Origin of the sequence: Streptomyces sp. SID8352 (assembly GCF_009862265.1) — a bacterium.
Classification (GTDB): Bacteria; Actinomycetota; Actinomycetes; order Streptomycetales; family Streptomycetaceae; genus Streptomyces.
Genome location: NZ_WWGX01000022.1, coordinates 83,436 through 139,785, shown reverse-complemented (window position 1 = coordinate 139,785; position 56,350 = coordinate 83,436). Strand labels below are relative to the sequence as shown.

Here is a 56,350-nt window from a genome sequence, read left to right as displayed (position 1 = left end):
GCCGCGGTGACCGTGCTGTCGCTGACGGCGGGCGGCTGCGTGGTGGTGCACGGCGAACGCGCGGTGGTCCCCTCGGCCACCCGGTCCGAGGCCGCCGCCGCGCTCGACGGGTTCACCCGGGCGTACAACGAGGCGGACAAGGAGTACGACCCCGCCCTGGACGCCGCGTACACCACCGGCGCCCTGGCCTCGATCGACGCGGCGCGCCTCAGGGCGGGCCGGGCCGGCCACCCGGCGGGCAACCCCTCCCACACCCCGCTGCGGCTGACGGACGCGAAGTTCACCATCCCGGCGAAGGCGGGCTGGCCGCGCTGGTTCCTGGCGGACGCGCGGGGCAACAAGGGCGGCACGGCCCGCTGGCTGCTGGTGTTCACCCGCGGCGGCCCCGACGAGGGCTGGCGGGCGGCGTACCTGACGCTGGTCGGGCCGGGCGACGTACCGGAGTTCAGGACCGACGCGGAGGGGCGGGCCGAGGCGGTCCCGGCCGACGCCGCGGACCTGGCCGCCGAGCCCGCCGCGCTGAGCGGCGCCTACGCGGCGTACCTGCGCGAGGGCGGCAGGGCCTTCGCCAACGGCCCGCACACCAGCGACTGGCGCGCGCAGCGGGAGCGGCGGGCGACCCGGCCGGGCCTGGTCACCCAGTATCTCGACGAACCGCTGACCGACGGCGACCACGCGCCGCTGGCGCTGCGCACGGAGGACGGCGGGGCGCTGGTCTTCTTCGCCACCCGGCACTTCGAGAAGCGCACCGCCGCCCCGGGCACGACGGTGCCCGCGCCGGGCGAGGACGTGCTGGCCCTGACGGAGGGCACGGTACGGCGGTCGCTGACGATGGAGTTCGTCTCGAACGAGGTCGCCCTCGACCCGCCGGAGGGCGGGGTGTCGGTGCTGGGACGCATCCAGGGCCTGACGGCGGCGAAGGGCGAGTAGCGCGCGGCCGGGGCCCTCGGCGGGCCGTGGAGCCCCGACGGGCGCGGCGGGTCAGTGGCGCAGCGGCCAGGCGGTGCCGGCGTGGGCGCCGCCGTCCGCCCCGGCGTGGCGGGCGCAGGCGTCGGTGAGGGTCTCCAGCAGCGTCAGCGGGTCGGGCAGCGGATGCTCGGGGCCGCGCAGCCAGTGCACGGTCTGCTCGCCGGGCAGTCGGGCGGGCGGGACCAGGACGTAGGAGCCCCGGCAGTGCCAGCGCAGGCCCGGGTGCTCGTCCATGGTCTCGGGGTGGCAGTCCAGTTCGCAGGGCCACCACTCGTCCTCGTCGGCGGGGGTGCCGCGGGTGAGGGTGAAGAACAGCATCCGGTCGTCGTCGCTGCCGGCGACCGGGCCGACCTCGACACCGGCCTCCAGCAGCCTGTCCAGCGCCTCGTGGCCGGCCGTGAGCGGCACGTCCAGCACGTCGTGGACCATGCCGGTGGCGGTGACGAAGTTGGCCTGCGGCTGGTGGCGCGCCCAGCGCTCGATCTGCGCGCGGTCGGTGGTGGACTGCGTCTGCCAGGCGAAGGACACCGGGTGCCGGGCCGGGGTGGGGCAGCCGACCCGGTCGCAGGAGCAGCGGTAGCCGGACGGGTGGGCGGCGGGGGCGAGCGGCAGTCCCGCGGCGGCGGCGGCGAGCAGCAGGTCCTCCCGGCCGCCGTCCCCGGCGGCCTCCTTCGGGCGCCCTCCACGCAGCCACTGGGAGAGTCTGTCCCGCAGGCCGCTCCGGCCACCGAAGTCCGCGCTCATCTATCCCCTCGCCTCGCCGTCGTGCGTTCCAGCATGCCCCATGCTCCCACCAATCCGTGCGTCGGGGTTGGGAAGGGACGAACTTCCCTGGTCAGCGCGGAGCGATGCCGTGGAGGGCGTAGTCGACGAGGGTGTCCGTGTAGGCGTACGAGAACGGCGCGGTGTGCTGGAGCCAGCGCTGGGCGAGCGGCGAGACGAACAGCTCCAGGGCGATGCGCGGATCGACGTCCGGGCGCACCTGCCCGGCCTCCTGGGCGGCGCGCAGCCGGTCGACGTAGAGCTGGAGCGAGGGTTCCAGCAGCTGGGCGACGAACCGGCGGCCGAGCTGCTCGTCGACCACGCCCTCGGCGGCCAGGGCCCGGGACGGCCCCTCGAACCGGGGGTCGCGCAGCTCGTCGACGGTGGCCCGGAGCACGGCCTTGAGGTCGGCGGCGAGGTCGCCGGTGTCCGGGATGGCGTACGTCCGCTGCCCCGCCGCCCGCGCGGCCTCGTCCGCGAGGTCGAGGAACGCCTCCAGCAGGACGTCCGCCTTGGAGGACCACCAGCGGTAGATCGTCTGCTTGCCGACCCCGGCGCGGGAGGCGATGCCCTCGATGGTGGTCCTCGGGTAGCCGACCTCGCCGACGAGGGCGAGGGCGGCGTCGTAGATGGCCCGGCGGGACCGCTCGCTGCGGCGGGTGGTGTCGGGGTTCGGGGAGGCGCTCTGGCTGGACATGGGTCGAATTTATCAGGTTGACAAGACGCCACGTCTCGCGAACACTGATGAGACGAGACGCACCGTCTCGCACCATCGGAACGGCCCTCGCGGCCACGACGAGAGGAGCCCTCATGACCCGGGGCGGAGCCGGAAACATGCTGGGAGTCGGCGGAACGCGCCGCACGATGGGCCGCGAGGCGCTGCGCGGCGGGGGCCGGGGCCACACCGGGGTCGGCGCTCCGGACCCCCTGGCACACAAGCGGGAGTTGCTGCGCGGGCTGCGGGCGGAGCGGGAGGCCCGGGAGGAGGCGGAGGCGGAGGCGGGGGCGGAGGCGGAGGCGGAGGTGACGGAGGAATAGGAGAGGGCCGAGGCGGAAGGGGCGGGGCGGCCGGGGCCGACACGGATCCCGGGCGGACGCTCGCTTCTCGGGCTCACCGTCCGGAGTCCCTGCCGGGGGCCGCCGGTCGAAGCCCGGTCTCTTCGCCGGGCCGTACGACCGGGCTTCCGGGCCCCGGATTTCCGGCGGGCTCCCGGCCGGGCCCCGAAGGGCTCACTCCGGCGGGCACCGCCGGGACCGGACTCCCCGGCCGGCCGCTCCCGGCGGGTTCCGGACCCGCAACCCGACGGCCGGTAGGGCGTGGCCATGCCCGGGTTGCCCGCAGCGGCCGCAGCGCCCGGAGCTATTGCCTGGCGTGAATATAGAGGCGCACACGGCCACCGGTTATGACATGGTCAGATCATGAAAAGGATCGCAACGGGGGCGGCAACGACACTTGCCGCAACGGCCCTTCTCACCGGCAGCATCACTACGCCCACCCATGCCGCACCGGCCTGGGACAAGACCGTCAAGTGCCAGCAGAAGGACTGGGACGACCGGGTGATTCCCACTCGCGTCGGCAACAGCAAGCTCGGCTGGAAGCACTTCTCAGGTCCGCACAACATCAAGAAGTGCAAGATCGTCAATGCCGCTCTCAACGGCAAGCCCGACAAGAAGAACGGCGCCCGCCTCGAGTACTGGGCCTATGCCTGGAACGGCAACCGCCGTGTGCAGGTCATCGTCATCGTCCAGTACGCCCGCAAGACCGCCGACGGAGGTTACGACGCCGGCGCCGGCCAGAAGATCGGTGTCATCACCGCCTACTGCAAGGGCATGAACAGGTGCCCGAACTGGCTCAACCAGTGACATCGTTCGACGCGTGACTCTCACGTACGACGACATCGCGGAGCAGCAGGCGGACATCGTCCGTCTGCTGCTCCACCACATCCACGCCCCCCTGCCCGATGGCCGTTTCCTCCGGGGCGTCCTGCCCCCGCCGCCTCCCGTCGCAGGGGTCCGGATCGCCACTGGCCCTCAACGTGCCGGTTTTCCGGGTGGCTTGACGGTCTGGGAGATCCCTCTTCGCACCGTCGACGACCCCGAGGAGCTAGCGGGCGCGAATGACGTCCTCGGCCTCGTGCGTGCTTTGAACACCGGCACCCGTATCTTCACCAGCAGCCGTGTCGACACGGTGATGGGCATGACCCTCATCCATGTGGATCCTGCGCAGGTCGCTCCCGTCGGCCCGGGGGAGCGCGACAACGCCTTCACCATCCTGCGCACCCTCACCTACCCCTGGACAGAGGAACGGCCCGACCCGCGGCTGCGCGGATTCCTCCTCCAGGGCCCCGACCGGATGCGCCTGTACGTCGACCACGAGGAAGCCACCGACGTGGTCGCCGCCGACGTACGACCGTCCGGTGCCCTGACCGCCCTGCTCGCGGCCCTTCCCTCCCTGGTCGAGGAGGTGGAACGGACCGTGCCGGGCGACCTTGGCGATCCGCACTGCTCCCGCTTGATCGATCTCACCGACTGGTGACCCGGGAAGCCCGGGACGCTCAGTGCCGGGATCGTCTCAGGCTGCTCCGGTTGCTTCCCGTTCGGCACAGGCGGAAAGGGATCTCCTGATCTCGGCGGCGGTCTCTCTCAACATGGTGGCGAACCACATGGTTCCGCCGGACCTGGGGATGGCGCCTCTTCGGCTGTTGGCCGAGATGAGGGATCGCGCGCAGGGACGCTCTCCCGGGGCTGTCCGCCGGCCATGCTGAACCGGTCTGGACACCCCACAACCTGCCCGGACATGACCGGGACACCCACTCACATGCCCGGAGGTCTCCGAGACTGTCCGGACAGCACAAAGACAGGACACCCACGTCCGGGGTCCCGGCCGGGGGCTGCTGGTCGACGCCCAGGCCGGGGGTCACGGCCGGATGTCACGGGGCCGGTGGCCAGGGGGCGCCCCAGTCGGTGTCGCGGGCGGCCCGGTAGAGGTCGCCGTGGCGCTTGGTGACCGTGGTGCGCCGCAGCGCGGGCTCGCTCTCGCACAGGTCGAGCAGGACCTGGCCCTTGCGGATCTGCGGCCGTCGCACGACCCGCGCGGGGGCGGGCTCCGCGGGGAGGCGGACGGCGGCGACGTAGCTGAACTTCTCGTCCTCGTACGCCAGGGAGCCGCCCTTGACCCGGCGGTGCAGGGAGGAGCGGCTGACCCGGGCCGAGAAGTGGCACCAGTCGGTGCCGGGCACGATGGGGCAGGCCCCGCTGTGCGGGCAGGGCGCGGCGATCCGGAACCCGGCGCCGACCAGCCGGTCACGGGCCTCGACGACCCGGGCGTAGCCGTCCGGGGTGCCCGCCTCCACTATCACCACGGCCGATCCGGCGGCAGCGGCGGCGTCCACCAGGGCGGCGCGGTCGGCGGGGGTCAGCTCGTTGAGCACGTAGGAGACGGTGACGAGGTCGGCGGCGTCCAGCGGGAGGGACCCGCCGATCCGGGCGCGCGTCCAGCGGGTGCCGTCGAGGTCCGGGTGGGCGGCGGCGATCTCCCGGCCGAGGGCGAGCGCGGGCTCGGCCCAGTCGAGCACGGTGACCGGACGGGCGCCGGGCCAGGTGGCGCTGACGGCCCAGGTGGCGGCACCGGTCCCGCCGCCCACGTCGACGTGGGCACCGGGTGTCCAGCCCGGCGCGGCGGCGGCGAGCGCCCCGAGGGCGGACCGCACGGCGGCGAAGGTCGCGGGCATGCGGTAGGCGGCGTAGGCGACGACGTCCGCGCGGTCGCGCAGGATGGGGGCGTCGGTGGGGGTGTCGCCCCGGTAGGCGGCGATCAGCCGCGCGACCGCCTGGGCCGCGCGCTGCGGGGGGAGCCCGTCGACCAGCTCGGCAAGGGCGGCACGCAGGATGTCGGCGGGCTCGTTCACCCGCCAATCCTACGGCCGCGCGAACACCGCCCCGGCCCGGGTGGGGCCCGCCCCGGGCCCCCCGGCTCACCCCGGGCACGGGGCCTCCCCCGCCGTCCCCGCGCTTCGACCACCCCGTGCCCGCCGAGGGGCCGCCGGTGGTCACATGGCCCGGACCGCCCGGGCCACCCCCGTGGCCAGCGCCGCCCGGGGCGCGTTGTCGAACGGGCGCCGCCGGGGGTGGACGGTGTTGGCGAGGAGCACCGCGAAGGTGTCCGTGGCCCGGTCGAGGACCAGCATGGTGCCGGTGAAGCCGCAGTGCCCCGCGGCTCCCCGTCCCGCCAGCTCGCCCATGAACCAGGGCTGGTCGAGGGCGAACCCGAGCCCCGGTTCGGTCAGGAGCAGGTCCACGAAGTCGGGGCCCAGGATGCGCGCGGGACCGTGGCCGCCGCCGGCCAGCAGCGCCCGGCAGAACACCGCCAGGTCCCGCCCGGTGGAGAACAGCCCGGCGTGTCCGGCGACTCCGCCCAGGGCCCAGGCGTTCTCGTCGTGGACGATCCCCCGCACCATGCCCCGGTCCGCCTTGGCCCAGGGGCGCCGCTGGTCCTCGGTGGCCGCGGCGTCGGGGCAGGGCCCGAACCGGGTGGCCGTCATCCCCAGCGGCCGGGTGATCCCCTCGTGGACGAGGACGTCCAGCCCGCGCCCGGTGATCCGTTCCAGCACGTGCTGGAGGAGCAGCATGTTGAGGTCGGAGTAGAGGTACGCGCCCCGCTCCCCCACCGGCGCCTCCTCCCGCAGCCTGCGCAGCCGCTCGGGGACGTCGGGGCAGTCGTACAGCGGGAGTTCGGGCCGCAGTCCGGAGGTGTGGGTGAGCAGCTGCCGCACGGTGACGCCCCGCGCGGCGGCGCCGGTGAAGTCGGGGAGGTACGCGCCGACGGCCGCGTCGATGCCGAGGGTGCCGCGCTCGATCTGCTGCACGGCGGCGACGGCCGTGAAGAGCTTGGTCAGGGAGGCGAGGTCGAAGGGGGTGCCGACGGTCATCGGCACCTTCGCCCCGTCGGGGAGTTCGGTGCCGGCGTCGGTGCGGGGGTCGTAGGCGGAGTACCGCACCGCCCAGCCCGACGCCTCCTCGACGGCGAGCACGGGGCCGCGTCCGGCGGCGACGACCAGCCCGGCCGCCCAGGGCCGTTCGCCGGTGGTGAGGGCGAGGGCGTCCGCGACGGCGCGGTGGAGCAGGCCGGGTTCGAGTCCGGCCCGCTCGGGTGTGTCGGGCCGCAGTCTGGGAACGCTCAGCGCCCTTCCCCCTCACCGCTCGCGCCCTCGGCCCGCGCCCCCGCGCCGTCCGCGCCGACGCCCCGGGGGCGGCACAGCGCCAGCAGACCCAGCGCCACCCCGGCGGCCACCAACTGCACCAGGGCCATGGGCACGGCCGTGTCCTCGCCCGCGATCCCGACCAGCGGGGAGGCGAGCGCGCCGATGAGGAAGGACGAGGTGCCGAGGAGCGCGGAGGCGGACCCGGCGGCGCGCTCGACCCGCATCAGGGCGAGCGCCTGGGTGTTGGGCAGCGCCAGCCCCATGGCGGACATGAGGACGAAGAGCGCGACGGCGACGGGCACCAGGCCCACGTCCCCGAAGACACCGAGCGCCATCAGCAGCAGGACGGCCGCGGCGGCGATGACGACGAGCAGCCCCGCCACCAGCACCCGGTCCAGCCGCACCCGCCCGACCAGGAGCTTGCCGTTGATCTGCCCGACGATGATCAGCCCGACGGAGTTGGCGCCGAACAGCAGGCTGAAGGTCTGCGGGGAGGCGCCGTAGATCTCCTGGACGACGAAGGGCGACGCGGCGATGTAGGCGAACAGCGTGGCGAAGGCGAAGCCGCCCGCGAGCATGTACCCGGTGAAGGCGCGGTCGGCGAGCAGGCCGCGCATGGCGCGCAGGGCGTCGCCGACGCCGCCCGCGTGGCGTTCGGCGGGCGGCAGGGTCTCGGGCAGCCGGGCCCAGACGAGGGCGCCCAGGAGGACGCCGACCGCGGTGAGGACGACGAAGACGCCGCGCCAGTCCGCGACGCGCAGGATCTGCCCGCCGATCAGCGGCGCGACGACGGGGGCGGCGCCGGAGACGAGCATGAGGGTGGAGAAGAAGCGGGCCATGGCCACGCCGTCGTAGAGATCGCGGACGACGGCGCGCGCGATGACGATGGCGGCGGCGCCCGCGAGCCCCTGCGCCAGCCGGAAGGCGATGAGGAGTCCGGCGGTGGGGGCGACGACGCACAGCGCGGTGGCGAGGACGTAGAGCGCGATCCCGGTGAGGAGGGGGCGGCGGCGGCCCCACTTGTCGCTCATGGGGCCGATCACGAGCTGGCCGAGGGCCATGCCCGCCAGGCAGGCGGTGAGGGTGAGCTGGACGGTGGCGGCGGGCGCGTGCAGGGAGCGGGTGACCTCGGGCAGCGCGGGGAGGTACATGTCCATCGCCAGCGGGGGCGTGGCGGTGAGCCCGCCGAGGAGGAACGTCAGGAACAGCCCGGCGCCCCGGGCACCCCGCTTCCCCGGCGCTCCGGGGGCCTTCGGGCCGCCGGTCCCCGGGCCGGTCCGCGCGGGGGGCGCGGCGGCCCCGTCGTCGCGAGCGGGGGCCCCGTCGTCGCGAGCGGGGGCCCGGTCCGGCCCGGGTGCCGGTGCCGCGCGGGGGGCGCCGTCCGCGCCGTCCGCCGGCGCCGCGCCGACCGCGTCATTCGCTCCGGCCGCCGTGACCGCTCCGGAGGCCGGTGCCGCCTCGGCCGTACCGGCCTGCCCGGCCGTGCCGGGTGCCGTCTCCTGTGCCGTGCACCCCGGTCGCGGTGTGTGCGGTACGGGTGCCCCGCGCTCGGGCATGCGCCCCTCCCTGTTCGACGGATCCGCCACCTATGCTCTCAGCTCGTACGGATTTGACCGAACGTGATCAAGGGTGGGGCGGTGTCGGCGGTGACGACCGGGCGGCGGGTGCGCTGGGGGATTCTGGCGACGGGCGGGATGGCGGCGACGTTCACGGCGGATCTGGTCGCCCTCCCGGACGCCGAGGTCGTGGCGGTGGCCTCGCGGACGGAGGCGTCGGCGCGGGCCTTCGCGGAGCGGTTCGGCATACCCCGGGCGTACGGCGACTGGGAGTCGCTGGCGCGGGACGCGGAGGTCGACGTGGTGTACGTCGCCACCCCGCACGCGGCGCACCGGGCGGCGGCCGGGCTCTGCCTGGAGGCGGGCCGCGGCGTGCTGTGCGAGAAGCCGTTCACGCTGAACACGCGGGAGGCCGGGGAGCTGGTCGCGCTGGCCCGCGCGCGGGGGAGCTTCCTGATGGAGGCCATGTGGATGTACTGCCATCCGCTGGTCCGGCGGCTGCGGGCGCTGGTGGCGGACGGCGCGATCGGCGAGGTGCGCGGCGTGCGGGCCGACTTCGGGCTGGCGGGGCCGTTCCCGCCCGCGCACCGGCTGCTCGACCCGGCGCAGGGCGGGGGCGCGCTGCTGGACCTCGGCGTGTACCCGGTGTCGCTCGCGCATCTGCTGCTGGGCGAGCCCTCGGACGTCGCCGCGCGAGCGGTGCTCTCGGAAGAGGGCGTCGATCTCCAGACGGGTGCCCTGCTCTCGTATGAGAGCGGTGCTCTCGCTTCGGTGCACTGCTCCATCGTCGGCGGGTCGGCCAACTCCGCCACGGTCACCGGTTCCACCGGGCGCGTGGAGGTGCCGGACGGCTTCTTCGCCCCGGAGCGCTTCGTGCTGCACCGGGACGGCCGCGATCCCGAGACCTTCACGGCCGACCCGGCCGACGGCTCCCCGGCGACCCTGGCGCACGAGGCCCGCGAGGTGATGCGCGCGCTGCGCGCCGGGGAGACCGAGTCGCCGCTGGTGCCGCTGGACGGCACCCTCGCCGTGATGCGGACGCTGGACGCGATCCGCGACCGGGTCGGCGTCCGCTACCCGGGCGAGGCGCCCCGGACCCCCGGTGGTTCCGGAGGTCTCCCGGAACCCGGGGCGCGCACGGGGTCCGGGACGCCCGGGGAGCCGGCGGCGGTCACGCCGGCTTGAGCCCCGGATCGCCGGCCTCGGTGACGAAGGAGGCGGCCGTGGTCAGCGGCGCGCCCGGGGTGGTCACATGGGAGACCGTCCTGAAGTCGGTGCGCGCCACCTCCCTGCCGAGGGCGACCGTCGCGTAGCCGCGGAGCCCGTTGAAGAACCGCAGGTGCGGGTTGGCGGCCATCAGGGTCTTCCAGTTGGACGGCCGGGCCGAGCCGTCGCCGCCGCTGGTGATGGAGCTGGTGACGATCTCGGTGCCCACGGTCCGGGAGTCCGGGTCGTCGAAGTCCCGCTTGATGTCGAAGCCGTAGTGGACGTGCACGTCGCCGGTGAGGACCATCAGGTTCTCGACCCCGGCGGCGCGCGCCCCGGCCAGGACCCGGTCCCGGGAGGCCGGGTAGCCGTCCCAGGAGTCCATGGAGACCTTGGACGGCAGGGTCGTCGCGTTGTACCGGCGGGCGAAGGTGACCTGCTGGGGCACCACGTTCCACAGGGCGTCGGAGCGGTGCCAGCCGTTGATCAGCCAGCTCTCCTGGGCGGCGCCGGTCAGGGTGCGCGACGGGTCCTCGGACTCGGGGCCGGGGTACTGCCAGCCGTCGCCGTACGCCTGGTCCGAGCGGTACTGCCGGGTGTCGAGCACGTCGAACTGGGCGAGCCGCCCCCAGTGCAGCCGCCGGTGGAGCGTCAGGGCGGGGCCCCGGGGGAGCTGCGGTCGGCGCAGCGGCATGTTCTCCCAGTAGGCCCGGTAGGCGGCGGCCCGGCGGAGCAGGAACTCCTCGGCGGGGACCTCGTCCTCGGAGACGTCGCCCGCGTAGTTGTTCTCGGTCTCGTGGTCGTCCCAGGTGACGACGAAGGGGTGGGCGGCGTGCGCGGCCCGCAGGTCGGGGTCGGACTTGTAGAGGGCGTAGCGCAGCCGGTAGTCCTCCAGCGTCACCGTCTCCCGGCGGAACAGCGCGGGCAGCGTCCCGGCCGGGTAGGCGCGGGCACCGCCGGTGTCGTTGACGGCGTACTCGTAGAGGTAGTCGCCGAGGTGGAGGACGAGGTCGAGGTCCTCCCGGGCGAGGTGCCGGTACGCCGTGAAGTGGCCCTGGTCGTAGCGCTGGCAGGAGACCAGGCCGACGGTCAGCGCGGAGGGGAGGCTGCGGGCGGCGGGCGCGGTGCGGGTGCGGCCGACGGGGCTGGTGTGGCGGCCCGCGCGGAAGCGGTAGTAGTAGACGCGGCCGGGGGCGAGCCGGTCGGCCTCGACGTGGACCGCGTGGTGGAACTCGGGGTGGGCGGTGGCCCGGCCCCGCCGGACGACGCCGCGGAAGCCCTCGTCGAGGGCGAGTTCCCAGTCGACGGTAACGCGGCGCGCGGGCAGCCCGCTGTCCGCCTGGAACGGGGCGGGGGCCAGCCGCGTCCAGAGCAGGACGGAGTCGGGCAGCGGGTCGCCGGAGGCGACGCCGAGGGTGAAGGGGTCGGCGGTGAGCCGCGCGGGGTCGAGTTCGGCGGCGCCGGCGACGCCGGTGCCGGGCAGATTGACCGCGAAGGCGAGCGCGGCGGCGGCCCCGGTGCCGGTCAGGAAGCGGCGGCGGCCCATGTGGCGTGCGGCGGCGCGGAGTTCGGGCGCGTGTCCGGGCTGGCGGTGGTCGACGGATGTCATCCGGTCCTCCCCTGGCGATGGATGCAGGGGGCATTCGAATCGCCCGGGACGACACCGTATTGGCGCGGACATGGCGAAAGCGTGTCGCGGGGATGAGTTCCCCGCGTTCCGCCACACGTACGCTGCCGAGCCATGAACACCGAGAGAACCCATGACGGGGAAGCCGCGGACGGGCACCGCCGGAAGAGCGCGGGCGGGCACGGCGGATCCGCCCCGGACCCGCGCGCCGGGGACGGCGCGGGCACCGCGCACCCCGCGACGGCCGGGCGCGGCACGATCACCGGGCCCGCCGGGCGCGACACGACCACGAACGCCGGGTCCGGGGGGCGCGGCACGGCCACGGACCCGGGGTCCGGCGGCCGCACCGGCGGCGGGCCGGGCGCGGGCCGGATCGCCGTGGTCACCGGCGCCGGCTCCGGCATCGGCCGGGCCGTAGCCGCCGAACTCCTGCGCGGGGGCTGGTCGGTGGTCCTCGCCGGACGGCGCCTCGCGCCCCTGGAGGAGACGGCGGCCCTGGCTCCCCCGGGCGCCACGGCGCTCCCGGTCACCGCCGACGTCTCACAACCCGCCGACGTGGAGGCCCTGTTCGCCGCCGCGCGCGGCCGGTTCCACCGGGTGGACCTGCTGTTCAACAACGCGGGCACGTTCGGTCCGGCCGGGGTCCCCGTCGAGGAACTCCCCTACGAAGCCTGGCGGCAGGTGGTGGACACCAACCTCAACGGCGCGTTCCTGTGCGCGCAGGCGGCGTACCGCGCGATGAAGGAGCAGACGCCCCGGGGCGGCCGGATCATCAACAACGGCTCGGTCTCCGCGCACGCCCCGCGCCCCCACTCGGTGGCGTACACGGCGACGAAGCACGCGCTGACCGGGCTGACCAAGTCCCTCTCGCTGGACGGCCGGAGGCACGGCATCGCGGTCGGCCAGATCGACATCGGCAACGCGGCGACGGACATGACGGCCGGGATGGCGGCCGGGGCGCTCCAGGCGAACGGCGAGATCGCGCCGGAACCGGTGATGGACGTCGCCGACGTGGCGCGCACGGTGCGGCACATGGCGGAACTGCCGCTGGAGGCGAACGTGCAGTTCACGACGGTCATGGCGACGGCGATGCCGTACGTGGGGCGGGGCTGAGCCGAGTCCGGCGGCGGTCCGCGCGGCGCGCACGGGGAGCCGGAACGGCCCTCATGGCCGGTCTTCGCACAGGCGCGCCATTGCGGCGGACCACGGATCTGTGCTGAACTCTCCTTCACCAGAACTTCACAGACGGAGTGCTGATCTTCCGTCAGATTCCGCCGGACGCGCAGACCATCGCGAGGGGGGGGAGACGGCGGCCGTTCAACGGCACCGACTGGGGGTGGACCCGCGTGGCACCGCGGATGCACACCGGTGACGTGGAACGGCCGCCGTCCCGTACGCGGCCCCCGGCCTCCCCTGCGGAGGCGGTCACGCCTGGCCGGTCTCGAACCGCGCGATCCTGCCCTCCTCGTCGACGGTGAAGTCCCACCGGGTGCGCATCTCGCCCCAGGTGTCGTTGCGGTAGCGGGCGACGAGGGCGCGGCCCCCGTTGGACTCCCGGTCGACCTCCAGGTGCCCGTGGGAGGAGAAGATCTCCTGGTCGATCCACTGGCCGAGGTCCCGGTCGTCGCCGTCGTCGGCCATGGTGGCGTCGGGCGCGAGCAGCGCGAGGAAGGCCTCGCGGTCATGGGCGTTGACGGCGGCGACGAAGGCGCGGACGGCCGGGTCGCTGAGCCGGGTGGGCTGAATCGTCATGCCGGTCAGCGTCACACCGCCCCCGGGCCCCCGCCACCGGGCCGCGCGGCGGAGCGTACGGGGCGGGCCCTGCCGACTCGGGGAGGGCGGTGTCGGATGGCCGGTGCCGGATGGCCGGTGCCGGGGACCGGAGCCGCGCCGTCCTGTGACGGGGCCCGGTCGGCCGGGTCCGCCCCGGTGCGGGGCCGGGTGTACGGGCGTACTGGGCCGGGGGCGCCGGACGGGACCGGAGCCGGGAGAGCCGGACGGGACCGGAGCCGTGCCGTGAGGGCATGGGCGGACTGCGCCCGACCGATGGCCGCTGCCAGAACCCGGCCCTGACGGCCAACGCCGGGGCGCCTGGCGCGCTGGTGCCGATACCGGAGCGCACGGGCGGACGGCGCCCGACCGAGAGCCGGAGCCGGAACCCGGGGCCCGGGGCCCGGAGGTCGGAGGTCGGAGGTCGGAGTCGTGGGCCAGGACCGGGAGCCAGCCCGGGGCCGGGGCCCGGGGCCGGGAGCCGGGGCCGGGAGCCGGGGCTCAGGGCCGTGAGCCACCCGAACGGCGTTCCGGGCGGGCCCGTACCGCCGGGCGGGGCGAAGGTGGGCGGGTGGAAGCCGTCACCGTACGCCCGGGAGCCGAACATGACCTGCTTCGAACGCCGTGATCTGGGCCTGCTGCTGCTCCGGCTCGGCACCGGCGGGGTACTGGCGGCGCACGGCGCCCAGAAGCTGCTCGGCTGGTTCGGCGGCGGTGGGATCGAGGGGACCGGCGCGTTCATGGAGTCGGTGGGCTACGCCCCCGGCCGGACCAGCGCGATGGCGGCGGGCCTCGCGGAGACCGGCGGCGGGGCGCTGCTCGCCCTGGGCCTGGCGACCCCGGCGGCGGGCGCGGCGGCGGCCGGGGCGATGGCGGGCGCTGCGGCGGTGCACGCCCCGAACGGCTTCTTCGCGCAGGGCGGCGGCTACGAGTACGCGGCCTCACTGGGCCTGACCGCCATCGGCCTGGCGGTCACCGGCCCCGGCCGGATCTCCCTGGACCACGCGCTGGGCCACGCGGTCAACCGGGGCTGGATGGTCCCGGCGGCGATCGGCGCGGCGGCCGCGGCGACGGCGGTGGTCGTCGGGGCGCGCACCAAGCGGGTGCGCAGGGCGGCGGAGGGCGAGCAGGAGCCCCTGTTCCCCTGAGCGTGCCGCCGAACTCCCCCGGCGGGCGCGGGCACCGTGGGAGGCTGCCTCCCATGACCAGCGACATTCCCGGGGACGCCCCCTCCGCCCCTTCTGCCGCCGTCCCCTCCCCCGCCGCCGGTGCGGACACCGCCGGCCTCCTCCCCTGGGAGACCGTCGACGCCCTGTGGCGGTGGCTGGAGCGGGAGCAGCCGGTGGGCGGCCGGGAGGGGCTGCTGCTGCGCGTGCTGAAGCTGTCGGAGGAGGTGGGCGAGGTCGCCGAGGCGGTGATCGGGGCGACCGGCCAGAACCCCCGCAAGGGCACCACCCACACCTGGGACGACGTGGGAGCGGAGCTGTGCGACGTCGCCCTCACGGCGCTGGTGGCCCTGCGCACCCTCACCCCGGAGCCCGGCCGGGTCTTCGCCCACCACCTGGCGCGCGTCGCGGACCGCTCCCTGACGACGGACTCCTGAACGGACCCCGCCAAGGAGGACGCCGCTGCCCGGGGTTCCTCCGGCTAGCGCCGGAGGATGACGACGGAGGGGACAGGACGCCAGGTGGAGCGGGTCCGGCACCTCAACCGGACGGTGGCGGAGCGGGTGGAGGCACCCCACGTTCCCTGTCCCGGCGGCGCGCGCCCCTGACTCGTGGACGGGCGCTCCTGTGACCGGCGGTCAGACCGGCAGGTCCCGGGAGCGGCCGCCACGTGCGGGGAGCCACACGCGCCGGGTGCCGTCGGGGGCCACGGTCCGGCACGGGGCGGAGTGCGGCGGTGAGCCCGCGCGCCGCCGGGCGGTGAGGGCGTCTTCCACCCGGTCCCGGAGAAGGAGCGGGCCGTGCTGGTACGCGTTCCGGCCGTCCTCGGCCCGTTCGGTCCACGCCTGCGATCCGGTGGCGGTGTCCACGAGGATCACACCGGTTCCGGAGGTCATGGGTTCGGCGGACGGTGCGGCGAGCCGAACGGGGTACCGCCCGGGGGTCCACCGGTGTCCGTCCAACCGGAACGGGCCGTTGCCAGGGCAAGGTTCGCGTGGTATCGCTTCGAGGCCACTCGCCGGGCCCGGCCTACCCCGCGGGGGAGGCACGCCGACAGGCGAAAGCGCCTCTGCCCTGCGGCCCGCCGGTGAGCGGGGGTGGCGGCAGACGAGTCGGGCTGTACGCCGGGTTCTGTTCCGGCGGGACCTCGCGGTCCCGCCGGTGACGGCCATCCATCTAGGACCGGCGTTGCCACCGGCCTCCAGCGGTCTACCCGCGGACTCGGGCGGGCCGCCCTCGAACATCCGCGCAGAAACACCGGGGTGTTTCCTTCTTGACCTTGCTCCGGGTGGGGTTTACCTAGCTGCCCAGGTCGCCCTGGGCACTGGTGGTCTCTTACACCACCGTTTCACCCTTACCGGGGGCCGAGGCCTCCGGCGGTCTGTTTTCTGTGGCACTGTCCCGCGGGTCACCCCGGGTGGCCGTTAGCCATCACCCTGCCCTGTGGAGCCCGGACGTTCCTCGGGAAGCCCCCGTCAAGGGGACTCCACGCGGCCGTCCGCCCGGCTCGTCTGCCGTGTCGACCATGGTACCGGGCGGGCGCGCCGCCCCGCTGCCCCGGCCGCCGTCGCCAGGACGGAACCGGTGAGGATCAGCGCGAAGGCGGCGGCGACGGCCCCCGTCAGCCGTTCGCCCAGGAAGAGCGCCCCCGCCGCCACCGCGACCGCCGGGTGGACGTAGGTGATGACCATGGCACGGGTCGGACCGGCCTCCCGGATCAGCTCCAGGAAGGCGACGAAGGCGACGGCCGTGCACACCACCCCGAGGACCGCCAGCGCGGCCAGCACCCGCCCCGGCGGCAGCTCGGCCGGCCGGTCGAGGACCGCGGCGGGGGCGTGCACCACGGCCGCCACGGTCAGGCAGAACGCGGTGAGCCGCAGCGAGGGCACGTCCCTGAGGTGGCGGACGGCGATCAGCGGCGCCACGGCGTAGCCCACCACCGTCACCAGCACCTCCGCCAGCGAGCGGGCGTCCCCGCCGGTCAGGTGCGGCACGGTGAGCACCCCCACCCCGGCCAGGCCGAGACCGAGCCCGGCCAGCCGCCGCGGCCCCAGGTGCTCGGCGTCGCCGAGGAGCCGGGCCAGCAGCACGCCGACGATGGGGACGCCCGCGATCAGCAGCCCCGCCGTGGAGCTGGACAGCCGGCGTTCGGCGTCGGTCAGGGTCCACCAGGGGCCGATGATCTCGACGGTGGCGAAGACCAGCAGCGGCTTCCAGTGGGCGCGGACGGTCGCCGCCGTCCTCCCCCCGCGCAGCGCGAAGGGCAGCAGCAGCGCGGCGCCCAGCGCGCAGCGGGTGAACACGACGACGGACGGGGAGACCGCGTCCACCGCCACCTTGATCAGCAGATAGGGAATGCCCCAGACGACTCCCATCAGGGAGAACAGAATCCAGCCACGTGCGGTCATGCGCCGAGTCTCGGCCGGTTCAGCGGTGCGGGTCTTGAACGCTGTTGCGGTACGCCGCCGGGGTCACGCCGAGGACCCGGCGGAACCAGCGGGTCAGATGGGCCTGGTCGGCGAAGCCCACCAGCGCGGCGGCCTCGGCGGGACGCAGCCCGGCCTCCAGCAGTCCGCGCGCCCTGGCCACCCGGTGCTGGGCCAGCCAGGCGTACGGCGGTATCCCCATCGTCGTGCGGAAGGCGCGCAGCAGTTGGTAGCGGGAGAGGCCCAGGTCGCCGGCGAGGGCGGACAGGGAGGGCGGGGCGAGGAGTTCACCCGCGAGCCGGTCCCGTACGACACGGGCCACCCGGTCCGCGCCGGGCACCACGAGGCCGGCCGCACGGGCCGTGGAGTGGCGGCGGACCAGGGCCGCGAGCAGCCAGGGGACGCGGGACTCGGCCTCCAGCGGATCGGGGCGGCGGGCCAGCGCGGTATGGGCGGCGTGCAGGGCGCGGGCGAGTTCCGGGTCGTGCACGACGGGTTCGGGGAAGTGCGGGAGACCGCCGCCGGAGGTGCCGTCGGCCAGCAGGTCCGGGGCCGCGTACAGGGCGCGGTAGGAGTAGCCGTCGGAGGCGGCGGGGCCGCCGGTGTGCATCTCACCGGGTTCGAGGACGACGAGGGAGCCCGGTCCGGAGCGGATGGTGCCGCCCCGGTAGGCGATGGCCTCCAGGCCCCCGACGGTGACGCCGACGGTGAACTCCGCGTGCGCGTGCGGGGCGTAGACGTGGCGGTCGAAGTCGGCGGTGAGCAGGTCGAGGGGCGGCCCGCACCGCCCGAGCCGTGCCCGCGTCCACCGCGCCCGCTCCCTGCCGTCCACCGCGCCACCCCCTCGGGCCCACGGGATCAGAGGGAGCCCGCCCTTGTCCAGCACCAGGTGGCCGGATCTCGACGGTGACGGGGAGCTGCGGGCCGGGGCGGGGGGAGGGACGGGTGGGACGTCGGGCGGGGCGCGGCACCGCCGGGAGCCGGGACGCCGGGACGGCCGGGACGCCGGCGGTACGGGGTCCGGGGCGGGGGACGGCCGATGGGACGGGCGATCGCCAGGCACGGTGGGCGGGGCGGGCGATCGGCGGCGCGGGCGCGCCGACCCGGCGGCGGGGCAGGCGCGCCGACTGGGCAGCGGGGCAGGCGGCCTGACCCTGCCGCGACGTCAACGTCTGTACTGGGCCCATGCGGATCGGAGAGATCGCCGCCATCGTCGGTGTCACGACGCGGACCGTGCGGCACTACCACCATCAGGGCCTGCTGCCCGAACCGGAGCGGCTGGCCAACGGCTACCGGACGTACACCCTGCGGCACGCCGTCGTCCTGGCCCGTGTCCGGCGGCTGACCGAGCTGGGCCTCGGTCTGGCCGAGGTGCGGGACGTGCTCACGGACGACGCGAGCAGGGACCTGCAGGAGGTGCTGGAGGAGCTGGACTCGGACCTGGCCCGGCAGGAGGCGGAACTGGCGGAGCGGCGGCAGCGGCTGCGGTCACTGCTGCGGACGGAGAGTCGGCCGACGGCCGAGGGGCCGATGTCACCGGAGCCGGCGGAGCTGTTCGCCCGGATGGCACCTCTCGCGGGGGACTCCCCCATGGCGGCCCGGGACCGCGAGGTGCTGGCGCTGCTGGACTCCACGGTGCCTCCCGGCGACCGGGAACGGCTGCTGGAGGCGTGGAGGGGCGCGGTCGAGCCGCCCGACGCGCTGGAACGGGCCGGACGGGCCTACGCCCTGCTCGACGCGCTCGCCGACGCCGGGCCCGGCGATCCGCGCGTCGCGGAGGCGGCCCGCGCGCTGGCCGCCTGCGTGCCCCCCGGCCTGCTGGACGGCGCGGAGGAGGGGACGGGCGCCGGTGCGGGGAGCGGCGCCGGGCACGGTGCCGAAGGGCTCTTCCTCCGCGCCCTCTACGCCGACTTCGCGCCCGCCCAGGCGGAGGCCGTCCGGCTGGCCCTGCGCCTCGCCTCCGGTGACGGGCCATGAGGTGCGCCGGGCTCCTCGCGCGCCCCGAGCTGCGGGTGCTGGCCGGGCTTGCGCTCTGGGCGGCGCGGCGGCCACCGGAACCGGAGGCCGGACCCCCGCGCGGGACGGACCCGGGCGGCGGCCCCCCGCCCCGCGCGCCCGGACCGGCCGCGCGGGGACGCGCGGGCCCGGACGCGTTCCCCGGCCGCGGCCCCCCGGCCCGCTCCGTCGCCCCGGCCCGCCCTGCCTCCCCGGCCCGCTCCGTCGCTCCGGGCGGGACGCCTCCGGGGCGCGCCGGCGGATGCCCCAACGGACCGTCGGCCGGGGGCGCGGCGGGCACGCCGTACCCTGACCGGGGGCCCGATCCGAAGGAGTACGTGTGCTTGTCCTGCTGCCGCCGTCCGAGGGGAAGGCCGCGTCCGGCCGCGGGGCCCCGCTGAAGCCCGAGTCGCTGTCGCTGCCGGGGCTGGCCGACGCGCGGGAGACCGTGCTCGCCGAGTTGGTCGAGCTGTGCGCCGGGGACGAGGAGAAGGCGCGCGAGGTACTGGGGCTCAGCGAGGGGCTGCGCGGCGAGGTCGGCAAGAACGCCGCGCTGCGGACCGCCGGGGCCCGGCCCGCGGGCGAGATCTACACCGGGGTGCTCTACGACGCCCTCGGCCTGGCCACCCTGGAACCGGCCGCGAAGCGGCGGGCGGCCCGCTCGCTGCTGGTGTTCTCGGGGCTGTGGGGCGCGGTGCGGGTGAGCGACCGCATCCCCTCCTACCGCTGCTCCATGGGCGTCAGGCTGCCCGCGCTCGGCGCGCTGGGCGCGTTCTGGCGGGCGCCGATGGCCGCGGTGCTGCCCGAGGCGGCCGGCGACGGGCTGGTGCTGGACCTGCGGTCGGCGGCGTACTCGGCGGCGTGGAAGCCCAAGGGCGCGGTCGCCGCGCGGACGGCGACGGTGCGGGTGCTGCACGCGCCGACGGGGAAGGTCGTCAGCCACTTCAACAAGGCGACCAAGGGCCGGATCGTGCGGAGCCTGCTGACCACCGGTACCGCGCCCGGGACGCCCGAGGAGCTGGTGACGGCCCTGCGGGACCTCGGGCACACGGTGGAGACCCGGACACCGGGCGGGGCGGGCCGTCCATGGGCGCTGGACGTGCTGGTGGACGAGATCCACTAGCCCGCGCGGCTTCCCCCGGCGGTGGCCGGGCGCGCGGGTGCGGGTGTGCGGGTGCGGTGCCCCCAGGAGTGCCGAAGCGATTCGAACGCCCCGGTGGGTGCGGGAGCGAGGCGACACCCCGGTGGGTCCGGGAGCGGTGCGGCACCCCGGCGGCCGGGCTCTCACCGATCCGGACCCTCCGCCGGAGGGTGCGGCACCGGCCGAAGGTGGCCCCGTACCCTGCCGACGAGGCCCGCGCATCCGGCGCCGGGCCAGTGCCGCCGCCGCGCCCGGCGCACCCCTCACCCGCACCCGCGCCCGCACCCGGCGACGAAGCCGCCCAGCCGCCCAGCCACCCAGGGGATTGCATCCCTCGCAACGGTGATTGCAGAGATTGCGTCCCGCCGGGCACGATGACCGCATGACTTCGCCTCTGCCGTCCCCGTCCTCCCCCGTAGCCCCCTCCCCCGCCGGAGCCCTCGCGCCGGTGCCCCCGCCCTCGGTGCTGGACCTCGCGCCCGTCCTCCCCGTCGTGGTCGTGGAGGACCTCGCCGACGCCGTGCCGCTCGCCCGCGCGCTGGTCGCCGGGGGGCTGCCCGCGATCGAGGTGACGCTGCGCACCCCCGTCGCGGTCGACGCCGTCCGCGCCATCGCCGCCGAGGTGCCGGACGCGGTGGTCGGGGCGGGCACCGTGCTCACACCGGGCCAGGTCGACGAGGTGGTCGCGGCCGGGGCGCGGTTCCTGGTCAGCCCGGGGTGGACGGACGCCCTGCTGACGGCGATGCTCGGGTCCGGGGTGCCGTTCCTGCCGGGGGTGTCGACCACCTCGGAGGTGGTGGCCCTGCTGGAGCGCGGGGTGCGGGAGATGAAGTTCTTCCCCGCGGAGGCGGCCGGCGGCACGGCCTACCTCAGGGCGCTGGCCGGGCCGATGCCGCAGGCCCGGTTCTGCCCGACCGGCGGCATCGGCCCGGACTCCGCGCCGGAGTACCTGGCGCTGTCCAACGTCGGCTGCGTCGGCGGGAGCTGGATGCTGCCGAAGGACGCGGTCGCCGGGCGGGACTGGGCGCGGGTGGAGGCGCTGGCCCGCGAGGCGGCCGGGCTCAGCGCAGGTGCGACGTGTCGTTGAACAGGCGGACGCTGGCGTTGCCGTCGGCGTAGTACGCCACCGCCGACAGCGAGGCCGCCGACAGCTCCATCCGGAACAGCGCCTCGGGCGGGGCGCCCAGGGCGAGGCGCACGAGGGTCTTGATCGGCGTCACGTGCGACACCAGCAGGACGGTGCGCCCGGCGTACGCGGCGACCAGGCGGTCACGGGCGGCGGCGACCCGCGCGCCGGTCTCCGCGAAGCTCTCGCCACCGCCGGTCGGCCGGGCGTCCGGGGAGGCCAGCCAGGCGTTCAGGTCGTCGGGGTACCGCTCGCGGACCTCGCCGAAGGTGAGGCCCTCCCAGGCGCCGAAGTCGGTTTCGCGCAGGCCCTCGTCGACCGCCATCTCCAGGCCGAGGCGGGCGGCGACCACGGCGGCGGTCTCCCGGGTGCGGGCCAGCGGCGACGCCACCACGGCCTGCACGGTGCCGCGCCGGGCGAGGCCGTCGGCCGCCCTGGCGGCCTGCTCCCGGCCGGCGTCGGACAGCGAGGGGTCGCCGCCTGCGCCGCTCCCGGAGAAGCGCTTCTGCGGGGTCAGCGCCGTCTCGCCGTGCCGCAGCAGGACGAAGGTGGCCGGGGCGCCCATGTCGGCGGGCCCCCAGCCGGGCGAGGCGACGGAGGAGGCGGCGCGGACGTCGGCCCGGTCCCGTGCGCCCCGGCCGGTCCCGGCCCGGTCACCGGCGCGGTCCGGGTCGGCCGGGGAGGATGCCCCGGCTCCCCCGCCGGTCCCGGTGGCCGCTCCGGCGGCGGACCCCGCGTCCGCGGCCCGCGCGCCCGCCCCGGGGAGGGGACCGGCCGGCCGTGTCCCGCCCGGCGCCGCGTCGATTTCCGCCGTGGACGCCGACGGGGACCACGCCTCGCCGCGCGCCCCCGCGTCCATCGCCTCGTTGGCCAGGCGGTCGGCGTGCTTGTTCTCGGCGCGCGGGATCCACTCGTAGCTGACCCGCTCGGGCGGGAGGACCCGCGCGGCCTCGGCCGCCAGCGGCTTCATGTCGGGGTGCTTGATCCGCCAGCGCCCCGACATCTGCTCGACGACCAGCTTGGAGTCCATCCGGACGCGCACCCGCGCCCCGGGGTCCAGCGCGCGGGCCGCGCGCAGCCCGGCCAGCAGCCCCCGGTACTCCGCCACGTTGTTGGTGACGACGCCCAGGTACTCGGCGGTCTCGACGAGGGTCTCCCCCGTCACCGCGTCGCTGACCACGGCGCCGTACCCGGCGGGCCCCGGGTTGCCCCGCGACCCGCCGTCGGCCTCGACGACGAACTCCCGCACCGCTTCCGCCCCCGTCACGCGCCCTACAGCCCCGAGTCGGCCGTACGGACCAGGATGCGGTGGCAGTTCTCGCAGCGCAGCACGGTGTCGGGCGCCGCCGAGCGCACCTCGGCCAGCTCGGTGATGGCCAGTTCCTGGCGGCAGCCCTGGCAGGTGCGCTGGTGGAGCTTCGCCGCGCCGACGCCGCCCTGCTGCTCGCGCAGCTTGTCGTAGAGGCGCAGCAGGTCGGCGGGGACCGTCGCGGCGATGACCCCGCGCTCCTTGGTGACCGAGGCGGCCTCGCCGTCGATCTCCCCGACGGCGGCGTCCCGGCGCCCGGTGGCGTCGTCGATCCGCTCCTGGACGGAGGCGACCCGGCCGGTCAGCTCGCCGACCCGCTCCTGGACGGACTCACGGCGCTCCATGACCTCCAGGACGACGTCCTCCAGGTCGCCCTGGCGCTTGGCGAGGGAGGTGATCTCGCGCTGGAGGTTCTCCAGGTCCTTCGGGGAGGTGACGGCGCCGGAGTCGAGGCGCTGCTGGTCGCGGGCGGCGCGCCGGCGCACCTGGTCCACGTCCTGCTCGGCCTTGGTCTGCTCTCGGCCGCAGTCGCTCTCCTCCGTCTGCGCGGCCACGAGCAGGTCGCGGAGCTGGGCGTGCTCCTTGGTCAGCGACTCGATCTCGGCGTGCTCGGCCAGCGACCGGCGCCGGTGCGCGAGCTGCTGGAGCCGGACGTCGAGGGCCTGGACGTCGAGGAGTCGGATCTGGTCGGCGGGCGCGGCGTTCAGTTGGGGGCTCCTGCGGTGTGTTCGGAGGGCGGGGTGGACGGTGACGCCGCGTGGGCGGTCCAGGGATCGGTGACCGTCGGGGAGACATGGACCCGCAGGGCCCACCCCTCGCGGTCGGAGATCGCGTCGAGCTGGGCGGCGGCCAGCTCGCACCAGGGCCATTCGGTGGCCCAGTGCGCCGCGTCGAGCAGCGCGAGGGGGCCCTGGGCGCGGGCCTCGGACACCGGGTGGTGGCGCAGGTCCGCGGTGAGGAAGGCGTCGACGCCCGCCGCCCGCACGTGGTCGAGGAGGCCGTCGCCGGAACCGCCGCTGACGGCGACGGTGCGGACCGGCGCGTCCGGGTCGCCCGCGACGCGGACGCCCTGCGCGGTGGCGGGCAGCCGCTCGGCGGCGAGGGCGGCGAACTCGCGGACGGTCAGCGGGCGCTCCGGTTCGCAGATCCGGCCGAGTCCGCGGCGGCCCCCGGGGTCGGCCGGGTCCGGCACCAGGGGGCCGAGGACGCGCAGGCCGAGGGCCCCGGCCAGCGCGTCGGAGACGCCCGGGTCGGCGGTGTCGGCGTTGGTGTGGGCGACGTGCAGGGCGACGTCGTGCTTGATGAGGGTGTGCACCACACGGCCCTTGAAGGTGGACGCGGCGACCGTCGTCGTCCCCCGCAGGTAGAGGGGGTGGTGGGTGACGAGCAGGTCGGCGCCCAGCTCCACCGCCTCGTCGGCGATCTCCTGGACGGGGTCCACGGCGAACAGGACCCGGGAGACCTCCCGGTCGGGGTCGCCCACCACGGTGCCGACCGCGTCCCAGGACTCGGCCCGCTCGGCGGGCCACAGGTTCTCCAGCGCGGCGATGACTTCTGACAGACGGGGCACGGGGGCAAGGCTACCCGGGCGCGGTGCGCGGCCGTACCCGCCGCCCCTGGCCGGGCCGGACCGGCGATGTCCAGCACACCACCCCGTTGTCCTCGGAGGAATCGTTCCTGTGACACCCGTTTGTGTGATGACGGCCGCTGTCTCTCCCCCGCCCGTGCGTACGAAAACTAGCTTCATCACCGGAGGTGACCGAACGATGACAGCGTGTGCCACAGGGCCTGTCGGGCTCACGGCGGACCACGAGGCCGGGCGTGACGTGGTCCCGGGGGGCGGGGGGCCGCCGCGGGCGGAGTGCGCGATCGCGGCGGAGGGCGGGTACGCGGCGCGTCTCACCCGCCGCGGCGACTGCTGGTACCCGGAGCGCTGGACCCTCGACGGGCCGGAGCCCTACGCGGTGCCGCTGCCGGGCAACCAGCCGGAGGAGCCCGGCACGGAGGTGCAGCCGATGGGCGACGGGCGGGTCCTGATCCACCGGGTCACGGGCGGGCGGCACGTCTTCGCGCTGCTCTACCCGACCGGCCCGGGCACCGGCGAGCTGCCGCTCGGCGCGGTGGGGTGCCGGGACGCGGAGACCCGGCTGCGGCTGCTGCCCGCGGCGCCGGGCGGCGAGCGGGCGTACGCCCTGGCCGTGGGCCCGCGGGCGACCGCGCTCTGGCAGGTGGCGGGCGGCGGCTCCGGGCCCCGGTGCCTCGCGGAGATCCCGGGCCGCTGCTCGGGCGGGGCCTGGCTGGACCGCGCGGGCCGGATACTGGCCCTCGACCGGGAGACCGGGGGCCGGGTGAAGGCGGTCGTGGTGGACCTGGGGCGGGGCTGCGAGGTGTCGCCGCTGCTCCAGATCGCCGAGCACAGCGACGACCGGGTGCTGCTGGCCGACCCGGACAGCGGGCTGCTGATGATCCGCTCCGACGCGCCCTCGCCGGGGCGGCCCCGGCTGGGCTGGGGCGTCCTGGGCAGCACCCTGCCGGTGCGGTTCCCCGAGTGCCTGCGGTTGCGGGACTGCGTGATCACGCCGTTCGCCATCCAGCCGGGGCAGGCGCTGACGCCGGAGCGGTGCGCGGTGGCGCTGCGCATGGACGGGGCCTTCGGATGCTGGGTCGCCGTCTGGCACCCGGCCGAGCGGCGACTGCGCCACGTCCCGGCCCCGGAGGGCTGGCTGGCGGGCGCCGGGCTGTGGACGGCCGACGCCGTGCTGCACCTGCCGTACGCCACCGCGCGGACCCCCTGCGGCCTGGCCCGGCTCGCCTCGCCGGCCGTCCCGGAGCCACCGGCGCGGACCCCGTCCGACGAGCCGTCCAGGACCCCGCCCGGGGCGCTCCCCCCGGCCCTGCCGGACCCAGCCCCGTCCCGCCCCGTACCGCTCCAGCAGGCCCCGCTCGCACAGCTTGTAACGAAATAATCCCGGTCGGCGTGGCCGTCTGGATTCGGCCCGAGGTGTGCCGGTTACACTCGCTCGGCCCACAGGAAAGATCATGTATACGGGGTGAATTCCTTCCGATGAGCAACGCCAGCACGAACCAGCCGACGCAGGCCAGCGGTGCCGACGTTCAGGGGGCCGCGACCGGCCACGGCCGGCACCGCGGACCGGTGTCCGAGCAGGAGGGCCAGGCGGCCCCGAACGGCCGCCACCGCAGGCCCGCCGAAGAGGCGGGACCGGCGGCGGCCTGACGCCACCGCACGGCCCAGCACCAGACCGCGGCCCCGCCCGTCACCTCCGACGGGCGGGGCCGCGGCGTGAACGGGCCGGTCGGCCCGGCGGGAACCCGACAGGGTCGGCGGGTGGGCGGTGGGGACGGCGGGTCCGGCGAACGGGCGGCGGGCGGCCCGGCGGCCCAGGGGCTGCGGGGCGGCCCAGCGGTGCGGGGCAGGGGGCGCCCGCTCCTCGCCGAGGGGTGCGAACCGTCCCGGGCCGGGCGGCACGCCGACGGTCCACAGGGGGCAGGCGGCACGGCCCCGGGGGAACCTCCCGGCACGGCCCTCCCGGCAACGAGCGCCGCGCCACCGCATCCCGACGTCATCGGCGCCCCCGGCGTCATCGCCGCCCCGGACAACCCCGACACCCCGGCGAGGTCGGCGTCCCCGGCCGCGCCGGACGGCGAAACGCCCCCGCGCACCGCCGACGGCGCTACCCCCTGGGCCCGTCCGCCGGGCGCTTCCCGCGCGGCGGCAGCCACAGCCACATCAGCAGCACGGCCACGACCAGCACCACCGAGCCGACCCGGAAGACCAGCGCGTACCCCTCGGTCAGCGCCTCGGGACCGGCGGACTCGCCACCGGAGCGGGCGGCGGCGATGGTCGCCATGACCGCGAGCCCCAGCGAGCCGCCCATCGTCCGCGAGGTGTTGACCAGCCCGGAGACCAGCCCGGCGTCCCCCGGCGCCGACCCCGAGGTGGCCAGCGACGCCAGCGGGGTCCCCGCCAGCCCCGCGCCCAGCATCATCAGCGCCCCCGGCACCAGGATCGCGGTGACGAACCCGCCGTCCGCGGTCATCGTCGACTGCCAGGCGAACCCGGCCGCGGCGAGGAACGTGCCCAGCACCGCCACGTTCCGCGCCCCCATGGCACGCATCACGCGCGGTGCCGCCTTCGAGCCGAGCACCACGGCCAGCGAACTCGGCACCAGCGCGAGCCCGGCCTCCAGCGGGGTGTAGCCGAGCACGTTCTGGACGTAGAGCGTCATGAAGAACCACATGCAGAACATGGCCGAACCGGAGACCAGCATCGCCGTGTTGGCCGAGGCCACCGAGCGCACCCGCAGCAGCGCGAGCGGCATCAGCGGGGCCGCGGTGCGCGCCTCGACGACGAGGAACAGCCCGATCAGCACGGCACCGGCCACCAGCGGCACCAGCGTGGCCGCCGCCGCCCAACCGGTGGACTCCGTCTGCGAGATCCCGAACGCCAGGGTGGCCAGACCGGCGGTGACCAGCACGGCGCCCGGCAGGTCGAGCCGCCGTCCGCCCCCGGAGCGGCTCTCGGACAGCCCCAGCACCGCGCCGGCCAGCACGACCACGCCGACGGGCACGTTGATCAGCAGCACCCAGCGCCAGGACAGGGTGTCCACCAGCACCCCGCCGACGAGTCCCCCGGCGGCCCCGCCGCCCGCGCCGACGGCGGTCCACGTCGCGATGGCCCGGGCCCGCGCGGCGCCCGGCGGAACCGCCTCGGTGACGATGGTCAGCGTCGAGGGCGCCACCACCGCCGCGCCGAGCCCCTGCACGGCGCGCGCGAGGAGCAGTTGCCAGCCCTCCTGGGCGAGCCCGCCGCCGAGCGAGGCCAGCGTGAACAGGCCGATCCCCAGCAGGAACATCCGCTTGCGCCCGTACAGGTCCCCGGCCCGTCCGCCGAGCAGCATGAACCCGGCGAAGGCGATGGAGTAGGCGTTGACGACCCATTGGAGGCCCTGGGCCGTGAGGTCGAGATCGGTCCGCATCGACGGCAGCGCGACGTTGACGACGGACACGTCGAGGACGACGAGGAACTGGCCGGCACAGGCGAGCGCCACCACCAGACCGGCGGGCGGGGTGCGGCGGGGCGGGGATATCCGGGCGGTGGGGCAGGCGGCTGAGGTGTCGGGCATGGATGCCATGGTCTCAACCCGTTCCCTGCGTGGACACACCCGGCGGCGGATGTTCCGCTTCGGGCGGCAGCACGGGGCCCGGCGAACCCCACGGGGCGCACACCCCGGCGCTCGGGGGACCGCGCCCCGGGGCGGACACCCCCGGCGCACCTCCCCGCCACCGGGCCCCGCCGGGGCCGCCCCGCCGACCCCACCGGCCCGCCGCGCCCCGCTCCCGGCTCCCCGCCCCCTGCTCCCCGCCCTCCGTCCCCCACGCCCGTGACCCCGCGTCCCCCCTCTCCCCGTGCGATCCCCGTACCCCGGCCGTCCGTGCCAGGGCGTCCCCGTGCCCCGGCTCCCCTGCCGGAACAGCCCCGGAGCCCCTCCCCTCCGGCCCCGACCCCGGTGCGGCAGCATGGGGCGGCACAGTGTCCGCACGACCGGAAGGACCCCCATGGCCGCGGCACCCACGCCGGACATCCTGGCCGCGTTCGAGGCGGCGAAGGGATTCATGCCCGCCGACGAGGGCCTGGCCCTGTACGCGGCGGCCGTGGAGGCGGGCGGGCTGGGCCTGCCGCTGCTGGAGGTGGGCACGTACTGCGGGCGTTCCACCCTGCTGCTGGCCGACGCGGCCCGCGGGGCCGGGGTCACCGCGCTCACCGTGGACCACCACCGGGGCAGCGAGGAGCAGCAGCCGGGCTGGGAGTACCACGACCCGGCGACGGTCGATCCCGAGCTGGGCGTGATGGACACGCTGCCCGCCTTCCGCCGCACCCTGTACCGGGCCGGTCTGGAGGAGCACGTCGTGGCGCTGGTCGGCCTCTCTCCCCGGGTGGCGGCGGTCTGGAGCGCCCCGCTCGCCCTCGTCTTCATCGACGGCGGGCACACCGACGAGCACGCGAACGCCGACTACGAGGGCTGGGCCCCGCACGTGGCGGACGGCGGTCTGCTGGTGATCCACGACGTCTTCCCGGACCCGGTGGACGAGTTCACCGGCCAGGCCCCCTACCGGGTGTACCTCCGGGCGCTGGGCTCGGGGGAGTTCACCGAGGTGTCGGCCACCGGCTCGCTGCGGGTCCTGCGGCGGACGGGGACGGGGGACCGGGCGCCCGGTTAGAGTGCCTGCCGTGTCGTACACCGGACCGGAACTCGATCCACCGCAGCCGCCCCGCCGTTCACCGCTGCGCCGCCCGCTGACGGTGGCACTGGCCGCGCTGGTGCCGGGGGCGCTGCTGGGCTGGGGGGTGTACGCGGCGGTCGGCGGCGGGGACGCCGGCACCGGTGCGGGCCGGGCCGGGAGCACCGCCGCCGCGCCCCCCTCCGGCCCCTCCCCGGACGGTCCTTCCCCGGACGGCACGGGACCTGACGGCACGGGACCCCACGGCGAGGAGCCGGACGGCGGCCGGGACGGCTCCGGCCCCCCGTCCTCCGCCCCGGCGGCGGACCCCTCCGCGTCCGCGCCGTCCGCCCCCTTTGGACCCGGCGGCCCGCTGCGGGGGAAGGTCGTGGTGATCGACCCCGGGCACAACCCCCGCAACGCGGAGCACACCGCCGACATCAACCGCAAGGTGGACATCGGCACGCACTGGAAGGAGTGCGACACCACGGGTACCGCCACCGACGCGGGCTGGCCGGAGGCCCGGTTCACCCTGGACCTGGCGCACCGGCTGCGGGACCTGCTGGAGGCGCAGGGCGCCACGGTGCGGCTGACGCAGGACGGCGACCGCCCGTTCGGCCCGTGCGTGGACGAGCGGGCCCGGATCGGCAACGAGGCGCACGCGGACGCCGCGATCTCCCTGCACGCCGACGGTTCGGGCACCGGCAACCGGGGCTTCCACGTGATCCTGCCGGGCGCGGTGCACGACGGCGCCGCCGACACCCGGGCCATCGTGGGCCCTTCAGCCGAGCTGGGACAGCGGGTCGCGGGCCGGTTCGTGGCGGCCACCGGCACCGCCCCTTCCAACTACCTCGGCGACGGTACCGGTCTCGTCACACGTCAGGACCTGGGTGGTCTCAATCTGTCAACGGTTCCCAAGGTGTTCATCGAGTGCGGCAACATGCGCGATAGCAAGGACGCGGCGCTGCTGACCAGCGGCGCCTGGAGGCAGAAGGCGGCACGGGGCATCTCCGAGGGAATCGTGAGTTTCCTGCGCGGGTGATGCCGGGTGGGTGTTCCGCGCCGGTTCTCCGGGGCGGACAGCCTCCGTGTGCAGGCGATAGTGTCGCCCGTACGACGAGGGGCCACCCCCGCGCCGCGCACCGGGCCCGCGGCCCGGACGGCGGCGGCGCCTCCACCGACGACGAGACCGACCTACGAAGGACCTGAAGTGAATATCCGCTCCCTCACTCGAGGCGACGGCGTGGTGATCGGAGCAGCGGTGTTGCTGTTCATCGCGTCGTTCCTGGACTCATTCAGCGGCAACGGCAGCGGCATCCCCAACGCCTGGGACAACCTGGGCCTGGTGATGAGCATGTACGTCGGCGGCATCGCCGGCGCCGCCCTCATCGTGGTGGCGCGCGGGCTCCCCCAGCCCCGGAAGGTCATCGGCCTCGAACTGGGCCAGATCGGGGTGGTCCTGGCGGTCTTCTCCGCCTGGACGGCGTTCTGGACGATCATCGACCCGCTGGGTCCGTTCGACGACATCTACCGGGGCCTCGGCGCCAGTGACGTCAACGCGGGCACCGGTCTCGTCCTGGGCCTGATCGCGACCCTGGCGCTGGCCGGCGCCGCCATCGCGACCCCGCTCGTCCCGGCCCTCAAGGCCCCGCTGGCGGGCGCTCCCCAGCCGCCCGCCCCGCAGCCGTACGGCGGCCAGCCGCAGGGCGGATACGGCTACCCGGGCGCGCAGCAGCCGTTCGGCGGGCAGCCGGGCCAGCCGGGTCAGCCGCTCGGCGGCCAGCCGCAGCCGGGCCAGCCGCAGCCCGCCGCGCAGGCGGCGCAGCCCGCGGGCGACTTCTCCCCGTTCTGGTTCGCCGTGCCGGTGCCGCGTCCGCTGTACCCGGAGGACGGCTCGTCCACGCCGATCGCGGAACTGGCGCCCGGCACCTGGTACCTGGCGGTGGAGCAGCGCGGCCAGAACCTGATCGCCCAGACGCAGGACGGCCGCCGCGGCGTGCTGCAGGACTCCTCGGGCATCCAGCGCGGCTGACCGCCGGCCCGCCGCACCGCCGACGGCCTCCCTCCCCAGTGTGCTCGGGGGGCGGAGGCCGTCCGCGTGGGTGCGGTGAGGTCAGTCGCAGCAGTCGGGGTCCAGGCCCCGGGGCAGCAGGTCGCCGGAGAAGATCCGGCAGGTGGCCTCGTGCCCGCCGAGCGCGGCGACGGCCAGGAGCAGCGAGCCGGCCGTCCAGCTCGTCAGCTCGCGGGGCCAGACGGTGTCGTCGTCGAAGACGTAGCCGGTCCAGTACAGGCCGCTCTCCGGGTCGCGGAGGTGCTGGATGGACTGGAGGATCTCCAGGGCCCGGTCCGATTCGCCCACCGCCCACAGGGCGAGCGCCAGTTCGGCCGACTCGCCGCCGGTCACCCAGGGGTTGGGGACGACGCAGCGCACCCCGAGGCCCGGGACGACGAAACGGTCCCAGTCCCCCGCGATGCGGGAGCGGGCCTCGGCCCCCTCGATCGCGCCGCCGAGCACCGGGTAGTACCAGTCCATCGAGTAGCGGTCCTTGTCGAGGAACCGCTCGGGGTGGCGCCGGATGGCGTGCCGCAGGGCGCCCGCGGCGAGTTCCCAGTCGGGCTGGGCCTCCTCACGCTGCTCGGCGATGGCCAGGGCGCAGCGCAGCGCGTGGTGGACGGAGGAACTCCCGGTCAGCAGGGCGTCGGTGGCGGCGGTGCCGTCCTCGTCGCGGCGCCAGCCGATCTGACCGCCGGGCAGTTGGAGGCGCAGGACGAACTCGACGGCGGCGACGACGACCGGCCACATCCGGTCCAGGAAGGTGTCGTCGCCGGTGGAGAGGTAGTGGTGCCAGATGCCGACGGCGGCGTAGGCGACGAAGTTGGTCTCCCGGCCCCGGTCGGTGACGTCGTCGTGGGCCCCGTCGGCGTAGGCGGCGTACCAGGAGCCGTCCGGGTTCTGGTGCCGGGCCAGCCAGGCGTAGGCGCGGGCGGCCTCCTGGTGGCGGCCGGCCGCGTCCAGGGCCATCGCGGCCTCGACGTGGTCCCAGGGGTCGAGGTGGTGGCCGCGGAACCAGGGGATGGCGCCGTCCTCGCGCTGGAGGGCGAGGACTCCGCGGACGGTGGCGTCGGCCTGCTCGGCGGTGAGGACGCCGGGCAGGACGAGGTGTTCGGTGCGGGGTGTGCGGGACGTGGTCACGCGGCGTCCACCGGCGGGAGGTGCGGCTTGGTCGCGTAGGCCACGAAGCTCTTGCCGATCAGCGGGTTCAGGGCCTGCTCGGCGACCCGGGTGGCCAGCGGCTTCTTCATGATGTCCCAGACCAGCAGCTTGTGGTAGGCGCGCACCGGGAGGGCCCGGTCGTTGTCGACGCCGAAGGCGCACTTCAGCCACCAGTAGGGCGCGTGCAGGGCGTGCGCGTGGTGGGTGCCGTAGGGGCGCAGGCCGGCCTCGCGGATGCGGGCGAGGAGGTCCTCGGCGCGGTAGATGCGGATGTGGCCGCCCTCGACCTCGTGGTAGGCGTCGGACAGCGCCCAGCAGACCTTCTCGGGCCCGTAGCGCGGCACGGTGACGGCGATCCGCCCGCCGGGCCTGAGGACGCGGACCATCTCGGCGAGGACGCCCTTGTCATCGGGGATGTGCTCCATGACCTCGGAGACAATGACCACGTCGAAGGACTCGTCGGGGAAGGGCAGGGCGAGGGCGTCGCCCTCCAGGGCGGTGGCGGTGGCCCCGGCCGGGGCCTCCCCGGCCTCCTTCATCGCGGCGAACCAGGCGGCGACCTCGCGGATCTCCTCGGCGTTCCGGTCCAGCGCCACGACCCGGGCGCCGCGCCGGTAGCACTCGAACGCGTGCCGGCCGGCGCCGCAGCCGAGGTCCAGGACGCGGTCGCCCGGGGCGAGCGGGAACCGGGAGAAGTCGACGGTCAGCACGTGGCCCTGCTTTCGGGGTAGACGCCGGTGTCACTGGTCGGGGCCCCGGGGGTGGTCGCGGGGACGGCCGCCGCGGGGCCGAGGGCCTCGCGGTAGCGGGCGACGGTCCCCTCGGCGGCGCGGGCCCAGGTGAAGCGGCGCAGCACGCGTGCGCGTCCGGCGGCGCCGAGCCGGGCCCGCAGCTCCGGGTCGCCGAGGAGCCGGACGAGCCCGGCGGCCAGCGCCCCGGCGTCGCCGGGCGGCACCGCGAGGCAGGTCTCGCCGTCGGGTCCGGCCACCTCGGGGACGGCACCGCCGGTGGTGGCGAGCAGGGGGGTGCCGGTGGCCATGGCCTCGGCGGCGGGCAGCGAGAACCCTTCGTAGAGGGAGGGCACGCAGGCGACCTCGGCGGAGCGCACCAGGCGGACGAGTTCGGTGTCGGTGATGCCCTTGACGAACTCGACGGCGCCGTCGAGGCCGTGGCGTTCGATCGCGCGGGCGACGGGGCCCTCGGCGGGCCGCTTGCCGACGACGACGAGGTGGGCGCCGGGCCGTTCGGCGCGTGCCCCGGCCAGCGCCTCGACGAGGAAGACCAGCCCCTTGAGGGGGACGTCGGCGCTGGAGGTGGTGACGATCCGGCCGGGCACCTTGGGCACGGAGGGGTCGGGCGAGAACAGGTCGGTGTCGGCACCGATGTGGACGACGTGGACGCGGTCGCCGCGGACGCCGAGGTGGTCGATGATCTCCTGCCGGGAGGTGCCGGAGACGGTGAGCACGGAGGGCAGGCGGCGGGCCACCCGCTTCTGCATGCGGGTGAAGGCGTACCAGCGGCGCACGGAGTAGCGGCGGGCCCGGCTCCCGGCGGCGTCCAGCTCCAGCCGCCGGTCCACGGTGATGGGGTGGTGGACGGTGGTGACGAGGGGGGCGCCGACGTCGCCCAGCAGGCCGTATCCGAGGGTCTGGTTGTCGTGGACGACGTCGAACTCGCCGCGGCGGGCGCGCAGATGGCGGCGGGCGCGCAGGGAGAAGGTGAGCGGCTCGGGGAAGCCGCCGGTCCACATGGTGGCGACCTCCAGCGCGTCGACCCAGTCGCGGTACTCGCCCCGGCCGGGGGTGCGGAAGGGGTCGGGCTGCCGGTAGAGGTCGAGGCTGGGCAGTTCGGTGAGGGAGAGCCGTCCGCCGGGGGCGTCGTCGAGGGTGTCGAGGACGGGGTAGGGCTGGGCGCCGATGACCTCGACCCGGTGGCCGAGGCGGGCCAGTTCGCGCGAGAGGTGGCGGACGTAGACGCCCTGGCCGCCGCAGAACGGGTTCCCCTTGTAGGTGAGCAGTGCGATGCGGAGCGGTCGCAAGCCGTCGGCGGCGGGCTCCTGACCGGGACCCGCCTGACTGGCCTCAGCGGTCACCCTGTGCCCCCTTCTCCACCGCGCCGTCCCGCGAGACTACGCCGGGCATCTGATCTGGAACAAGTTTCGGAGTTGATCATTCGGAGGCTCCGAATCTACCGGCAGGTAGCCCGGGAGCGCGCGGTGGATCGGGTGATTCGCGCCACGGCGGACCGGGGTCCCGGCGGTGCGGCGGAGGGCTCCCGCGCACTCGCGCGGCGGGGGCGGCCCGCTGGGCCGGACGGGGGCCGGGAGCCCGCCGGAGAGGGCGCCGGTCCGGGGTCCGCGCGCGCCCTCCGGGAAGCTCCCGGCGCACCGGGCCGGAACCGGGCGCCCGGCCCCCGCTTTCCGGACCGCTCCCTCGGCCCCCCTTGCGGCGTACGGGTAAAGTGGCGGCGTCGTCATCACACCCGTACGGGGGGAAGCCGGTGCAATTCCGGCGCTGACCCGCAACCGTGAACCGCCCGCCGCCCCGTGGCCGGACGGTGAGCCGGACTGCCCCGTGCGGACGTGACCGGCTCACGTGCACCGGCGCCGCCGGAGCACGGTCACCGTCGAGGCATACGGGGCCGAGCCGCCCGGGGGTGCCCCGTGCTGCCGGTCCCGCGCAGGGAAGGCAGCCGCCGATCATGAACGTCCGCCGTCGCAGCGCCGCGGTCCTGGCCGCCATGGCCGTGTTCGGTGGCGCCGCCGCACCCGCGGTCGCCGCCGATCCGTCGCCCTCCGCCTCCCCCGGCACACCCCCCGGGCTCTACGGGAAGGCCGACCCCCAGTACGACGGCGTCTGGCGCCAGTCCCTGACCCTGCTCGCGCAGGACACGGTGCGCATGGTCCCGTCGGAGCGGGCCGTGGCCTGGCTCACCGGGCAGCAGTGCGCCGACGGCTCCTTCGCCGCCTTCCGCGCCGACCCGGACGCGGCGTGCGGCACCGGCACGATGGTCGACAGCAACAGCACGGCCGTCGCGGTCCAGGCCCTCGCCGCCCTCGGCGGGCACGACAAGGCGGTCGGCGACGCCCTCACCTGGCTGACCTCCGTGCAGAACAAGGACGGCGGCTGGGGCTACACCCCGGGCTCCCCGAGCGACGCCAACTCCACCGCCGTGGTCATCGGCGCCCTGGCCGCCACCGGCGCCGACCCGGCCGCCACCGTCAAGGACGGCAGGTCGCCCTACGACGCCCTGCTGACCTTCGCCCTGCCCTGCGCCAAGGGCAAGGGCGACGGCGCCTTCGCCTACCAGCCGGACAAGGACGGCGGGCTGACGGCCAACGAGGACGCCACCGCGGCCGCGGTCCTCGCCGCCCTCGGCAAGGGCCTGGTCACCGGGCCCGGCAAGGCCGACGGCACCGCCCCCGCCTGCGCGGACCCCGCGACGCGGGAGCAGGCCGCCGCCAACGGCGCCGCCCACCTCGCGCGGGCCGTGGCCGAGGACGGCCACCTCACCTCCTCCCTCCCCGGCGCCGAGGACCAGCCCGACGTCGGCAACACCGCCGACACCGTGGTGGCGCTCGCCGCGCGGAGCGGGGCCGCGAGCGCGGCCGGACCGCTGGCCTGGCTGGAGAAGAACGCCGGTGCGTGGGCCGAGCAGAGCGGCCCCGCCGCCTACGCCCAGCTCATCCTGGCCGCCCACGCCACCGGCACCGATCCGCGCGACTTCGGCGGCACCGATCTGGTGAGCGCCCTGAACGCCCTGGGCCCCGCCCCGGAGGGTTTCAAGGCGGGCGCCGAGACGCCCGGCGAGGACGGCGCCAAGGACAAGAAGGACGAGAAGAAGAAGGACGACGGTAAGGACGACTCCGGCTTCGGCGTCTGGTGGTTCGTGGGCGTCTGCCTGGTCTTCGGCGTGGGCGTCGGCTTCCTGCTCAGCGGCCGCAACCGGAAGTCCGGGTCGTGATACGCCGCGCCGCACCGATCGCGCTGGCCGCGCTCCTGCTCCTGCTCCTCGGGAGCGCGGCCCAGGCCGGGGCCGCCGGGTACCGCTACTGGTCCTTCTGGGACCGCGACGGCGACCGCTGGGTCTACGCCACCCAGGGCCCGTCCACCGCCCGTCCCGCCGACGGCGACGTCCAGGGCCTGCGCTTCGCGGTGAGCGAGGACTCCGCCGACGCCGCCACGCCGCGCGGCGCCGCGGACTTCGCGGCGATCTGCGCACGGACCCCGGCCGAGGAGGGCAGCAAGCGGGTGGCGCTCGTCCTCGACTTCGGCACGGCCGCGGACGCCCCGGACGGCGCGGCCCCGCCCGCCGCCCGCACCGCCTGCGCCCGCGTCGCCCCGGACGCCACCACCGCCGAGGCCCTGGCCGCCGTGGCGGGCCCGCTGCGCTACGACTCCAGCGCCCTGCTCTGCGCCATCGCCGGCTACCCGAGGACGGGCTGCGGCGAACAGGTCACCGGACGGGACACCGCGAAGGGCTCCGCCGACGCCGAGGGCGGCGGCGCCGGGGAGTCCACCGCCGCCACCGCCCCGGACAGCACCGGAGGGACGGGCGGCACCGGTCCGTCGGTCGGCCTGTTCGCGGGCGTCGCGGTGGTGGCGGTCCTGGGCGGGGCGGCCGTCTGGCAGGCGAGGCGGCGCGGGAATGCGTCCCGCTGAACCCGCGCCCGGCCCCGCCGCCGGACCGCCCCGGCCGCCGGGCGGCCCCCTCACCGGGCCCCTGCCGCCCCCGCTCCCGCCGGGCGGCCGGCTGCCCGCGGGCGCGGGCGCGAGTGCGGGTGCGGGCGCGGACAGCCGCCCTCGCGCCACCCCGCCCGGTGCCGCCCCCGGCCTCCGCGCGCCCGGCCCCCGGCCCCCCGCCGCCGGGAACGGCTCCCGCACCGGCACCACCGCGCCCGTGAACGGCGCCCGCGCCGGCACGCCCGGCACCGGCACCCGCACCGCCCCCACCGCCCCGGAACTCCGCGCCTCGGGCCCCCGCGCCCCGCAGCCCGGACGCCGCACCCCCGGAACCGGCGCCCCCGGCCCCCGCCGCCCCCCGGTCTCCGTGCACCCCGGCGCCTGGTGGCTCTGGGCGCTCGGCCTGGGCACCGCCGCCACCCGCACCACCAACCCGCTGCTGCTGGCGCTGCTCGTCGCCGTCTCCGCCTACGTCGTCACCACCCGCCGCCCGCACACCCCCTGGTCCCGCTCCTACGGTGCCTTCGTCAAGCTCGCCCTCGCCGTGCTGGCCGTCCGCCTCCTGTTCACCGTGGTCCTCGGCTCCCCCATCCCCGGCGCCCACACCCTGGTGACGCTCCCCGAGATCCCGCTGCCCGGCTGGGCACAGGGCATCCGCCTCGGCGGCCGGGTCACCGCCGAGGCGCTCGTCTTCTCCCTGTACGACGCCATGAAGCTGGCCGCGCTGCTGATCTGCGTGGGCGCCGCCAACGCGCTGGCCAACCCGTCCCGGCTGCTGAAGTCCCTGCCCGGCGCGCTGTACGAGGCGGGCGTCGCCGTGGTCGTGGCGCTGACCTTCGCGCCCAGCCTGATCGCCGACGTCCAGCGGCTGCGGGCCGCCCGGCGGCTGCGCGGCCGCCCCGACCGGGGCGTGCGGGGGCTGCTCCAGGTGGGGCTGCCGGTGCTGGAGGGGGCGCTGGAGCGCTCGGTCGCGCTGGCCGCCGCGATGGACGCCCGGGGTTACGGCCGCACCGCGCGGGTCCCGGCCCGGGTCCGCCGCACCACCGCCGCCCTCACCCTGGGGGGACTGCTCGGCGTGTGCGCGGGGACGTACGGGGTGATGACCGCGGCGGGCGGCTCCTACGGCGTCCCGGTGCTGGCGGGCGGGGTGGCCGCCGCGGTCGCCGGGCTGTGGCTCGGCGGGCGCCGCTCGCCGCGCACCCGCTACCGCCCCGACCGCTGGGACGTCCGCGCCGTCCTGGTCGCCGGTTCCGGCGCGGCCGTCGCCGCGCTGCTGTTCCTGGCCTCCGTCCGCGCCCCGGACGCGCTGCACCCGGGCGTGGTCCCGCTGGTCGCGCCGTCGCTGCCGCTGTGGCCGGCGGCGGCCGTGCTGCTCGGACTGCTCCCGGCCCTGGTCACCCCCGCGCCCGGCCCCGGCCCCGCGCCCCGGCCCGCTCCCCGCACCGCCCGTGCCGCCCGCGGCCCGGCCCCGGGCACCGCCTCCGCGTCCCCCACCGCCCAGCCCGTCGAGGAGCCGTCGTGATCCGCTTCGAGGATGTCTCCGTGACCTACGACGGAGCGGCCGGACCGACCGTCCGGGGCATCTGCTTCGAGGTGCCCGAGGGCGAACTCGTCCTGCTGGCGGGACCGTCCGGGGTCGGCAAGTCCACCGTGCTCGGCGCGGTCGGCGGACTCGTGCCGCACTTCACCGGCGGCACCCTGCGCGGCCGGGTCACCGTGGCCGGGCGCGACACCCGCACCCACAAGCCGCGCGAACTGGCCGACGTGGTGGGCACGGTGGGCCAGGACCCGCTGGAGCACTTCGTCACCGACACCGTCGAGGAGGAGCTGGCCTACGGCATGGAGTCCCTCGGGCTCGCGCCGGACGTGATGCGACGGCGCGTCGAGGAGACCCTCGACCTGCTCGGCCTGTCCGACCTGCGGGCCCGCTCCATCGCCACCCTCTCCGGCGGCCAGCGGCAGCGGGTGGCGATCGGCTCGGTGCTCACCCCGCACCCCCGGGTGCTGGTCCTCGACGAGCCGACGTCCGCGCTGGACCCGGCCGCCGCCGAGGAGGTCCTCGCCGTCCTCCAGCGCCTGGTCCACGACCTCGGCACCACCGTGCTGATGGCCGAGCACCGCCTGGAGCGCGTCGTCCAGTACGCCGACCGGGTCGTGCTGCTGCCCTCCCCCGGCGCGGCCCCCGTGCTGGGCACCCCGGCCGAGGTGATGGCGGTGTCGCCGGTGTTCCCGCCGGTGGTGGAGCTGGGCCGGCTGGCGGACTGGTCGCCGCTGCCGCTGACGGTGCGCGACGCCCGCCGCCGGGCGGCCCCGCTGCGGGCCCGGCTCGCCGACCGGGAGCCGCCGCGCCGCGCCCTCCCGGCCCGCGCCCTCCCCGCGTCCGCCGCCCCGCCGCCCGCCCGCGCCGCCCGGACCCCGCTCCTGTCCCGGCTGCGCCGCCGCAGGCCCCCGGGCGGGGCGCCGGACGGGCCCGCCCGGTACGCGGCCGAGGTCCGCGGGCTGGCCGTGCGGCGCGACCGGGTCGAGGCGCTGCGCGAGGTGGACCTGACCGTCTCCCCCGGCGAGACCGTCGCCCTGATGGGCCGCAACGGCGCCGGGAAGTCCACCCTGCTGTCCGCGCTGGTCGGCCTGGTCGCCCCGGCCTCCGGCTCGGTCCGCGCCTGCGGCGCCGTACCGCACCTGATGGCGCCCCGGGAGCTGGTGCGCCGGGTCGGCCTGGTGCCGCAGGAGCCGCGCGACCTGCTCTACGCCGACACCGTCGCCGCCGAGTGCGCGGCGGCCGACCGGGACGCCGGGGCGGAACCCGGCACCTGCCGGTCGCTGCTGGAGCGGCTGCTGCCCGGCGTCACCGACGACACCCATCCGCGGGACCTCTCGGAGGGCCAGCGGCTCACCCTCGCCCTCTCCGTGGTGCTGGCCGCCCGCCCGCCGCTGCTCCTGCTGGACGAGCCGACGCGCGGGCTGGACTACGCGGCCAAGGCGCGGCTGGCCGCGATCCTGCGCGCGCTGGCCGCCGAGGGGCACGCCATCGTGCTGGCCACGCACGACGTGGAGCTGGCCGCCGAGCTGGCCGACCGGGTGGTGCTGCTGGCCGAGGGCGAGGTCATCGCCGACGGCCCGGCGGCCGACGTGGTGGTCGCCTCGCCGTCCTTCGCACCGCAGGTGGCCAAGGTGCTGGCCCCGCGGAAGTGGCTGACGGTCGCGCAGGTCAGGCGGGCCCTGGCATGAGCGCCGAGGCACCCCGCGAGCGCCGGGTCCGGGCCGTCCGGCTGGGCCCCCGCTCCGTCGCCGCCCTGGTCCTGGTCAGCGCGGTGGGCCTGGGCGGCCTCGGCTGGCCCTTCCTCGCCCCGCCCGAGGCGTCCCTGAACGCCCACTCCCAGGACGCCCCGTGGCTCTTCGCCGGGCTGCTGGTGCTGATGGTGGCGGTGCTCGCGGCGACCATCTCGGAGGCGGGCCTCGGCCCCAAGGCGGTGGCCATGCTCGGCGTCCTCGCGGCGACCGGCGCGGCGCTGCGCCCGCTCGGCGCGGGCACCGGCGGCCTGGAGCCGATGTTCTTCCTGATGCTGCTCAGCGGCCGGGTCCTCGGGCCGGGCTTCGGCTTCGTGCTGGGCTCGCTCACCATGTTCGCCTCCGCGCTGCTGACCGGCGGGGTGGGGCCGTGGATGCCGTTCCAGATGCTGTCGATGGGCTGGTTCACCATGGGCGCGGGCCTGCTGCCCCTCCCCGACCGGCTGCGGGGCCGCGCGGAGCTGCTCCTGCTGGCCGCCTACGGCTTCGCGGCGTCCTTCGCCTACGGGACGGCGACGAACCTCGCGGGCTGGACGTTCATGAACACCCTGTCGTCGAACATCGCCTTCGACCCGGACGCGCCGGTCTCCGCCAACCTGGCCCGCTTCCTGGCGTACTGCCTGGCCACCTCGCTGGGCTGGGACGGCGGCCGGGCGGTGCTGACGGTGGTGCTGACCCTGACGCTGGGCACCACCGTGCTGAAGGCGCTGCGCCGGGCCACCCGGCGGGCGGCCTTCGAGGCGCCGGTCGCCTTCGGGGAGTCCGGCGGGGCGGACGGGCGGGAGGGACCGGCGGGGAGCCCGGGGGAGGCCCCGAGCCCGCCGGGGCGCCCCGGCGGGGTGAGCCGCCCCACGTGACGCGGCTCACCTACGATCCCGCCTCGTAGCCGCCGGGGCGCCCCCGCGATCTCCGCGCACCGCTCTGACCAGGGCGGTGAGAGCCGGGTCACAGCACCACGCATCACCCCACATACGAACTCCACTAGCAAAAGGGGTGATTGCGGAGGATCTTCCGGCCTGTTTCTCTGGAGCCGTCGCCAGGCGCCGACGCCCCCACGGGCCGAGGCGCCGACGTGTACCGGGCCGCCGCGACGCGGACGGTGCGCGCCGACGCCCCCGACCCCGACGAAAGGCACCGCCTTGACCGCCGTCTCCCTCCTCCGCCGTGTCACCGCCCCGAAGAAGGCCCTCGCCGGTGTCACCGTGGCCGCCGCCGCCTGCGGCACGCTGATCGCCGCCGCGCCCGCCCAGGCCGCGGCCCCGGCCTCCTCGGCGCAGGCGACCGCGAAGAAGATGATCGGCAACGCGGCCGAGTACCAGTGCTTCGACCGGATCGTCCAGCACGAGAGCAGCTGGAACGTCACCGCCACCAACGCCTCCAGCGGCGCCTACGGCCTGGTCCAGGCCCTGCCCGCGTCCAAGATGGCCTCCGCCGGGTCCGACTGGCGGACCAACCCGGCCACCCAGATCAAGTGGGGCGTGGACTACATGAAGGACCGCTACGGCAGCGCCTGCGACGCCTGGACCTTCTGGCAGTCCCACGGCTGGTACTGACCCGGCCCGGCTCCCGCCCGGGAGCCCCGCGCGCGGCCACCGGTCCCCGCGCACTCGCGCCGAACGGCGGTCCCCCGGTTTGACGGGGGGCCGCCGTTCGGCGTACCGACGCGTCTGTTCGAATTGACGTCCCCGCACGTGCCCCGCCGTGCCCGCCGACGACCCCGAACGGAACCTCCCCACCGTGGCCCCTGCCGAGCCCACCGCCTCCCGGCCGCCCGCGTCCCGGACCGGGGGACGCCTCCGCGGCCTCCCGCGCACCCTGTGGCAGCGCCACCGCGTCCCGCTCCTCGCCACCCTGCCCCTGCTGCCGCTGTACGCGCTGTGGTGGGCCGTGCTCGCCACCGGCGGCGGGGACCTGGCCGCCCAGCAGGCGTGGGCCGACTTCGCCTCCCGGCACGGATCGTCGGCCTACGGGCTGTTCTGGTACGGGGGCACGCACACCGCCAACTACAGCGTCATATCCCCGTACCTGATGGCCCTCCTCGGGGTGCGGACGGTCACCGTCGCCTCCGGGCTGGCGGCCTCCTGGCTGGCGGCGGCGCTGCTGGTGCGGGCGGGGGTGCGACGTCCGCTGTGGCCCGCGCTGCTGGCCTCGCTGGCCCTGTGGTGCAACGTCGCCTCGGGCCGGACCACCTTCGCCCTCGGGGTCGCCCTCGGGCTGGCCGCCTGCCTGGCGCTGACCGGACGGCGGCGGCTGGTGACCGCCGCCGGGTGCGCGGCGCTGGCGACCATGGCCTCCCCGGTGGCCGGGCTGTTCCTCGCCGTCGCCGGGGCCGGGTACCTGCTGGTCCGGGAGGTGGGGCGGGCCCTGGTGCTGCTGGTGCCGCCGGCCGCCGTGGTCGGGCTGACCACCCTGCTCTTCCCCTTCACCGGGGAGCACCTGATGCCCGCGGCCCGGATCTGGCCGCCCGCGCTGCTGGGGCTGACGGTCGCGCTGCTGGCCCCGCCCGCCTGGCGGGCCGCCCGCTGGGGCGGGGCCGTGTACGCGGCGGGGACCGTGCTGACGTATCTGATCGCCTCGCCGGTGGGCACCAACGTGGAGCGGCTGGCCGAGTTGCTCGCCCCGGCCGTGCTGCTGGCCGCCCTGCTCACCGCTCCCCCGGCGCGGCGGGCGGCGCGCCTGGTGCTGGTCGTCGCGCTGGTGTTCTCGGTCGGCTGGGTCGGCAAGAAGACCGCCGACGACCTGCGGGTCTCCACCGACGTCCCGGCCTGGGCCGCCGACACCCGGGGCCTCGTGCGGGAGCTGGAGCGGCTGGGCTCCGACCGTACCCGTGTCGAGGTGGTCCCCGCCCGCAACCACCGCGAGGCGGTCACCCTCGCCCCGCACGTGAACATGGCCCGCGGCTGGAACCGCCAGCTCGACATGGAGCGAGCCCGCCTCTTCTACGACGGCAGCTTCTCCGCCGCGTCCTACCGGGCCTGGCTGGACCGCTGGGCGGTCGGCTACGTGGTGCTGCCGCTCGCCCGGCCCGACGGGTACGCCGAGGAGGAGGCCCGGCTGGTGGGCGACGCGGCGCTGCGGCCGGACTGGCTGGAGCCGGTGTGGGAGGACCGGAACTGGCGGGTGTACCGGGTGCGCGACGCGGTGCCGCTGGTCTCCGCCCCCGGCGCCCTGGTCCGCTCCGACGGCGCGGAGCTGGTGGTGCGGATGGAGCGCCCCGGCGCGGCCACGGTGCGGGTGGCCTGGTCGCCGTGGCTGCGCGCGGACGGCGGGTGCCTCGCCCGGGAGGGCGAGTTCGCCCGGCTGACCGTCCCGGCGGCGGGCGAGTACCGGATCAGCTCCCGCTACGGTCTGCCGAACGCGCCGGGGAACCGCTGCTGAGCGGGGGCTCCGCGGCGGGCCGGGGGACGCCCGGGGCGGGCTCCGGGGCGCCGTCGGGGGCGGGTTCCCCCGCGGTGGCGGCGCCGGACGGGTCCGCGCCGCCGCCTCCCCCGCCGGCTCCGCCGGTGCCGCCCGCGGTCCCCCGCGCGGCGACGGCGGCACCCGGTGCTCCGGTCGCCGCGGCACCGGCACCGGCACCGGTGGCTGTACCGGCTCCGGCACCCGCGAGCGCCGCGTCCCTCGCCGTGCGGGCCCTCGGCCCCTGGAACAGGTGGGCCAGCCCGAAGCCTCCGGCGACCACGGCGGCGCCGCCCACCGCGTCCAGCACCCAGTGGTTGCCGGTCGCCACGATGGCCGAGGCGGTGAGCAGCGGGTGCAGCAGGCCCAGGGCCTTCATCCACGTCCTCGGCGCGATGACCGCGATCACCACACCGCACCACAGCGACCAGCCGAAGTGCAGTGAGGGCATCGCCGCGTACTGGTTGGTGAGGGCCGTCAGCGTGCCGTAGTCGGGCTTGGAGAAGTCCTGCACTCCGTGCACCGTGTCGATGATGCCGAGGGTCGGCATCAGGCGCGGCGGGGCCAGCGGGTAGAGCCAGAAGCCGACCAGGGCCAGCAGGGTGGTGAAGCCGAGCGCGGTGCGGGCCCAGCGGTAGTCGACCGGGCGCCGCCAGTACAGGACGGCCAGGACCGACAGCGGCACCACGAAGTGGAACGATTCGTAATAGAAGTCGAAGAAGTTCCGCAGCCAGTCGATCTTGACCACGGCGTGGTTGACCGCGTACTCGATGTCGATGCGCAGCACGCGTTCGAGGTCGAGGATCTGGTGCCCGTGCTGCTCGGCGCGGAACCGCCCGGCCGAGTTGCTGCCGCCGGTCGCGGCCAGCCGGACCTGCTGGTAGGCGGCGTAGGTGACCCGGATGAGGAGCAGTTCCAGCAGCAGGTTGGGGCGGGTGAGGACGCGGCGCAGGAAGGGCAGCAGCGGCACGTGCCGCAGGCGGGCGGGCACCGGGTCCGCGTACCGGGTGGGGACGGGCGCGTCGAAGTACGGCGAGGTGCGGGCCAGGAAGGGCACCGCGGCGGCCGCGGCCAGCGCGGCCAGCAGGACCAGATTGTCCCGCAGCGGGTGGGCGGCCTCCATGTTCGGCAGCATCATCCGCGCGGGCAGTGTCATCACGAGGACGACGGCGACGGGCCACACGTACCGGTCGGAGGCGCGCTTGCCGACCCGGCCGACGAGCGCGAGCAGCACCCACAGGAGCTGGTGCTGCCAGGTGGTGGGCGAGACGGCGACGGCGGCGCAGCCGGTGACGGCGACCGCGAGCAGCAGTTGCCCGTCGCGGGCGTAGCGCACGGCGCGGCGCACGGCGAGGGCCGCGACGGCGGCGCCGAGGGCGAGGAAGAGGGCGATCTCCGCCGGGCCGGACATGCCGAGGCGCAGCAGGGCGCCGTGCAGCGACTGGTTGGCGAGGTCGTCGGCCGCGCCGCCCAGCCCGACCCCGGCCAGGTGGTGGACCCAGTAGGCGTAGGAGTCGTCGGGCATCAGGGCCCAGGCCAGCGCGGTGCACCCGGCGAAGACGGCGCCGGTGACTCCGGCGGCGTGCCGCCGGCGGGTGAACCAGAGCAGGGGGGCGAACAGCAGCAGGGTGGGCTGGAGGGCGGCGGCCACGCCGATCAGGACGCCCCCGGCGCGCTCGCCGCGCACGGTGAAGCAGCCCAGCAGGACGAGCAGGACCGGGATGATGCTGGTCTGGCCGAGCCAGAGGGCGTTGCGGACCGGCAGCGAGAGCATCAGCAGGCTGACGGCCACGGGGGCCGCCAGCAGCGCGGTGCGGCGGCCGACCGGGGGCGGCAGGGCGCGGGCGGCGACCAGGCCGAGGGCCACGACGAGGAGCAGCGAGCCGAAGGTCCAGCCCCAGCCGAGGGCCTGCTCGGCCGCGCGGGTGAGGGGCTTGAGGACCAGCCCGACGAAGGGGGTGCCGGTGAACCGGGTGGAGTCGTAGAGCGAGCCCTCGACGTGCAGGACGCCGCCCGCGCCGACCCAGGTCTCCAGGTCCGTCAGCCGCTCCCCGCGCGGGGAGCCGAGGACGCTGGCGAGCTGCCGTACGGCGAGGAGGGCGACGAGCAGCCACAGCACCAGCCGTGTCGTGCGCAGCCGCGCGGGGGCCGGGTCGGCGGCCGGGGCGCCGAAGGCATCCGCCGGTCGTCCGTTGTGCTCCGCATTCGCCACGCCGCGTCGGCCTCCCGCCCCGTTCGTACCGCGCCGGTGCGCGGTGCTGTCCTTGCGAACCCTAATGAGGGCCGCGCCACCCCTGGAAACAGACCCCGGACAGCCCCGCCTCACCTGACAGGTGCCCGGTGTTCGGCCGGAATTCCCCGGCCTCCGCCCGGCCGGGCCGGTCGTCCGCCCGCGTTCCGGGCGCCGTCCGTTCGGACGACGATAGTGCGGAGGCGGTTGATCCGCTTCCGTGCGGAGCGATCAGGATCACAGGCCGGGGCGGGCCGGAATCCCACCGGAACGGACCCCCGCCGAGCCGGAGGAACCCTCGCCGGAACGGGACGGCACCCGCGCCGCGGCGGGACGGCCCCGCGCGCCGCGCGCCTCCCGACGCCACGGGCGACGAAAGCATACCGGGCGTAAGCGGCACACCGGAGCCCACGACCGCTCCCCCCGGGGCGCAGCGCGGCACGGTGCCCGGATGCCGCGCGGAGGCGCACGGTGGCCCGGACCACGGAGGCGCGGGCGGGACCGCGGGTCGCGCGGAGGAGGGCCGAGGGAGCGCGGGCGGGGCGAGCGGGGCCGCGGTTCGCACGGGGGCGGGCCGGAGAGGGCGCGAGCGGGGGCACGGGGGCACACGCGGAGGCGGGACCGGGAAGGCGCGAGCAGGGCCGTGGGACTACACGCGGAGGCGGGACCGGGAAGGGCGTCAGCGCGGCCGTGGGGACACACACGGGCGGGACTGCGGAGGACCCGAGCGGGCCATGGGGGCCCATACGCCGAGGCGGGGTCGCGGAGGACCCGAGCGGGGGCCGCGGGCCACGGCGGAGGCGTCCGACGCCCGGCCGGCCCGCACCGAATGCTCAGCGCACCCGGCGCACCCGGCGCACCCGGCGCACCCGGCGCACCCGGGGACTATATTCATTAGCGCGCCTACTTAGACGCGCTAACCACACACACGGAGGCTTCCCCGGCATGAGCGACCCCCAGGTCTGGGACGACGTCGACGCCTACTTCACCCGCCACCTCTCCCCCCAGGACGACGCGCTCGACGCCGCCCTGCGCGACAGCGACGCCGCCGGGCTGCCGCCGATCGCGGTCAGCGCACCCCAGGGCAAGCTGCTCCGGCTCCTCGCCGAGATCCAGGGCGCCCGCCGCATCCTGGAGATCGGCACCCTCGGCGGCTACAGCACCATCTGGCTGGCCCGCGCCCTGCCCGCCGACGGCCGCCTGGTCACGCTGGAGTACAGCGCCCGGCACGCCGAGGTCGCCGTCGCCAACCTCGCCCGTGCCGGGTTCGGCGCCCTGGCCGACGTGCGCGTGGGCCCGGCGCTGGAGTCGCTGCCGAAGCTCGCGGAGGAGCAGCCGCCCCCCTTCGACCTGGTCTTCATCGACGCCGACAAGGCCAACAACCCGCACTACGTGGAGTGGGCCCTGAAGCTGACCGCCGTCGGCAGCGTGATCGTCGTCGACAACGTGGTGCGCGGCGGGCGCGTGGCCGACCCGGACGCCACCGACGGCGCCGTGCTCGGCACCCGGGCCGCCATCGAGCTGATCGCCGGCCACCCGAGGCTCAGCGGCACCGCCGTCCAGACGGTGGGTGCCAAGGGCTACGACGGCTTCGCGCTGGCCCGGGTGACCTCCTGAGCGGCCGTCCCCGGCGGACCCGGGCCGGAGAAGCGGCCCGGGCCGCGGGGGACGCGCTCAGACCTCGTGGTGGAACGCTCAGACCTCGTGGTGGAAGCCGACGTTGACACTGCGCGGCTCCGAGCGGTCCCGGACGACGATCTCGCCGCTGCCGCCCCGGGGCAGGGGCGCGGTGCCGCCGTAGTCCAGGGGCCGCTCCCGGCCCCCGCTGGCGAGCAGCACCTCGGAGGACGGCTCGGGCTGGGAGCCGCGCAGCCAGCTCACGTGCCAGCCGCCGTCGGGCGCGCAGCGGAACTCCAGGTGGACGCGGGAGACGAACAGCCAGTCGTCCGGCGTGCCCAGCCGGCACCGGCTCCGGTCCCGGCCGACCCTGAGGACGGCGCCGGGCTCGCTGGGCGCCTCGGCCATCTGCATGCCGGCCGTGGCACCCGCGTCCGCCGCGGTGACGGCGGCCATGGTGAGTTCCAGCACGTGCGCTCCTTCGGGGACGTCCGACGTGGGCCTGTCGCCGCCGCATGATAGACGGCCGCTACGACGCCGTCCGGCACAACGGGTGCACGAGCGAGCGGAAACCGCCGGACACCGGCCCCGATCCCGGGCGGACCGGGAGGCTCCGGAACGCCGGGACCGGAGCGCCCCGGAGCCCGCACCGTCACACGGAGCAGTCCCCGAGCGGACGGCTCTCGACCGTCCCGCCGATGCGCGGCCCGACGGGGAATACGAAGGCGTAGCAGTGATCGGTGCCCCCCACGCGATACCTCGCGACGATGCTCGGGGGCAGCCCGTCGAGTTCGTCCCGCCACGAGGACGCGTCCCTCATCGCGTCGGCGATCTCCGCCTCGGACAGCGTCCCGTCGATCAGGCCCTTTTCGAGTCTGGAGCGGCTCGACGCCGTCATCTTCCCGAGCAGTTCCTCGTCCGGCACCCGGAGCCTGTCATCGATCGCGTTCACGACCCAGACGATCCACAGGGAGACGGCGACGAAGGCGACCAACGCCGCCAGGACCAGCGCGCCGACGCAGCCGCCCGCCCACCGCCACAGGGTGAGCGACCGGCCGCGTCCACTGCTTGGCGGTGTCATCTACGAACCCGTGCAACCGATCTGGCCGAGCCGTGCCCGCATCACCGATGCGTACCCGCTCGTGCCCGCGTCGTTCGGATGGAACGCCTCCCGGCTCAGGCGGTCCCCGCCGAGCCACTCCCGGCTGCACTCCCGGATGAACATACTGAATCCGGTAGTCGCCCGGGGTCCGCTCCGGCCTGTCGGGGGATCCCCATGGTTCGTCCCTCACTGCGCACCGTCACCGTGATCGATCCCGCAGCCGTGACGTGCCCGTCGGGTCCGCCACGGCTTCTCCCCGTTCCGCTCGATTCCGAAGGATGCGACGGGCCCGAGCGGCCGACCCGTCGAACGCATGGCACGGGCTTCTCCGCGCACGCTCCGAGACGCCGTCCGGACCGCCCCGAACGGTCAACACCATGGCTCCGGACGACGAGCGTGCACAAGAACAGGCAGGAAGAGTGGCCTGATCAGTGCGGTATCGGCGCGCAAGCTGTGCACCGGCCCGGGGAATACCGGTTGCGCCGCGCCCCGGTCCGGTGCCGAGAATGGTGGTCATGACCTGGACCGTGGCCCCGGAGCCCCACGACTCCCCCGCCGCCGCCCGGCTGTGGCGGGCGTACTTCACGGAGGTCAGCGACCGCTGGTACCTGCCGCGCACCGGGCGGCCCACCGCGCCGGCGGAGCTGGAGCGGGAGATCGCCCGGGAGACCGGCGCCGAACTCGCCCCGCCCCGGGGGCGGCTGCTGGTCGGGCGGTACGGCGGCGCCCCGGCCGGGACGGCGGGCGTGCGGCTGCTGGACCCGGGCAGGGCCGAGCTGACCCGGGTCTTCGTCCTCCCGGAGCTGCGCGGACGGGGCGGGGCGGCGCTGCTCGTCCGGGCGGCGGAGGAGGCGGCGCGCTCCCTCGGTGCCGTGCGGATGGTCCTGGACACCCGGAGCGACCTCGTCGAGGCCCGCGCCCTGTACGCCCGGCTCGGCTACCGGGAGACCCCGCGCTACAACACCGACCCCTACGCCGAGCACTGGTTCGCCAAGTCCCTGGCCCCCGCGGACCCCGTCGCCTGACCGGAGACCCGGCCCCCGGGCACCCTCCCCGCCCCCGCCCTCCCCAGGCTCCGGCGCGCGGGTCAGGCGCGCGGCCCGGCGCTCACCCCTGCGCGAGATACGCCGCCGCGTCGCCGTTGTGCGGGCGCTCCCGTTCGGAGCCGCAGAGTTCGCTGTTCAGCTCCTTGACCAGACGCACCAGATCGGTCGGCCGGTCCGGGCCCCACCAGTCGCCGAGCAGCTCCGCCAGGGAGTCCTCGCGGGCCTGCGCCAGCCGTTCCGCCACCTCGGCGCCGCCCGGGGTGAGGGTCAGGTCGAGGCCCTCGCGGACGGCCAGCTCCCGTTCCTCCACCTGGCGGACGGCGGACATCACGACGGCCAGCGGCACGGGGCTGCGCTCCGCGAGCACGGCGGGTTCCACGCTGCCGTACCGGCGCATCCGCAGCAGCATCCAGCTCGACGCGGGCAGCAGGTCGTACCCGGCGCGCTCGGTGATCCGCCGGTAGACGGCGCGGCGTCCCTCCCGGGTGCCCAGGACGGACAGCGCGCGGCACACCTCGTCGCGCGAGGAGCGCTCGACCGGGTTGCTGGCGAAGGTCTCGGCCCCGTCCGGCGCGGTCACCGAGCCGCGCAGCCGGTCCTCCTTGAGGAACCAGGCGAGCACGAAGCCGAGGAGGGCGACGGGGGCGGCGTAGAGGAACACGTCGGTGATGGAGGAGGCGTAGGCGTGCAGCGCGTCGGGGCGCAGTGCGGGCGGCAGGGCGGAGAGGCCGCGCGGGTCGGACTTGAGGCTGTCCGCGGAGACGCCGGGCGGGAGCCGCGCCCCGCGCAGGACGTCGCCGAGCCGGCCGGCCAGCTGGTTGGCGAAGATCGTGCCGAAGACGGCGACGCCGAAGGATGCGCCGATGGAGCGGAAGAAGGTCGCCCCGGAGGTGGCGACGCCCAGGTCCTCGTAGGGCACGGCGTTCTGCACGATGAGGACGAGGACCTGCATGACGAGGCCCAGCCCGACGCCGAAGACGAAGAAGTAGGCGCTCATCAGGGCCGTCGAGCTGTGCTCGTCCAACCGGTGCAGCAGGAGCAGGCCGAGGGTCGTGACGGCGGTGCCCGTGACGGGGAAGACCTTCCAGCGGCCGGTGCGGCTGACGATCTGGCCGGAGGCGGTGGAGGCCAGCAGCACCCCGAACACCATGGGCAGCATGTACACCCCGGACACGGTGGGGCTGACGCCGCGCACGACCTGGAGGAAGGTCGGCAGATAGGTCATCGCGCCGAACATCGCGAAGCCGACGACGAAGCTGATGACGGCGGCGAGCGTGAAGGTGCGCACCCGGAACAGCTTCAGCGGCAGCACCGGTTCGGCGGCCCGGCGCTCCACGGCCACGAAGACGGCGGCCAGCACCGCGCCCAGCACCGCGAGCCCGATGATCTGCGGTGATCCCCAGCCCCAGGTGGTGCCGCCGAGCGAGGCGACCAGGACGAGGCAGGTGGCGACGGAGGCGATGAGGAGGGTGCCGAGGTAGTCGATGACGTGCCGGGTGGCGTGCCGGGGGATGTGCAGTACGGCCGCGATCACGGCGAGCGCGACGACACCGACGGGAAGGTTGACGTAGAACACCCAGCGCCAGCTCAGGTGCTCGGTGAAGACCCCGCCGAGCAGCGGCCCGAGCACGCTGGTGGCGCCGAAGACCGCGCCGAACAGTCCCTGGTAGCGCCCGCGCTCGCGGGGCGGGACAAGGTCGCCGACGATCGCCATGGACAGCACCATCAGCCCGCCGCCGCCGAGGCCCTGGAGGGCGCGGAAGGCGATCAGTTCGGGCATGGACCGGGCGATGCCGCAGAGCGCGGAGCCGACCAGGAAGATGACGATGGCGGTCTGGAACAGCCGCTTGCGCCCGTACTGGTCGCCGAGCTTGCCCCAGAGCGGGGTGGCGGCGGTGGCGGCCAGCAGATAGGCGGTGACGACCCAGGAGAGGTGGTCCAGGCCGCCGAGGTCGCTGACGATGGTGGGCAGCGCCGTCGACACGATGGTCTGGTCGAGTGCGGCGAGCAGCATGCCGAGGAGCAGGGCACCGATCGAGACGAGCACACCGCCGGAGACGTGTTCCCCCTCCTCGGGCCGCGCCGGGCCCGGCGCCTCGCGCGTCTGAGCGGTCATGCGGACCTCCACCGGTGTCTCGGACCACTTCGCCCTACCATCCTGGCCGGTATGACCGCTTTGGGCCCGTTCAGTCCTCCGCGCGGACCACGCCCCCGAGGGCCGGTGCACCGCCGCCGCCGGGGCCGGTGGCGCCGTTCCGGTGGCGGAGGACCGCCGTTCCGCTGAGAGGGCACCGCCGATTTGTGGGCGGGAGGCAGCCGTTTCAGGGGCAAGGGCGCCGAAGTGTGGAGAAGGTCTGCATAATCTCTGGAGTTCGCGCGGGGAGTCGCGAGGGGAGGGACGAGCACCCATGGAGCAGCACGAGCGTCCGGTGGCCGGCCGGCCGCACGGGGCCACGCCCGGACCGCGGTCGGCGGGACCACCGCGGGACACGGGACAGCCGGACGGGCTCCGGCGGGAGCCGGGAGCCTGGGCGGCGCGCGAGGACGCGGGTGCCGCCCCCGGAACGGCGCCGGACACCGGCGAGCCCCGGCAGGAGCGAAGACCGCGGCCCGGCCAAGGGGCCGGTAGGGCCTCCACGCCCCCGCCGGTCGCACCGGACCGCTCAGAGGCGGCGCACCGGCCCGCGTCGGCGCACGAGCCGCAGGGGGAGGACTCAGCGCAGATGTCGCACACGCCGCACGGGTCACACGAGCCTCACGGGTCGCAGGGGTCGCAGGGGTTGCAGGGGTCGCACGAGCCTCATCGGTCGCACGAGGCGCAGGGACCGCAGGGATCGCGGGGACCGCACGAACCTCCTGGGTCGCACGAGGCGCACGGGTCGGACTCACCTCAGACGCCGTCCCCGTCACACCGGCCGCATGCCGGGCGCACGCCCCAGGCCCCGCTCCCCTCCCGGAAGCCCTCCGCGTCACCCGCCGCGTCATCGGCCGCTCCGGCAGCCCACCCGGGCCCGTCGCCGCAGTCAACCGCCCCGGCCCCGCAGGCGCCCCCGTCCTCCCAGGCGTCCCCCGAGCACCGGTCGCCCCACCAGCCCCAGGCACGGGCGCCCCACGCCTCCGAGGCCTACCCGGAGTCCGCCGAGCCCCGGGCCCAGGCATCCCGGGCCCAGCAGCAGCCCGTCCCGCCGGCCCAGACCCCCCGGCACCCCCAGGCCCCCGGGGCCCCCGGGCCGCAGGGACCGCGTCCCGGCCGGGACCACCTCTGCCCCGAGTGCGGCGCGCCCCGGCAGCCGGACCGCACCACCTCCTGCGGGTGCGGACCGCGCGCCGCCGACGCCCTGCGCCGGACCCGTACGGAGCAGGCGGCCGCTGCGGAGGACTTCGACCCGCTGCGCATCCGCCCCTACGTCGAACTGGACGGCTCCCGGGGCCGTTCCGGCGCCGTCCCCCCGGCCGGGGGCGCCGCCGCCCGGCCGCCCGCCCCGGCGGACCCGGAGGCCACCATGGCGCTCCGCGCCCTCGGCACCGAGCCGCCCGCCGCACATCCCGCCGGCACCGCCACCGGCGCGGACGGCACGGACGCCGCCTCCGCCTCCGTGCTGCCCACGCCGCTCGCGCCGGCCACCGGATCGCCCAGCGCCCACGACCTGCGCCTCTTCGAGACGGGGGCGACACGGGCGGTGCGCCTCCCGTCCGGCCCCGGCGACGGCGGGGACGGCACCGGAAGCGGCGGGACGGGCACCGACGAGCCGAAGCGCCGACGGCGCCGGGCGCTGGCGCTCGGGGCGGCCGGCGCGGTCGCCGTGGTGCTGGGGGCCGCCGGGTACGCCGGGGGCCTGTTCTCCTACGAGTCGCCGTCGCGCAACGGCGCGCTGCCGGACGAGATCCGGGCCAGCGTGCCCGACGGACCGGCGGGCAGCGCCTCGGCGTCACCCTCGCCCAGCGCGACCACCGCCCCGCCGCCCGCCGCGCCCGCGCCGTCCGCCTCCGCTTCCGCGTCGCCCTCGCCCAGCGCGAGCGCCTCCCCCTCGGCCGACCCCACCGAGAGCGCCTCCCCGACGGCCACCCCGTCCGGCGGCCGGTCCTCGGAACCCGCCGCGACCTCCTCACCCGACCCCGGCACGGGCTTCGAGGGGGACCCGGGCGACCGCCCCGGCGGCGGCCAGGGACTGCGCCTCGGCGACCGGGGCCCGGAGGTGCTGGAGCTCCAGCAGCGCCTGACCCAGCTCTTCCTGTACGTGGGCCCCACGGACGGCACCTACAGCGACGAGCTGGAGAACTCGGTGCGCACCTACCAGTGGGCGCGCGGCACCGGCTCGGACGGCCTGGGCGTCTACGGCGCGGCGACCAGGGCCATGCTGGAGTCGGAGACCCACGAGCCCTGACCGCGCGCGACGGCCCCGCCGGTACGGTCCTGTCCGTACCGGCGGGGCCGTGGCACGCCCGGGTCGGGATACCGGGCCGGGCGTCAGCCGATGGTGAGGCGCAGCGTGCCGGGCTCGGCGCCCTGCTCCACGCGCACCCGTGTCAGGTCGTCCACGACGACGTCGGGCCCGTGGGCGGCGGCCCGGGGGCCGATGCCGACGACGCGCATCCCGGCGGCGCGGGCGGCGGCGATCCCGGCGCCGGAGTCCTCGAAGGCCACGCAGTCGGCGGGGGCGATGCCCAGCTCGGCGGCGCCCTTGAGGAAGCCCTCGGGGTCGGGCTTGCTGGCGCCGACCGATTCGGCGGTGACCCGGACCTCGGGCAGCGCGAGCCCGGCGGCGGCCATCCGCGCGGTGGACAGCCCCACGTCGGCGGAGGTCACCAGGGCGTGCGGCAACCCGCTCAGCGAGGCCAGGAACTCGGGGGCGCCGGGAACGGGGACGACGCCCTCGGTGTCGGCGGTCTCCTCGGCGAGCATCCGCGCGTTGTCGGCGTGGTTCTCCGCCATGGGCCGGTGCGGGAGCAGTATCGCCATGGAGGCGTAGCCCTGTCGCCCGTGGACGACGCCGATCACCTCGTCGCCGTCGAGCCCCTGCCGGTCGGCCCAGCGCCGCCAGACGCGCTCCACGGAGGCGTCCGAGTTGACGAGCGTGCCGTCCATGTCGAGCAGCAGGGCACGGGCGGTGAACACGGTGGTGGCCGTCATCGGCAGACTCCAGAGCACGGGGTGTGAGCAAGCGGTCCCGCCCGCCGGTCAGGGAAAACGGGCGGAACCACTTTGTTTCCCCACGGTACAAAAGCTCCCGCCCAGGCGCCAGCACCGGTCGGCGGATTCACGCTCCGTACGCCTGCCGGGCACGGTGCGCCGCCCTCCGGCCCCGGCGGACGGCGGCGGTCGCCCGCCGGGGCGGCCCGGAGGGGCCCGGGGCGCCCCGGGGCGCCCCGGGGCGACCTTGAGGGGCTCGGGTCGCCTCGAGGAGGCCCGGGGTCACCCGGAGGGCCCGGGGGCCACGCCGAGGAGGCCCGGGGTGACCCGGAGGGCCCGGAACGACTACAGGCAACCCAGGAGCCCGGGGTGCCTCCTGAGGTTGCCCGGGTGACCCCCAGGAGGCGCCCCGGGGGGTTGCCCGGGTGACCTGAGGGGCGCCCGGGGAGACCTGGGGCGGCCCGAGGGAGCCCGGGGGGCCCGAAGGAGCCCGGGGGATCCCCCCAGGGAGGCCCGAGGACCCGAAGGAGCCCGGAACGGCCACGGACACCCCGAGGGCCCCGGGATGCCCCCGGGAAACCATCCGGGATACCCCCGGGGCGTTCCGGAGGGCCGGGCCCCACCCCTCTCGGGTGCGGGCCAAAGCCGCCGGGGTCGTCGCGCGTGGCCCCGTCCCACCGCGTACGTCCGGACGGCTCCGGTCCCCCGGACGTACGCGGCGGGACGGATGTACGTCCAGGAGCCGGACGCACACGGACGGAGGCACCGCGCCACCGGGCGGGCGAGTCACCGGGCAGGCGAGTCACCGGGCGATGGTGAGCCGGTCCGGGCCGGTGGCCTGCGGGCTGGGCCGCGAGCCGCCGGGCAGGCGAGCCGCCGGGCGACGGTGACCCGGTCCGGGCGGGTGGCCCGCGGGGTGGGCCGCGAGCCGCCGGGCGGGCAAGCACCACCGATCCGGACGGGCCGCCGGGCCGGGCCCCGCGGGCAGGCCCGGCAGTCGCCGGGAAGGCCGGGCACCACCGGTCAGGGCCCCGCCGACCCGCGGGCCGGTCCGCGTCAGCCGGTGACCGCCTCCCACAGGCTCCACACGCCGAGGCCCAGCATCAGCAGGGCGGCGATCTTGGTGATCAGGGCCAGCGGCACCCGCTTCATCAGCGCCTTGCCGCCGACGATGCCGAGCCCGGCCACCGACCAGAGCGCGAGCACCGCGCCCAGACCCACGGAGAGCGGGTCGTCGTAGCGGGCGGCGAGGTTGGCCGTCATGATCTGCGTGAGGTCGCCGAACTCCGCGACCAGGATGAGCATGAAGCCGGCCCCGGCGACCTTCCAGAAGGACTGGTCCTCCGGCTTGCGGACGGACTCCTCCTCGTCGTCCTTCTTCATCAGCAGCATCGCGGCGCCGCCCAGGAACAGTACGCCGGTCACCGCCTGCACGATCTGCTGCGGCAGCAGGGTCAGCACGCTGCCCGCCGCCACGGCGAGCACCACGTGCAGTGTGAAGGCGGCGGCGACACCGGCGAAGACGTACGACGCGCGGTAGCGGGTGCCGAGGACGAGCCCGGCGAGCGCGGTCTTGTCCGGGAGTTCCGCGAGGAAGACGACGCCGAAGACGAGCGCCGTCACGGTGATGCTGATCAAGGGGTCCTCAATCGGTCGGGGCCGCCCCGCCGAGAGTATTGGCCTCGCACGCAAGACACCTCGGCACGGCAGCACACTGATGCCCGCGCTGCTCGGCACGGGTCTGCACTGCTTGCCGAAGGTCTCGCTGGCGGACCCCGTGTCCGAGGGCCGCCTCCGGGCGCCGGCTCAGGCTGGCTGAGCAGTATGTCGACGGTCCGGCGAAGAGCTACTCCCCTTCTGCGTCGCCCATGGTACGCGAAGCCCCCGGCAGAAGCCCGGTCCCCCCTGGTCACCGGCACGCGGCGCCTCTCCCGGCACACCGCCGGACGGCCCCGACGGCACCCGGCGCCCCCTGCACCCCCTGACGGAACGGACGGCCCCGACGGCGCGGACGGCGCGCCCCCGGCACCGGGCCCGACGGCACCGCGCGGGCCCCCGGGCGGGGACCCCGTTCGCCGCCCCTCCCCCGCCGGGGAAGGCATCAGCGCCAGGCACACCGGGACGGCCCCGGGCGAGCGCGGCGGACGGGC

Annotated in this window: 50 protein-coding genes, 1 other RNA gene and 1 riboswitch (1 of these 52 running past the window's edge); of the genes, 28 read left to right on the top strand and 23 right to left on the bottom strand. The window is 76.2% G+C overall.

Features of this window, described 5'->3' with window-relative positions:
* Positions 1-930, top strand: partial view of a hypothetical protein gene (locus GTY84_RS05990; protein WP_161225039.1) — the 3' portion only. The gene continues 63 nt to the left of window position 1, outside the view; 930 of the gene's 993 nt are visible here — the last part of the coding sequence; the start codon falls outside the window, past its left edge; the stop codon is at positions 928-930.
* A 51-nt stretch (positions 931-981) separates the two neighbouring features.
* On the opposite strand, the gene GTY84_RS05985 is transcribed toward GTY84_RS05990, so the two are convergent.
* Both GTY84_RS05985 and GTY84_RS05980 read right to left on the bottom strand, forming a co-directional pair.
* Complete coding sequence (locus GTY84_RS05985) at positions 982-1,713, bottom strand: bifunctional DNA primase/polymerase (protein WP_161225038.1); 732 nt, start codon at positions 1,711-1,713, stop codon at positions 982-984.
* A gap of 91 nt (positions 1,714-1,804) precedes the next feature.
* Positions 1,805-2,428, bottom strand: coding sequence for a TetR/AcrR family transcriptional regulator (locus GTY84_RS05980; RefSeq protein WP_161225037.1), 624 nt, complete (start codon positions 2,426-2,428; stop codon positions 1,805-1,807).
* A 113-nt stretch (positions 2,429-2,541) separates the two neighbouring features.
* Between GTY84_RS05980 and GTY84_RS05975 the strand changes: the two genes are divergently transcribed.
* The 3 genes from GTY84_RS05975 to GTY84_RS05965 all read left to right on the top strand — a co-directional run bounded on the left by GTY84_RS05975 (position 2,542) and on the right by GTY84_RS05965 (position 4,267).
* Positions 2,542-2,769, top strand: a complete 228-nt coding sequence (locus GTY84_RS05975; RefSeq protein ID WP_161225036.1) for a DUF6243 family protein — start codon at positions 2,542-2,544, stop codon at positions 2,767-2,769.
* Positions 2,770-3,288: 519 nt separating this feature from the next.
* Positions 3,289-3,594, top strand: coding sequence for a hypothetical protein (locus tag GTY84_RS05970; protein WP_161225035.1), 306 nt, complete (start codon positions 3,289-3,291; stop codon positions 3,592-3,594).
* A 13-nt stretch (positions 3,595-3,607) separates the two neighbouring features.
* A complete protein-coding gene (locus tag GTY84_RS05965; RefSeq protein WP_161225034.1) occupies positions 3,608-4,267 on the top strand; it encodes a hypothetical protein in 660 nt (219 codons plus the stop codon).
* 394 nt (positions 4,268-4,661) lie between these two features.
* Here GTY84_RS05965 and GTY84_RS05960 read toward each other — a convergent pair whose 3' ends face one another.
* The 3 genes from GTY84_RS05960 to GTY84_RS05950 form a co-directional block, all read right to left on the bottom strand.
* A complete protein-coding gene (locus GTY84_RS05960) occupies positions 4,662-5,639 on the bottom strand; it encodes a small ribosomal subunit Rsm22 family protein (RefSeq protein ID WP_161225033.1) in 978 nt (325 codons plus the stop codon).
* A 141-nt stretch (positions 5,640-5,780) separates the two neighbouring features.
* Positions 5,781-6,911 (bottom strand): serine hydrolase domain-containing protein, encoded by a 1,131-nt coding sequence (locus GTY84_RS05955; RefSeq protein ID WP_202550060.1) that lies wholly within the window; start codon positions 6,909-6,911, stop codon positions 5,781-5,783.
* Positions 6,908-8,488 (bottom strand): multidrug effflux MFS transporter, encoded by a 1,581-nt coding sequence (locus GTY84_RS05950; RefSeq protein ID WP_237532088.1) that lies wholly within the window; start codon positions 8,486-8,488, stop codon positions 6,908-6,910. Before GTY84_RS05950 ends, GTY84_RS05955 begins: the two co-directional genes overlap by 4 nt.
* Before the next feature lie 81 nt (positions 8,489-8,569).
* On the opposite strand from GTY84_RS05950, the gene GTY84_RS05945 reads away from it, so the two are divergent.
* Positions 8,570-9,673 (top strand): Gfo/Idh/MocA family oxidoreductase, encoded by a 1,104-nt coding sequence (locus GTY84_RS05945; protein ID WP_161225390.1) that lies wholly within the window; start codon positions 8,570-8,572, stop codon positions 9,671-9,673.
* Here the strand turns inward: GTY84_RS05945 and GTY84_RS05940 are convergent.
* Entirely contained in the window at positions 9,660-11,303 is a 1,644-nt protein-coding gene (locus GTY84_RS05940) for an alkaline phosphatase D family protein (protein ID WP_161225032.1), read from the bottom strand. The two genes, GTY84_RS05945 and GTY84_RS05940, sit on opposite strands and share 14 nt — an antisense overlap.
* Before the next feature lie 390 nt (positions 11,304-11,693).
* Between GTY84_RS05940 and GTY84_RS05935 the strand changes: the two genes are divergently transcribed.
* The gene (locus GTY84_RS05935; RefSeq protein WP_161225389.1) at positions 11,694-12,434 is read left to right on the top strand and encodes an SDR family oxidoreductase; all 741 of its coding nucleotides are present in this window, start codon (positions 11,694-11,696) and stop codon (positions 12,432-12,434) included.
* A gap of 312 nt (positions 12,435-12,746) precedes the next feature.
* Here the strand turns inward: GTY84_RS05935 and GTY84_RS05930 are convergent, their stop codons facing one another.
* On the bottom strand, positions 12,747-13,073 hold the full coding sequence (locus GTY84_RS05930) for a nuclear transport factor 2 family protein (RefSeq protein ID WP_161225031.1): 327 nt from the start codon (positions 13,071-13,073) through the stop codon (positions 12,747-12,749).
* Positions 13,074-13,696: 623 nt separating this feature from the next.
* On the opposite strand from GTY84_RS05930, the gene GTY84_RS05925 reads away from it, so the two are divergent.
* Together GTY84_RS05925 and GTY84_RS05920 are read left to right on the top strand one after the other, a co-directional pair.
* A complete protein-coding gene (locus GTY84_RS05925; protein WP_161225030.1) occupies positions 13,697-14,239 on the top strand; it encodes a DoxX family protein in 543 nt (180 codons plus the stop codon).
* Positions 14,240-14,292: 53 nt separating this feature from the next.
* Positions 14,293-14,694 (top strand): MazG-like family protein, encoded by a 402-nt coding sequence (locus tag GTY84_RS05920; protein ID WP_237532087.1) that lies wholly within the window; start codon positions 14,293-14,295, stop codon positions 14,692-14,694.
* A gap of 201 nt (positions 14,695-14,895) precedes the next feature.
* Here the strand turns inward: GTY84_RS05920 and GTY84_RS05915 are convergent, their stop codons facing one another.
* Together GTY84_RS05915 and rnpB are read right to left on the bottom strand one after the other, a co-directional pair.
* Positions 14,896-15,153 (bottom strand): hypothetical protein, encoded by a 258-nt coding sequence (locus GTY84_RS05915; protein WP_161225029.1) that lies wholly within the window; start codon positions 15,151-15,153, stop codon positions 14,896-14,898.
* 208 nt (positions 15,154-15,361) lie between these two features.
* An RNA gene (rnpB, locus tag GTY84_RS05910) (RNase P RNA component class A) lies at positions 15,362-15,767 on the bottom strand.
* Positions 15,768-15,946: 179 nt separating this feature from the next.
* On the opposite strand from rnpB, the gene GTY84_RS33525 reads away from it, so the two are divergent.
* Complete coding sequence (locus GTY84_RS33525) at positions 15,947-16,189, top strand: hypothetical protein (RefSeq protein WP_237532086.1); 243 nt, start codon at positions 15,947-15,949, stop codon at positions 16,187-16,189.
* Between the two features lie 165 nt (positions 16,190-16,354).
* Positions 16,355-16,609, top strand: a complete 255-nt coding sequence (locus tag GTY84_RS05900; protein WP_161225028.1) for a hypothetical protein — start codon at positions 16,355-16,357, stop codon at positions 16,607-16,609.
* 75 nt (positions 16,610-16,684) lie between these two features.
* Here the strand turns inward: GTY84_RS05900 and GTY84_RS05895 are convergent, their stop codons facing one another.
* The gene (locus GTY84_RS05895; protein WP_161225027.1) at positions 16,685-17,515 is read right to left on the bottom strand and encodes an AraC family transcriptional regulator; all 831 of its coding nucleotides are present in this window, start codon (positions 17,513-17,515) and stop codon (positions 16,685-16,687) included.
* A gap of 353 nt (positions 17,516-17,868) precedes the next feature.
* Here GTY84_RS05895 and GTY84_RS05890 point away from each other — a divergent pair, with 353 nt between their 5' ends.
* From GTY84_RS05890 to eda, 3 genes are all read left to right on the top strand, one after another.
* Positions 17,869-18,660: a MerR family transcriptional regulator gene (locus GTY84_RS05890; RefSeq protein ID WP_161225026.1), complete on the top strand. Its 792-nt coding sequence runs from the start codon at positions 17,869-17,871 to the stop codon at positions 18,658-18,660.
* Positions 18,661-19,018: 358 nt separating this feature from the next.
* The gene (yaaA, locus tag GTY84_RS05885) at positions 19,019-19,801 is read left to right on the top strand and encodes a peroxide stress protein YaaA (RefSeq protein ID WP_161225025.1); all 783 of its coding nucleotides are present in this window, start codon (positions 19,019-19,021) and stop codon (positions 19,799-19,801) included.
* 400 nt (positions 19,802-20,201) lie between these two features.
* Positions 20,202-20,906: a bifunctional 4-hydroxy-2-oxoglutarate aldolase/2-dehydro-3-deoxy-phosphogluconate aldolase gene (eda, locus tag GTY84_RS05880; protein ID WP_237532085.1), complete on the top strand. Its 705-nt coding sequence runs from the start codon at positions 20,202-20,204 to the stop codon at positions 20,904-20,906.
* Here eda and GTY84_RS05875 read toward each other — a convergent pair.
* The 3 genes from GTY84_RS05875 to GTY84_RS05865 are packed head-to-tail and all read right to left on the bottom strand — an operon-like array spanning position 20,881 to position 23,824.
* Entirely contained in the window at positions 20,881-22,194 is a 1,314-nt protein-coding gene (locus GTY84_RS05875) for a bifunctional RNase H/acid phosphatase (protein ID WP_161225386.1), read from the bottom strand. The genes eda and GTY84_RS05875 overlap by 26 nt on opposite strands.
* 23 nt (positions 22,195-22,217) lie before the next feature.
* Positions 22,218-22,961, bottom strand: coding sequence for a C4-type zinc ribbon domain-containing protein (locus GTY84_RS05870; protein ID WP_161225387.1), 744 nt, complete (start codon positions 22,959-22,961; stop codon positions 22,218-22,220).
* Positions 22,958-23,824 (bottom strand): Nif3-like dinuclear metal center hexameric protein, encoded by an 867-nt coding sequence (locus GTY84_RS05865; protein WP_161225024.1) that lies wholly within the window; start codon positions 23,822-23,824, stop codon positions 22,958-22,960. The genes GTY84_RS05870 and GTY84_RS05865 overlap by 4 nt, the downstream gene beginning before the upstream one ends.
* A 196-nt stretch (positions 23,825-24,020) precedes the next feature.
* Here GTY84_RS05865 and GTY84_RS05860 point away from each other — a divergent pair, with 196 nt between their 5' ends.
* Entirely contained in the window at positions 24,021-25,220 is a 1,200-nt protein-coding gene (locus GTY84_RS05860) for a hypothetical protein (protein ID WP_202549974.1), read from the top strand.
* A 98-nt stretch (positions 25,221-25,318) separates the two neighbouring features.
* Positions 25,319-25,489 (top strand): hypothetical protein, encoded by a 171-nt coding sequence (locus GTY84_RS05855; protein WP_161225023.1) that lies wholly within the window; start codon positions 25,319-25,321, stop codon positions 25,487-25,489.
* 457 nt (positions 25,490-25,946) lie between these two features.
* On the opposite strand, the gene GTY84_RS05850 is transcribed toward GTY84_RS05855, so the two are convergent.
* Positions 25,947-27,398, bottom strand: coding sequence for an MFS transporter (locus tag GTY84_RS05850; RefSeq protein WP_237532084.1), 1,452 nt, complete (start codon positions 27,396-27,398; stop codon positions 25,947-25,949).
* 433 nt (positions 27,399-27,831) lie between these two features.
* Here GTY84_RS05850 and GTY84_RS05845 point away from each other — a divergent pair, with 433 nt between their 5' ends.
* The 3 genes from GTY84_RS05845 (at position 27,832) to GTY84_RS05835 (ending at position 30,526) form a co-directional block, all read left to right on the top strand.
* Positions 27,832-28,494 (top strand): class I SAM-dependent methyltransferase, encoded by a 663-nt coding sequence (locus GTY84_RS05845; protein WP_161225021.1) that lies wholly within the window; start codon positions 27,832-27,834, stop codon positions 28,492-28,494.
* A 10-nt stretch (positions 28,495-28,504) separates the two neighbouring features.
* Positions 28,505-29,536, top strand: coding sequence for an N-acetylmuramoyl-L-alanine amidase (locus GTY84_RS05840; RefSeq protein WP_161225020.1), 1,032 nt, complete (start codon positions 28,505-28,507; stop codon positions 29,534-29,536).
* A 168-nt stretch (positions 29,537-29,704) separates the two neighbouring features.
* Positions 29,705-30,526 (top strand): hypothetical protein, encoded by an 822-nt coding sequence (locus GTY84_RS05835; RefSeq protein ID WP_161225019.1) that lies wholly within the window; start codon positions 29,705-29,707, stop codon positions 30,524-30,526.
* A gap of 81 nt (positions 30,527-30,607) precedes the next feature.
* Here GTY84_RS05835 and GTY84_RS05830 read toward each other — a convergent pair whose 3' ends face one another.
* The 3 genes from GTY84_RS05830 to GTY84_RS05820 are packed head-to-tail and all read right to left on the bottom strand — an operon-like array spanning position 30,608 to position 33,800.
* A complete protein-coding gene (locus GTY84_RS05830; RefSeq protein ID WP_161225018.1) occupies positions 30,608-31,687 on the bottom strand; it encodes a prenyltransferase in 1,080 nt (359 codons plus the stop codon).
* Positions 31,684-32,418: a class I SAM-dependent methyltransferase gene (locus GTY84_RS05825; RefSeq protein ID WP_161225017.1), complete on the bottom strand. Its 735-nt coding sequence runs from the start codon at positions 32,416-32,418 to the stop codon at positions 31,684-31,686. Before GTY84_RS05825 ends, GTY84_RS05830 begins: the two co-directional genes overlap by 4 nt.
* Positions 32,412-33,800 carry a glycosyltransferase family 4 protein gene (locus GTY84_RS05820; RefSeq protein WP_161225016.1) on the bottom strand — a complete coding sequence of 463 codons (1,389 nt, stop codon included), beginning with the start codon at positions 33,798-33,800 and terminating at the stop codon, positions 32,412-32,414. Before GTY84_RS05820 ends, GTY84_RS05825 begins: the two co-directional genes overlap by 7 nt.
* A gap of 397 nt (positions 33,801-34,197) precedes the next feature.
* Positions 34,198-34,280: riboswitch (cobalamin riboswitch) on the top strand.
* A 128-nt stretch (positions 34,281-34,408) separates the two neighbouring features.
* On the opposite strand from GTY84_RS05820, the gene GTY84_RS05815 reads away from it, so the two are divergent.
* The 7 genes from GTY84_RS05815 to GTY84_RS05785 all read left to right on the top strand — a co-directional run bounded on the left by GTY84_RS05815 (position 34,409) and on the right by GTY84_RS05785 (position 43,056).
* Positions 34,409-35,671 (top strand): prenyltransferase/squalene oxidase repeat-containing protein, encoded by a 1,263-nt coding sequence (locus GTY84_RS05815; RefSeq protein WP_161225015.1) that lies wholly within the window; start codon positions 34,409-34,411, stop codon positions 35,669-35,671.
* Positions 35,668-36,369, top strand: coding sequence for an SCO2322 family protein (locus GTY84_RS05810; RefSeq protein WP_161225014.1), 702 nt, complete (start codon positions 35,668-35,670; stop codon positions 36,367-36,369). The genes GTY84_RS05815 and GTY84_RS05810 overlap by 4 nt, the downstream gene beginning before the upstream one ends.
* Positions 36,370-36,757: 388 nt before the next feature.
* Positions 36,758-37,912 carry a CbiQ family ECF transporter T component gene (locus GTY84_RS05805; RefSeq protein WP_161225383.1) on the top strand — a complete coding sequence of 385 codons (1,155 nt, stop codon included), beginning with the start codon at positions 36,758-36,760 and terminating at the stop codon, positions 37,910-37,912.
* Entirely contained in the window at positions 37,909-39,618 is a 1,710-nt protein-coding gene (locus tag GTY84_RS05800; protein WP_161225013.1) for an ABC transporter ATP-binding protein, read from the top strand. The genes GTY84_RS05805 and GTY84_RS05800 overlap by 4 nt, the downstream gene beginning before the upstream one ends.
* On the top strand, positions 39,615-40,535 hold the full coding sequence (locus tag GTY84_RS05795; RefSeq protein WP_161225012.1) for an ECF transporter S component: 921 nt from the start codon (positions 39,615-39,617) through the stop codon (positions 40,533-40,535). The genes GTY84_RS05800 and GTY84_RS05795 overlap by 4 nt, the downstream gene beginning before the upstream one ends.
* 282 nt (positions 40,536-40,817) lie before the next feature.
* The gene (locus GTY84_RS05790; protein ID WP_161225011.1) at positions 40,818-41,231 is read left to right on the top strand and encodes a transglycosylase SLT domain-containing protein; all 414 of its coding nucleotides are present in this window, start codon (positions 40,818-40,820) and stop codon (positions 41,229-41,231) included.
* A 262-nt stretch (positions 41,232-41,493) separates the two neighbouring features.
* Positions 41,494-43,056 carry a hypothetical protein gene (locus GTY84_RS05785; protein ID WP_161225382.1) on the top strand — a complete coding sequence of 521 codons (1,563 nt, stop codon included), beginning with the start codon at positions 41,494-41,496 and terminating at the stop codon, positions 43,054-43,056.
* Here GTY84_RS05785 and GTY84_RS05780 read toward each other — a convergent pair.
* On the bottom strand, positions 43,010-45,286 hold the full coding sequence (locus GTY84_RS05780; RefSeq protein ID WP_345943352.1) for a bifunctional glycosyltransferase 87/phosphatase PAP2 family protein: 2,277 nt from the start codon (positions 45,284-45,286) through the stop codon (positions 43,010-43,012). The genes GTY84_RS05785 and GTY84_RS05780 overlap by 47 nt on opposite strands.
* Before the next feature lie 963 nt (positions 45,287-46,249).
* Here GTY84_RS05780 and GTY84_RS05775 point away from each other — a divergent pair.
* Complete coding sequence (locus tag GTY84_RS05775) at positions 46,250-46,921, top strand: O-methyltransferase (RefSeq protein WP_161225010.1); 672 nt, start codon at positions 46,250-46,252, stop codon at positions 46,919-46,921.
* Positions 46,922-46,999: 78 nt separating this feature from the next.
* Here the strand turns inward: GTY84_RS05775 and GTY84_RS05770 are convergent, their stop codons facing one another.
* Positions 47,000-47,392, bottom strand: a complete 393-nt coding sequence (locus tag GTY84_RS05770) for an FHA domain-containing protein (RefSeq protein ID WP_161225009.1) — start codon at positions 47,390-47,392, stop codon at positions 47,000-47,002.
* Positions 47,393-47,573: 181 nt separating this feature from the next.
* A complete protein-coding gene (locus GTY84_RS05765; RefSeq protein ID WP_161225008.1) occupies positions 47,574-48,002 on the bottom strand; it encodes a hypothetical protein in 429 nt (142 codons plus the stop codon).
* Positions 48,003-48,538: 536 nt separating this feature from the next.
* Between GTY84_RS05765 and GTY84_RS05760 the strand changes: the two genes are divergently transcribed.
* Positions 48,539-49,048, top strand: a complete 510-nt coding sequence (locus GTY84_RS05760; RefSeq protein WP_202549973.1) for a GNAT family N-acetyltransferase — start codon at positions 48,539-48,541, stop codon at positions 49,046-49,048.
* A gap of 82 nt (positions 49,049-49,130) precedes the next feature.
* On the opposite strand, the gene GTY84_RS05755 is transcribed toward GTY84_RS05760, so the two are convergent.
* The gene (locus GTY84_RS05755) at positions 49,131-51,185 is read right to left on the bottom strand and encodes an MDR family MFS transporter (protein ID WP_161225006.1); all 2,055 of its coding nucleotides are present in this window, start codon (positions 51,183-51,185) and stop codon (positions 49,131-49,133) included.
* A gap of 1,387 nt (positions 51,186-52,572) precedes the next feature.
* Here GTY84_RS05755 and GTY84_RS33515 point away from each other — a divergent pair.
* Complete coding sequence (locus tag GTY84_RS33515; protein WP_345943351.1) at positions 52,573-53,454, top strand: peptidoglycan-binding domain-containing protein; 882 nt, start codon at positions 52,573-52,575, stop codon at positions 53,452-53,454.
* A gap of 83 nt (positions 53,455-53,537) precedes the next feature.
* Here GTY84_RS33515 and GTY84_RS05745 read toward each other — a convergent pair whose 3' ends face one another.
* Positions 53,538-54,200 carry an HAD-IA family hydrolase gene (locus GTY84_RS05745; RefSeq protein WP_202549972.1) on the bottom strand — a complete coding sequence of 221 codons (663 nt, stop codon included), beginning with the start codon at positions 54,198-54,200 and terminating at the stop codon, positions 53,538-53,540.
* 1,056 nt (positions 54,201-55,256) lie between these two features.
* A complete protein-coding gene (locus GTY84_RS05740; protein ID WP_161225004.1) occupies positions 55,257-55,838 on the bottom strand; it encodes a TMEM165/GDT1 family protein in 582 nt (193 codons plus the stop codon).
* Positions 55,839-56,350: the final 512 nt, after the last annotated feature.

Coding starts and splice junctions, on each gene's coding strand:
- GTY84_RS05985 (WP_161225038.1), bottom strand. CDS start 1,713: ATGAGCGCGGACTTCGGTGGCCGGAGCGGCCTGCGGGACAGACTCTCC.
- GTY84_RS05980 (WP_161225037.1), bottom strand. CDS start 2,428: ATGTCCAGCCAGAGCGCCTCCCCGAACCCCGACACCACCCGCCGCAGC.
- GTY84_RS05975 (WP_161225036.1), top strand. CDS start 2,542: ATGACCCGGGGCGGAGCCGGAAACATGCTGGGAGTCGGCGGAACGCGC.
- GTY84_RS05950 (WP_237532088.1), bottom strand. CDS start 8,488: ATGCCCGAGCGCGGGGCACCCGTACCGCACACACCGCGACCGGGGTGC.
- GTY84_RS05940 (WP_161225032.1), bottom strand. CDS start 11,303: ATGACATCCGTCGACCACCGCCAGCCCGGACACGCGCCCGAACTCCGC.
- GTY84_RS05930 (WP_161225031.1), bottom strand. CDS start 13,073: ATGACGATTCAGCCCACCCGGCTCAGCGACCCGGCCGTCCGCGCCTTC.
- GTY84_RS05925 (WP_161225030.1), top strand. CDS start 13,697: ATGACCTGCTTCGAACGCCGTGATCTGGGCCTGCTGCTGCTCCGGCTC.
- GTY84_RS05920 (WP_237532087.1), top strand. CDS start 14,293: ATGACCAGCGACATTCCCGGGGACGCCCCCTCCGCCCCTTCTGCCGCC.
- GTY84_RS05915 (WP_161225029.1), bottom strand. CDS start 15,153: ATGACCTCCGGAACCGGTGTGATCCTCGTGGACACCGCCACCGGATCG.
- GTY84_RS33525 (WP_237532086.1), top strand. CDS start 15,947: ATGGCACGGGTCGGACCGGCCTCCCGGATCAGCTCCAGGAAGGCGACG.
- GTY84_RS05900 (WP_161225028.1), top strand. CDS start 16,355: ATGGGGACGCCCGCGATCAGCAGCCCCGCCGTGGAGCTGGACAGCCGG.
- GTY84_RS05890 (WP_161225026.1), top strand. CDS start 17,869: ATGCGGATCGGAGAGATCGCCGCCATCGTCGGTGTCACGACGCGGACC.
- eda (WP_237532085.1), top strand. CDS start 20,202: ATGACTTCGCCTCTGCCGTCCCCGTCCTCCCCCGTAGCCCCCTCCCCC.
- GTY84_RS05860 (WP_202549974.1), top strand. CDS start 24,021: ATGACAGCGTGTGCCACAGGGCCTGTCGGGCTCACGGCGGACCACGAG.
- GTY84_RS05855 (WP_161225023.1), top strand. CDS start 25,319: ATGAGCAACGCCAGCACGAACCAGCCGACGCAGGCCAGCGGTGCCGAC.
- GTY84_RS05850 (WP_237532084.1), bottom strand. CDS start 27,398: ATGCCCGACACCTCAGCCGCCTGCCCCACCGCCCGGATATCCCCGCCC.
- GTY84_RS05845 (WP_161225021.1), top strand. CDS start 27,832: ATGGCCGCGGCACCCACGCCGGACATCCTGGCCGCGTTCGAGGCGGCG.
- GTY84_RS05815 (WP_161225015.1), top strand. CDS start 34,409: ATGAACGTCCGCCGTCGCAGCGCCGCGGTCCTGGCCGCCATGGCCGTG.
- GTY84_RS05795 (WP_161225012.1), top strand. CDS start 39,615: ATGAGCGCCGAGGCACCCCGCGAGCGCCGGGTCCGGGCCGTCCGGCTG.
- GTY84_RS05775 (WP_161225010.1), top strand. CDS start 46,250: ATGAGCGACCCCCAGGTCTGGGACGACGTCGACGCCTACTTCACCCGC.
- GTY84_RS05765 (WP_161225008.1), bottom strand. CDS start 48,002: ATGACACCGCCAAGCAGTGGACGCGGCCGGTCGCTCACCCTGTGGCGG.
- GTY84_RS05760 (WP_202549973.1), top strand. CDS start 48,539: ATGACCTGGACCGTGGCCCCGGAGCCCCACGACTCCCCCGCCGCCGCC.
- GTY84_RS05755 (WP_161225006.1), bottom strand. CDS start 51,185: ATGACCGCTCAGACGCGCGAGGCGCCGGGCCCGGCGCGGCCCGAGGAG.
- GTY84_RS33515 (WP_345943351.1), top strand. CDS start 52,573: ATGGCGCTCCGCGCCCTCGGCACCGAGCCGCCCGCCGCACATCCCGCC.
- GTY84_RS05745 (WP_202549972.1), bottom strand. CDS start 54,200: ATGACGGCCACCACCGTGTTCACCGCCCGTGCCCTGCTGCTCGACATG.